The sequence below is a fragment of the Cohnella sp. GCM10020058 genome, from assembly GCF_042683485.1.
GTDB lineage: Bacteria > Bacillota > Bacilli > Paenibacillales > Paenibacillaceae > Cohnella.
The window spans coordinates 690075-746818 of record NZ_JBHUJV010000008.1 but is presented as its reverse complement, the minus strand read 5'-3'; the positions used below and the strand labels follow the sequence as shown (position 1 = coordinate 746818).

General features: G+C 59.3%; 55 protein-coding genes (2 of these 55 cut by a window edge). 11 read left to right on the top strand and 44 right to left on the bottom strand.

Going from position 1 to position 56744, the window contains the following annotated elements; all coding sequences use genetic code 11:
• The 6 genes in view from ACFSR7_RS15475 to ACFSR7_RS15450 are tightly spaced (at most 2 nt apart) and all read right to left on the bottom strand, a layout consistent with a single transcriptional unit that may run on beyond the window.
• Positions 1-402: the 5' portion of a hypothetical protein gene (locus ACFSR7_RS15475; RefSeq protein WP_378162987.1), read on the bottom strand. Its footprint begins 276 nt before the window's first position; the window shows 402 of its 678 coding nt (coding positions 1-402); its start codon is at positions 400-402; its stop codon lies off the left edge, out of view.
• Entirely contained in the window at positions 399-887 is a 489-nt protein-coding gene (locus ACFSR7_RS15470) for a hypothetical protein (RefSeq protein WP_378162985.1), read from the bottom strand. Before ACFSR7_RS15470 ends, ACFSR7_RS15475 begins: the two co-directional genes overlap by 4 nt.
• A gap of 2 nt (positions 888-889) precedes the next feature.
• A complete protein-coding gene (locus tag ACFSR7_RS15465; RefSeq protein ID WP_378162983.1) occupies positions 890-1093 on the bottom strand; it encodes a hypothetical protein in 204 nt (67 codons plus the stop codon).
• Positions 1090-1461: a hypothetical protein gene (locus ACFSR7_RS15460; RefSeq protein ID WP_378162981.1), complete on the bottom strand. Its 372-nt coding sequence runs from the start codon at positions 1459-1461 to the stop codon at positions 1090-1092. Before ACFSR7_RS15460 ends, ACFSR7_RS15465 begins: the two co-directional genes overlap by 4 nt.
• Positions 1458-2090, bottom strand: a complete 633-nt coding sequence (locus ACFSR7_RS15455; protein WP_378162979.1) for a hypothetical protein — start codon at positions 2088-2090, stop codon at positions 1458-1460. The genes ACFSR7_RS15460 and ACFSR7_RS15455 overlap by 4 nt, the downstream gene beginning before the upstream one ends.
• Positions 2083-2448, bottom strand: coding sequence for a hypothetical protein (locus tag ACFSR7_RS15450; RefSeq protein ID WP_378162977.1), 366 nt, complete (start codon positions 2446-2448; stop codon positions 2083-2085). Before ACFSR7_RS15450 ends, ACFSR7_RS15455 begins: the two co-directional genes overlap by 8 nt.
• Positions 2449-2519: 71 nt before the next feature.
• Here ACFSR7_RS15450 and ACFSR7_RS15445 point away from each other — a divergent pair, with 71 nt between their 5' ends.
• Positions 2520-2699 (top strand): hypothetical protein, encoded by a 180-nt coding sequence (locus ACFSR7_RS15445; RefSeq protein WP_378162975.1) that lies wholly within the window; start codon positions 2520-2522, stop codon positions 2697-2699.
• Here ACFSR7_RS15445 and ACFSR7_RS15440 read toward each other — a convergent pair.
• From ACFSR7_RS15440 to ACFSR7_RS15395, 10 genes are all read right to left on the bottom strand, one after another.
• On the bottom strand, positions 2696-3532 hold the full coding sequence (locus ACFSR7_RS15440) for a DNA adenine methylase (protein WP_378162973.1): 837 nt from the start codon (positions 3530-3532) through the stop codon (positions 2696-2698). The genes ACFSR7_RS15445 and ACFSR7_RS15440 overlap by 4 nt on opposite strands.
• Positions 3533-3713: 181 nt before the next feature.
• Positions 3714-4796 (bottom strand): DNA polymerase III subunit beta, encoded by a 1083-nt coding sequence (gene dnaN / locus ACFSR7_RS15435; RefSeq protein WP_378162971.1) that lies wholly within the window; start codon positions 4794-4796, stop codon positions 3714-3716.
• Between the two features lie 10 nt (positions 4797-4806).
• A complete protein-coding gene (locus ACFSR7_RS15430; protein ID WP_378162969.1) occupies positions 4807-5205 on the bottom strand; it encodes a hypothetical protein in 399 nt (132 codons plus the stop codon).
• Entirely contained in the window at positions 5147-5467 is a 321-nt protein-coding gene (locus ACFSR7_RS15425) for a zinc-finger domain-containing protein (RefSeq protein ID WP_378162967.1), read from the bottom strand. The genes ACFSR7_RS15430 and ACFSR7_RS15425 overlap by 59 nt, the downstream gene beginning before the upstream one ends.
• Positions 5451-6020, bottom strand: a complete 570-nt coding sequence (locus tag ACFSR7_RS15420) for a Holliday junction resolvase RecU (RefSeq protein WP_378162965.1) — start codon at positions 6018-6020, stop codon at positions 5451-5453. Before ACFSR7_RS15420 ends, ACFSR7_RS15425 begins: the two co-directional genes overlap by 17 nt.
• 28 nt (positions 6021-6048) lie before the next feature.
• The gene (locus tag ACFSR7_RS15415; protein WP_378162963.1) at positions 6049-6333 is read right to left on the bottom strand and encodes a hypothetical protein; all 285 of its coding nucleotides are present in this window, start codon (positions 6331-6333) and stop codon (positions 6049-6051) included.
• Positions 6330-7124, bottom strand: a complete 795-nt coding sequence (locus tag ACFSR7_RS15410) for a rolling circle replication-associated protein (RefSeq protein WP_378162961.1) — start codon at positions 7122-7124, stop codon at positions 6330-6332. Before ACFSR7_RS15410 ends, ACFSR7_RS15415 begins: the two co-directional genes overlap by 4 nt.
• 430 nt (positions 7125-7554) lie before the next feature.
• Positions 7555-7704, bottom strand: a complete 150-nt coding sequence (locus ACFSR7_RS15405) for a hypothetical protein (RefSeq protein ID WP_378162959.1) — start codon at positions 7702-7704, stop codon at positions 7555-7557.
• 15 nt (positions 7705-7719) lie between these two features.
• Positions 7720-7938 carry a helix-turn-helix domain-containing protein gene (locus ACFSR7_RS15400; RefSeq protein ID WP_378162957.1) on the bottom strand — a complete coding sequence of 73 codons (219 nt, stop codon included), beginning with the start codon at positions 7936-7938 and terminating at the stop codon, positions 7720-7722.
• Positions 7935-8237 (bottom strand): helix-turn-helix domain-containing protein, encoded by a 303-nt coding sequence (locus ACFSR7_RS15395; protein ID WP_378162955.1) that lies wholly within the window; start codon positions 8235-8237, stop codon positions 7935-7937. Before ACFSR7_RS15395 ends, ACFSR7_RS15400 begins: the two co-directional genes overlap by 4 nt.
• 164 nt (positions 8238-8401) lie before the next feature.
• Between ACFSR7_RS15395 and ACFSR7_RS15390 the strand changes: the two genes are divergently transcribed.
• The 5 genes from ACFSR7_RS15390 (at position 8402) to ACFSR7_RS15370 (ending at position 13050) form a co-directional block, all read left to right on the top strand.
• Complete coding sequence (locus ACFSR7_RS15390; RefSeq protein WP_378162953.1) at positions 8402-8743, top strand: helix-turn-helix domain-containing protein; 342 nt, start codon at positions 8402-8404, stop codon at positions 8741-8743.
• 2 nt (positions 8744-8745) lie between these two features.
• Complete coding sequence (locus tag ACFSR7_RS15385) at positions 8746-9216, top strand: ImmA/IrrE family metallo-endopeptidase (protein WP_378162951.1); 471 nt, start codon at positions 8746-8748, stop codon at positions 9214-9216.
• Between the two features lie 78 nt (positions 9217-9294).
• Positions 9295-10530: a site-specific integrase gene (locus ACFSR7_RS15380; RefSeq protein ID WP_378162949.1), complete on the top strand. Its 1236-nt coding sequence runs from the start codon at positions 9295-9297 to the stop codon at positions 10528-10530.
• 259 nt (positions 10531-10789) lie between these two features.
• Positions 10790-11830 carry an alpha/beta hydrolase gene (locus ACFSR7_RS15375; RefSeq protein WP_378162947.1) on the top strand — a complete coding sequence of 347 codons (1041 nt, stop codon included), beginning with the start codon at positions 10790-10792 and terminating at the stop codon, positions 11828-11830.
• Between the two features lie 80 nt (positions 11831-11910).
• Positions 11911-13050: a superoxide dismutase gene (locus tag ACFSR7_RS15370; protein WP_378162945.1), complete on the top strand. Its 1140-nt coding sequence runs from the start codon at positions 11911-11913 to the stop codon at positions 13048-13050.
• A 126-nt stretch (positions 13051-13176) separates the two neighbouring features.
• Here the strand turns inward: ACFSR7_RS15370 and ACFSR7_RS15365 are convergent, their stop codons facing one another.
• The 4 genes from ACFSR7_RS15365 to ACFSR7_RS15350 form a co-directional block, all read right to left on the bottom strand.
• Positions 13177-20865, bottom strand: a complete 7689-nt coding sequence (locus ACFSR7_RS15365) for an S-layer homology domain-containing protein (protein WP_378162942.1) — start codon at positions 20863-20865, stop codon at positions 13177-13179.
• Between the two features lie 107 nt (positions 20866-20972).
• Positions 20973-26171, bottom strand: a complete 5199-nt coding sequence (locus tag ACFSR7_RS15360; protein WP_378162940.1) for a hypothetical protein — start codon at positions 26169-26171, stop codon at positions 20973-20975.
• Between the two features lie 593 nt (positions 26172-26764).
• Positions 26765-28369 carry a sensor domain-containing diguanylate cyclase gene (locus tag ACFSR7_RS15355; protein WP_378162938.1) on the bottom strand — a complete coding sequence of 535 codons (1605 nt, stop codon included), beginning with the start codon at positions 28367-28369 and terminating at the stop codon, positions 26765-26767.
• A gap of 198 nt (positions 28370-28567) precedes the next feature.
• Positions 28568-29644 (bottom strand): Gfo/Idh/MocA family protein, encoded by a 1077-nt coding sequence (locus tag ACFSR7_RS15350; protein ID WP_378162937.1) that lies wholly within the window; start codon positions 29642-29644, stop codon positions 28568-28570.
• A 205-nt stretch (positions 29645-29849) separates the two neighbouring features.
• On the opposite strand from ACFSR7_RS15350, the gene ACFSR7_RS15345 reads away from it, so the two are divergent.
• A complete protein-coding gene (locus tag ACFSR7_RS15345; protein WP_378162935.1) occupies positions 29850-30602 on the top strand; it encodes a GNAT family N-acetyltransferase in 753 nt (250 codons plus the stop codon).
• Between the two features lie 64 nt (positions 30603-30666).
• On the opposite strand, the gene folE is transcribed toward ACFSR7_RS15345, so the two are convergent.
• The 7 genes from folE to ACFSR7_RS15310 form a co-directional block, all read right to left on the bottom strand.
• Positions 30667-31260, bottom strand: a complete 594-nt coding sequence (gene folE, locus ACFSR7_RS15340; RefSeq protein WP_090109012.1) for a GTP cyclohydrolase I FolE — start codon at positions 31258-31260, stop codon at positions 30667-30669.
• 60 nt (positions 31261-31320) lie between these two features.
• The gene (locus ACFSR7_RS15335; protein ID WP_282911016.1) at positions 31321-31557 is read right to left on the bottom strand and encodes a YneF family protein; all 237 of its coding nucleotides are present in this window, start codon (positions 31555-31557) and stop codon (positions 31321-31323) included.
• 190 nt (positions 31558-31747) lie between these two features.
• On the bottom strand, positions 31748-32767 hold the full coding sequence (locus ACFSR7_RS15330) for an HD-GYP domain-containing protein (protein WP_378162934.1): 1020 nt from the start codon (positions 32765-32767) through the stop codon (positions 31748-31750).
• 209 nt (positions 32768-32976) lie between these two features.
• Positions 32977-34116: a tRNA epoxyqueuosine(34) reductase QueG gene (queG, locus tag ACFSR7_RS15325; RefSeq protein WP_378163066.1), complete on the bottom strand. Its 1140-nt coding sequence runs from the start codon at positions 34114-34116 to the stop codon at positions 32977-32979.
• A gap of 87 nt (positions 34117-34203) precedes the next feature.
• Entirely contained in the window at positions 34204-34788 is a 585-nt protein-coding gene (gene lepB, locus ACFSR7_RS15320; RefSeq protein WP_378162932.1) for a signal peptidase I, read from the bottom strand.
• A complete protein-coding gene (locus ACFSR7_RS15315; protein ID WP_378162930.1) occupies positions 34785-35381 on the bottom strand; it encodes a DUF402 domain-containing protein in 597 nt (198 codons plus the stop codon). Before ACFSR7_RS15315 ends, lepB begins: the two co-directional genes overlap by 4 nt.
• 148 nt (positions 35382-35529) lie before the next feature.
• A complete protein-coding gene (locus tag ACFSR7_RS15310) occupies positions 35530-35952 on the bottom strand; it encodes a GNAT family N-acetyltransferase (RefSeq protein ID WP_378162928.1) in 423 nt (140 codons plus the stop codon).
• A gap of 476 nt (positions 35953-36428) precedes the next feature.
• Between ACFSR7_RS15310 and ACFSR7_RS15305 the strand changes: the two genes are divergently transcribed.
• A complete protein-coding gene (locus tag ACFSR7_RS15305; RefSeq protein WP_378162926.1) occupies positions 36429-37040 on the top strand; it encodes a superoxide dismutase in 612 nt (203 codons plus the stop codon).
• 191 nt (positions 37041-37231) lie between these two features.
• On the opposite strand, the gene mutY is transcribed toward ACFSR7_RS15305, so the two are convergent.
• Positions 37232-38611, bottom strand: a complete 1380-nt coding sequence (gene mutY / locus ACFSR7_RS15300; RefSeq protein ID WP_378162924.1) for an A/G-specific adenine glycosylase — start codon at positions 38609-38611, stop codon at positions 37232-37234.
• Positions 38608-39510 (bottom strand): helix-turn-helix domain-containing protein, encoded by a 903-nt coding sequence (locus ACFSR7_RS15295; RefSeq protein WP_378162922.1) that lies wholly within the window; start codon positions 39508-39510, stop codon positions 38608-38610. Before ACFSR7_RS15295 ends, mutY begins: the two co-directional genes overlap by 4 nt.
• 79 nt (positions 39511-39589) lie before the next feature.
• Here ACFSR7_RS15295 and ACFSR7_RS15290 point away from each other — a divergent pair, with 79 nt between their 5' ends.
• The gene (locus ACFSR7_RS15290; RefSeq protein WP_378162920.1) at positions 39590-39955 is read left to right on the top strand and encodes a c-type cytochrome; all 366 of its coding nucleotides are present in this window, start codon (positions 39590-39592) and stop codon (positions 39953-39955) included.
• Between the two features lie 203 nt (positions 39956-40158).
• Here ACFSR7_RS15290 and acpS read toward each other — a convergent pair whose 3' ends face one another.
• From acpS to ACFSR7_RS15265, 5 genes are all read right to left on the bottom strand, one after another.
• Positions 40159-40554 carry a holo-ACP synthase gene (acpS, locus tag ACFSR7_RS15285; protein ID WP_378162918.1) on the bottom strand — a complete coding sequence of 132 codons (396 nt, stop codon included), beginning with the start codon at positions 40552-40554 and terminating at the stop codon, positions 40159-40161.
• A 7-nt stretch (positions 40555-40561) separates the two neighbouring features.
• On the bottom strand, positions 40562-41371 hold the full coding sequence (gene nadE / locus ACFSR7_RS15280) for an ammonia-dependent NAD(+) synthetase (protein ID WP_378162916.1): 810 nt from the start codon (positions 41369-41371) through the stop codon (positions 40562-40564).
• Positions 41372-41502: 131 nt separating this feature from the next.
• Positions 41503-41937 (bottom strand): BrxA/BrxB family bacilliredoxin, encoded by a 435-nt coding sequence (locus ACFSR7_RS15275; RefSeq protein WP_090109024.1) that lies wholly within the window; start codon positions 41935-41937, stop codon positions 41503-41505.
• Positions 41938-42068: 131 nt separating this feature from the next.
• On the bottom strand, positions 42069-42197 hold the full coding sequence (locus ACFSR7_RS15270; protein WP_378162914.1) for a hypothetical protein: 129 nt from the start codon (positions 42195-42197) through the stop codon (positions 42069-42071).
• 63 nt (positions 42198-42260) lie between these two features.
• Positions 42261-43928 carry an ATP-binding protein gene (locus tag ACFSR7_RS15265; protein ID WP_378162913.1) on the bottom strand — a complete coding sequence of 556 codons (1668 nt, stop codon included), beginning with the start codon at positions 43926-43928 and terminating at the stop codon, positions 42261-42263.
• 175 nt (positions 43929-44103) lie between these two features.
• Between ACFSR7_RS15265 and ACFSR7_RS15260 the strand changes: the two genes are divergently transcribed.
• The gene (locus tag ACFSR7_RS15260; RefSeq protein WP_378163064.1) at positions 44104-45390 is read left to right on the top strand and encodes a BaiN/RdsA family NAD(P)/FAD-dependent oxidoreductase; all 1287 of its coding nucleotides are present in this window, start codon (positions 44104-44106) and stop codon (positions 45388-45390) included.
• 305 nt (positions 45391-45695) lie between these two features.
• Here the strand turns inward: ACFSR7_RS15260 and ACFSR7_RS15255 are convergent, their stop codons facing one another.
• The 5 genes from ACFSR7_RS15255 to xylA all read right to left on the bottom strand — a co-directional run bounded on the left by ACFSR7_RS15255 (position 45696) and on the right by xylA (position 51361).
• The gene (locus ACFSR7_RS15255) at positions 45696-46094 is read right to left on the bottom strand and encodes a hypothetical protein (RefSeq protein WP_378162911.1); all 399 of its coding nucleotides are present in this window, start codon (positions 46092-46094) and stop codon (positions 45696-45698) included.
• Between the two features lie 63 nt (positions 46095-46157).
• Positions 46158-47486: an ABC transporter permease gene (locus tag ACFSR7_RS15250; protein ID WP_378162909.1), complete on the bottom strand. Its 1329-nt coding sequence runs from the start codon at positions 47484-47486 to the stop codon at positions 46158-46160.
• A complete protein-coding gene (locus ACFSR7_RS15245; protein ID WP_378162907.1) occupies positions 47486-48259 on the bottom strand; it encodes an ABC transporter ATP-binding protein in 774 nt (257 codons plus the stop codon). The genes ACFSR7_RS15250 and ACFSR7_RS15245 overlap by 1 nt, the downstream gene beginning before the upstream one ends.
• 243 nt (positions 48260-48502) lie before the next feature.
• On the bottom strand, positions 48503-49999 hold the full coding sequence (gene xylB / locus ACFSR7_RS15240; protein WP_378162905.1) for a xylulokinase: 1497 nt from the start codon (positions 49997-49999) through the stop codon (positions 48503-48505).
• Between the two features lie 42 nt (positions 50000-50041).
• Entirely contained in the window at positions 50042-51361 is a 1320-nt protein-coding gene (xylA, locus tag ACFSR7_RS15235) for a xylose isomerase (protein WP_378162903.1), read from the bottom strand.
• Positions 51362-51547: 186 nt separating this feature from the next.
• Between xylA and ACFSR7_RS15230 the strand changes: the two genes are divergently transcribed.
• The gene (locus ACFSR7_RS15230) at positions 51548-52714 is read left to right on the top strand and encodes an ROK family protein (RefSeq protein ID WP_378162901.1); all 1167 of its coding nucleotides are present in this window, start codon (positions 51548-51550) and stop codon (positions 52712-52714) included.
• Positions 52715-53144: 430 nt separating this feature from the next.
• Here ACFSR7_RS15230 and ACFSR7_RS15225 read toward each other — a convergent pair whose 3' ends face one another.
• The 5 genes from ACFSR7_RS15225 to ACFSR7_RS15205 form a co-directional block, all read right to left on the bottom strand.
• Entirely contained in the window at positions 53145-53579 is a 435-nt protein-coding gene (locus tag ACFSR7_RS15225; RefSeq protein WP_378162899.1) for an RbsD/FucU family protein, read from the bottom strand.
• 219 nt (positions 53580-53798) lie between these two features.
• A complete protein-coding gene (locus ACFSR7_RS15220; protein WP_378162897.1) occupies positions 53799-54872 on the bottom strand; it encodes an ABC transporter substrate-binding protein in 1074 nt (357 codons plus the stop codon).
• A gap of 102 nt (positions 54873-54974) precedes the next feature.
• A complete protein-coding gene (locus tag ACFSR7_RS15215) occupies positions 54975-55811 on the bottom strand; it encodes an AraC family transcriptional regulator (RefSeq protein WP_378162895.1) in 837 nt (278 codons plus the stop codon).
• A 77-nt stretch (positions 55812-55888) separates the two neighbouring features.
• Entirely contained in the window at positions 55889-56347 is a 459-nt protein-coding gene (locus tag ACFSR7_RS15210) for an RrF2 family transcriptional regulator (RefSeq protein WP_378162893.1), read from the bottom strand.
• A 112-nt stretch (positions 56348-56459) separates the two neighbouring features.
• On the bottom strand, positions 56460-56744 hold the 3' end of the coding sequence (locus ACFSR7_RS15205) for an extracellular solute-binding protein (RefSeq protein WP_378162891.1). The gene runs 1509 nt beyond the window's last position; 285 of the gene's 1794 nt are visible here — the last part of the coding sequence; its start codon lies beyond the right edge, outside the window; it ends in the stop codon at positions 56460-56462.

Sequence of the window (56744 nt, the reverse complement as noted above, 5' to 3'; positions counted from 1 at the left end):
TATGGTGATGCCGAGCGCATCGAGAGTCTTACGAATTCCATATCGCCGCGAAAGGTAGTAGTCCGGGTCAGCGGTGTATTGCGCGATACGTCCATTTTCTTCCCACAGCTCCCACACACGTTGAACTCCGCTTGGCTGTATGTCCGTCTGGGAGAGGGCTTGAGCGGCGATGTGTTTGACCAAAGTCTTATACGTATCCGGGTCATCTATCTCAAGCGCATCTATCCTCTTAATCGCCTCCCGGTATCCCTGTACCGGGGTAGTGGGTGGGGTGGACGACAAGCGCGCAATCAGCTCCGATATCTCGCTTTCTGTCGGGCATCCGTAATTCTTGAAGTTGATATGGCCCCTGTTCATCAGCAGCGACAGCATCGATATCGCACTCTTAACTGCATCCGTCATGATTGGGGGTCACTCTCCTTCATTCTATTGACTATTCCGATCGGCTTGCGCCCGTCCTTAGATGTGCCTTCGAGGAGCTCTTTGGCGATCTTGGATGTGCCTTCGAGGAACGCTTTGGCGATCTCGGGTCCGTTTTTTTTGGCGAGGTATTCGGTCACATCGCCAGCAGATGACCCCGGGTCGTATCCGAAGCTGTATTCATTCGCCTGCTGCTGCGCCGCGTTCATCTTGCTATTCAGCCGCAATTCGGCAGCCAGGGCGACCATGAGGCCGCGCTCCTGGTCGTACAGCGGCGGGAAGCCGGCGTCGAATAGGGCGACGTGTTCTTCAAGGTTTGCAGCGACTTCGTTTTCGTCGACAATGATTGCCGGCGTCGTTGGAGATGGGCGGACGGCCCAAACGTTGTCGCCTTCGCTGCGAAGGTACTCCCATGTGCCGAGCTTGAATAGTGCCGGTCCGTCCAGATTCTCGCGTTCTTCGCTCATGGCTATTTCTCTCCTATCCATTGGATGATGATGGCGTGTAGCTCGGGCGGTATTGGTGCGCCCCATTCGGCGGAAGCGATGTCCGCGGGCGTCGTGCAGAGTATTGCGGCCGTCTCCGGGTATCCGAGATCGTGCTTCATGCGGCGTTGGATGAATTGGGTGCGCTGCTCGGGTGTCAGCTTCTTGCCCGCTTCGGGTCCGGTCACGACGGCACCCGCTTCTTCATCTCCCGCAAGATCGAGTATGCGACGGCGAGGGCGTCCCCCATCGCGTACGCTTCCGGCAGCTTACGGGAATATTTGTGATAAAGCTCCGGCTCGGCGAAGTAGAGAGAATTCATGATTTCATCGCGGCCCGTCAGATGTTTGCCGAAAAGGTTCTCGTTGTAATCGGCTTGAGCGGCGCGGTGATTACGGAGCAGCCACCAGACATTCATGATATGGCTTCGGTGCTGGCTTGCCGCGTACGTCTTGATGATCATAACGGCCATTGCGGGGTTATGTTCGGCCTTGGCATACAGGTCGTGTTTGAATTCCCGGCGGACCTTGTAGAATCTCCTTCTTCGCCTGCTCATGCCTTCACCCGCTCACGCAGATATCCCAGCTCGACGGCGAGCGCCCGGATGGCCTGCATGTCCTCTTCGGGGTATGCCCAATGCGGGCAATATAGGCCGCCGTATCCGTTGTTGTGGTTGGCGTCGTCGTCGCCGAAGATGTAGTCGCGGAAATCTTGCATTAGGCCCCATAGCGTCCCGCCAGAAGAAAAGGCACGCTGTTGGTCTTTCGTCTTGCCTTCTTGCCCAGGATCCATAATCATAGGGATGCCGGAATAATGGTCCGTGTACCAAAGGCGCCCGCCGGCCCAGTGAAAGGCGCTGTACCGATCGGCTCTTTTGTAATACAGGAAGCCCCGCCCCCGGCTGCCGATCTCGCGGATGAGTCGGTTCGCATTTTCAATTCGTTCGGGAGCGCGGAATGGTTCTTCGCCCCGCTTCGGCGCCGAGCTGCCTACCTTCCGAATGCGAATCAGCTTCAAATATTCCAGATAGGTCATTTCGTAGGCGTCGGAGACGGTAAGATATTCGTTGTATTTGGCCTTTCCTGCCGTCTCCGCGGTGCGAATGACCGTGTAGTCGGGATGGTCGTCGACGAAGTCGGGATAGATTATCTCGTAGACGTTGAGGACGATTGCGGCGTTATCCATCCGCCCGCTCCCCCATTGCGTCAAGGTCGCCCATTAGTTCCCGCTCCCAGCGATGTTTTTTGAATCCGCCGGAGTTCGCTAGCCATTGCTCAGACACCATGACCGATGCGCTATATCCGTTCGGACGTTCATAGGCAGCGGCGATAATGTACCCCTTCGGGCGGCTGCGTCCCTCGTCCCACATGGCATTTACTTCGATGAGTCCTTCGCTCATGCGATTAGGTGTCGGCCCGTTCTTCTGGTACTTCATTGCGAAAACGTCTACCGCCCCGCCGTCGTAAGATTCTTCCAGGACGACGAATTCGAGATTCGGGAATTTCTTTTTTAGGCGGTTCAGCTTCATTTCGGAGATTGCCATAGGTATTGCTCCCTTCGGGTTGTATTCAGAACGTGCGTTCCCCTGTATAATCGTGCTGGGAGGTGAACGCGATGTTTACGGAACGCGCCCAGGCTTTTCTTGATGGATTCGATCATGAGTCGGAATCTGGGGATATTGTGGATAGGTATAGGATTTTTGTGGATAACTTGGCATTAGGTGCCGATGCGGCGACGGCGGAAGTGGCGGGCTTTACTGCTATCGTGGACCAGCTCGCCGCTTCCGCACCTTAGAAAAGCCTCGGCTGCTGCATTGCGCTTTCGGCGCCAATCGGGTTAATCCATAGAACCTCTGTCCGGATGCGCCCCGCTTCGGCCTTTACTTGTCTGGTTTCACGCCTCCAATGCTTTAGCCGTTCGTCGTACAATGGGTGCGCGTATCCCGATAGCAGGACCGGACCGGGGTGCTTGTCCAGTACCTCCAAAAGTTCGGCGTGATCTTCGTCATTCATTTCATGCTTATACATCCGCTTGCTTCTTGTGGACAGTAGGTACGGCGGATCGCAGTAAACGATGACATCCGGCCGGGCGCAACGCTCGATCAACTTCGTTGCCGGCTGCCGTTCAATCTGCACCCCTTTCAGGCGTTCTGCTGTTTCGACAATGATGTCCGGCATGTCGCTCCATCGCTTTACGGCTGGCCGGTTCGGGCAATGTGAAATATCTACATTGTGTCGCCAACCGGTCCGGTCGCTCGTCTTCCCGCCTCTGGCCATCCAGCAGCGGACAAGAAATCGGCGCGCCCTCTCCAGCTCCGTCAGACCATCCCGCTCGTATGATTCGTAATATTCCTGCCTGGACCACGGTGTCCAACGGACCAGTTCGGCCAGTTCAGCCGGCTGCGACCGGATGACAGAGAAAAGGTTGGTCACGTCCTCGTCGATGTCGTTTATCGTCTCAAGCGAGGATGGCGGCTTATTGAAGAAGGTCGCCCCGGATCCGAAGTGCGATTCCATGTAGTGGTGAACCGGCATCGTCTGCATGATGGCTTCGAGGCGATCTCCGATCCATCCGTCGTACATGCTCCATTTACTGCCGGGATAGTGGAGGATGCGAGATGCGCTCACCTCTTCGCCCTCCTTGTCCGCTCCACTCCCGCAATCGAGACTTTACGCCCGGTGTTGACGTATTTCCTTCCTTCAAGCAAGATGCACTCACATGAGCTGCACTTAATGCCATATTCGCTTAGAATGGTCACCGTTACAGCTACCGAAGTGTTGCATTTATTGCACTTGACGATTCCGCCGTTCATGCCCATGCCTCCTCATGCGTCAAAAGTGGGGTGATCTGAAGGATGGCGCCTTCGTCGTTGTCTTCATGCAGGTAAACGTGCTTGCCGATCTTGATTTGCAATTCAGATGTATTGATCGTTTTAACGGCCTCTTCGACCCATTTGGCATTCAGGCAGACTCGGGCGCTCTCGCCCTCATATTCGCCAGCTTCCAGAACTTCCTCGACTCGGCCCGCTTCCCCCTTGCCCCACATGAGAATGCGGCCGGGCGCAGCGTCTATGAAAATGCGATTCTGCTTTTTTTCGCTTACCGCCTCAATGCGGTTGACGACTCCTAAAAGGTCGCTTGCTGTAATCCAGAACGTGGCTACCGGGGTCATGTTAAGGAGGGAATCCACCGGCGGATAATTTCCCTCCAGCGCCGTGGCGCAGATAATGGCGTCCGGCGTCGCAAAAGATACTTGATCCCGCTCCATGCCGACGTCCACCGTTGGGGCGTTCCCCAAAATCTTGGCTGCCTTCTCGATTCCCGTCGAATCGACGACAATTTGCATTTCGCTCGTCGTCTCGGCATCCGTGTAATACTTGGCGACGCGGTTGCGGTCGCATCCGGTAAACGACAAGCGCCCGTTATCGGACATGATTCGGATGCCAGCGAGAATCGGAAATTCATTGGTTTCTTCCTTCTTGGTCGCGAATGCCGTCTTGCTTACCAGATTGCGGAGCGTAGCGCCTGGAATGGATAAGGCCGTTTGTGGCTTGATTGGGTTGTAGGTGTACTCGTCCGCCGACATGCAGGAGATTTTGCATTTTGACTTGCCACAGGTGATATGTGCTTCCAGTCCTTTGACGTCGATAGTGATTTCGGCCGGCGGAAAGCTCTTGATGATCTTGACGAGCTTGTCGGCGGGGATGACGATGCTGCCGAGCCGGACAACGGTTACGTCTTCTTCAGGAATTCGGCGCTGGATGCTCAGGCCGACGCTAGAGCCGATGAGCTTAAGCCCGTTCTTGCTGGCGATGATGAGGATGCCCATAAGGGCGGGGATGTTGTTTTGCTTGTTGCTGACCGCTTCGTTTGCTTGCTCGAGCGGCGGCAATAGGCGGTTTTTAAGTATTTTGATGTGCAAGGCGTTCCGCCTCCCTCAATTTTTGGCTGTACTCCGCGAGCCATTCGCGGCCGGCGCTGGTGTAATCGGCGATATGATGGCACGTATGCGAATCCGTCGAGGGTCCGCACAGGATAACGATGTCTTGGGCGGTTACGCCCTCTTGTCCGTAGGTCCAGCGCCGGGCGGCGTGGGCAGCTTCCAGCGTCCAGGCTTCAAAACTGTTTCGGCCGCACATTTCGCATCGGGCGCCGGACCGTTCCCAAGCTTCCGCGTATGCCTCATCGCTGACCGCGCCGCGCTGCTTGGCCGTCTTGCTGCCGCGGTTATGGTTGACCCGCTTAGGTTTTTTGGCCTTTTTGTCCCATCCGAGCTGCTGGGTTTTTGTATATGCTGGCACCGTATTCCTCCCCTTTTGCCTTGATGGGATGGACCCACTCGCGGCGGCGTTGGCGCGGCGAGTTCATAGGCTTTTCAGCTCCGCGCGAGAGGCTGCGTCCGAGTTTTTGAAGCTGCTTCCCGACCGGACATTTTTTGTTGCAATACTGCTCGGCGTGTGCGACGCCGCTGCGCTGAACCTTGGCTCTGCGCGTCGGGCAGCCTTTGCAATTGGCGGACATGACGGCATTGATCTGCTTGAGCACTTCAGCGCGCGCCGCCACGGTGTGCCTCCACCGCAGCGGCCTCCGCTGCCGTCAGCCCCCAAACGTGATCTACGGCCGCCAGATAATCCAGCGGAACGCGGCCGGGCGTTACCTCGAATCCGTGCCGCTCCATGTCCGCAATATGAATGGACCTGCTGCCGCGGACGGATGACTGAGCCTTCCAGATCATTTCGAGCTTCACGAATGGAAGAAGGAAAACGGCGCGGTGCTCGGCGTACTCCACCAGAAGAAAGCTCGGAACATTGCCGATGTAGTGGGCTTTGCTCAGGTAGTCGAATTGGTGCTGCTGGAGCTTGTCCAACGGGAAGCGCGCGCCCTCCGCGATGGACTTGGCTTCGAAGGCAATCCCGCGCTGCCGATAAAATCCGTCGTAATCAACGGTCGATGCTTGCTGAAGGCAAGCTGTAACGCGGTTGCCGCGTGCGCTTAAAATCTTGACTGGCGTCGGGCGCTTGTTGATCAGCGCAATACCGGCGTTTTCGTATCGCATGTTGCAATGGTTTATCATGGCTTCAAAGGCGGCGCCTCGGTTGGCGTGACTGTGTCGCATGTCTGCTCCTCCTGTCCTGGGTTCGTTCCTATCTTTTTGCTTTCCGTCTGGCCCGAAGGCTCCCGCTTGGGTCGAGCGTCTGATAAATGATAGCGAGTGCGGCGGAAGCGATGCCGCCGGCTTCTTGCTTCTTTTCCTCCGGCTCCGTCGCGGTCAAGCATTTTCGCTCTTCGGCCTCATCGAGTTCGCGCAGCTCCTCTTCGAGCGTTTCGTATTTCGCCCGCCCACGGGCTCGCTGCACGTCGGTTAGTTCCGGCTTTTCCAGCGCTTCGGCTACACGGACCATTTCTGCGACAATCTCTTCCCGCGTCATGGCGGCCCGCTCCCCTTTCGCATCTTGAGATAAATCGCCCACCCGGTAATCTCGTTGAATTGCGGCTTGCACTCGGTCAGATCCCATCCTGGATACTTGCGTGACCAGTACAGCAGATTGTCGACCTCGTCCCGCGCCATCCTCTCGACCTGCCGGGCCGTGTATTTGTGGTCGTTGGTCCGGGATTCCGGCCTTTCGAGATTCTGCGAGCTGGACCAGCGCTTCTTCCTGTTCTTGCTTTTCATGAGATAACGCGCGAGGGCTTCGAGTCCGTATTCGTTCGGCTTCAGACGGTCAGCGTTCACGAGGCCGATACGGTCGCCCGTCTTCTGCCCCTTTTTCTTAGGCCGTCTCCAAAGGTCTTCGATTGCGTCTCGGTTCAATCCGCCGTTCATCACGATATGGTGGTGGATCCGGACCGGCTTGTCCGTGCCTTTTCCGTTGCTGTACTCCGTGATGATGATGTACTTTAGCGGCGAAAGCCCCTCCCGCTTCCTTCGATGTGCTATTCTCCGAAGGTAATTGGCAGCTTCCCGCTCCGCCTCCTCGATCGTCTCCGGAATCTTGGCATAGGTTGCGGTGACGTGCAGGTCATCCGCTCCAAAGTTCGTATTTACGAGCTGCGTAAAATACCGCTTGGCGTTTTTGTCGTTTAGGTTCCGCTGCTTCGGTGCGGACTCTTTCTTCTTTGCGCCCCTCCCCTTTGGCGTCCTCTTGCTGTCGGTCTGGTATATGTCCACTTCGAGGTATTGCTTTCCGCAGTAAATCTTCTTCTCTCGCACAAATCCCACGGCATCGTCCCCCGGCTGCATGGTGCCGTAAGGGGCGTATCTGTCCTGCCTATTGGCGATGGGTTGCCGTCCCCCCCGCCTACATTCTCCGTTGCTTGCATCGCAGGAAAGATAATACCCATTACAAGCCCGATAACGCCCGGCATAAGCGTTGTTTCTGCTTGTCCTTCGCCGCGATACCTGTTACAATAAATGTAAGTTGGTTTGTATCGCGAAATTACGCGGCCCGCCTCGGCTCTCACCCCGAGGACGGGCCTTTTTCATGCGCGTTTTTCTAATTGCTTTCGCTGGATTAAATTCTCGGCTTGGAGGATGCTTAGCTCAGTCTCCATGTCCTGCAGCTTCCAAGTTGTCATCCGCCAATGCAGGAAGTATCCGATAGCCGATCCGAGAAATGACGCGACGGCGACGGCGATCCAAGCGATAACGCTCATTTGATGCGGTGCAGGATATATTCGATTCCGTCTTCCCCCGGGGCTTCGTGGGCGATGTACCATTTCCCCGTTCCAAGCAGGTCGTTGACGACTTCCAGATCGCCGCAGCGGCGAATTTCCTTAACGCGGTTCAATTGATTGTTCATACTGGATCAGGCTCCTTATTTGGCGTATTTTAATTCTGCTTCCCGTTTTTGCGCTTCGAGCCATTTGATATATTCTGCTTTCTCAGCCCGCCGGGATCTTCCGATTTTGTAATTCGGGATCCCGCCAGCGGCAGGCGCCCTCTCAAAGAGGGCGTATACCGTGCTCTGGTGAACTCGTTGATGAGCGGCGATGTCCGGCGCTGTCAAGACGTCTGGCAATTCTTCAAGCTTCATGTCATCGCCTCCGAATAATTTTGATGTTCACTGGGAAGATATGAAGGAATCAATTCTTTTTGTTTCATATCTGAAACCTCAGTGCAAACGAAATACTCGTCAGAACTGATATTAAACTCTCTACAGATCTGCCGTATTTCTTCCAGTGAAAAATCTCCGCCAGTGCCGTTGATGTTCTGATTCAGTGCTGACGTGGATTTCCCAAGCAACAATGCGACTTTTTTTTGCTTGATCTCGTTCTCGGTCAAAAATGCCTTGAACTTGTAGTACGGAGTATGGCGTCTATTTTCTGCGTGCATGGAGTCACCTCCGTTTCTTTTATGAAACGCCCGTGCCCTGAGTATATTTGCGCAGAGTTTCAATGTCAATAACATTATTGCCTTATTTCTAAATTATCGTTGCTTTTATGAAACCATTATTGTACTATCTGTTTAGATCAATCTAAACTGTAAGGGGAATTAAGATGGGGTATTCATTTGGCGGCAAGCTGAAAGAACTGCGCAACCGCCGTGGTCTGTCGTTAGATGAACTTGCAGAAAAGGTGAACACAAAGTTCGGAACCACTATCAACAAAGGTATGATTTCCAAATGGGAGAACGACCTCGGCGAACCACGGCTTGAAACCGCCAAAGTCATTGCTCAATTTTTCGGCGTTACTTTGGACGAGCTCTTAGGCATTAATACATCAGATTCGCCAATAGAGACGATCGCTGCTCACCATGATGGCGATGAATGGACCGAAGAAGAATTAAAGGCTATTGAAGCTTTTAAGGAGCTAGTGAGATCTCAAAGACCTCGGGGGTAACAATGTCGACGACATACGAGTCTCTAAAGCTGGAAGCAGATTGTTACGGGATAGCCATTTTTGAAATATCTCTTCCAGGTCGCTTGAAGGGCGCATACACAAACAATGCAATCTGCATTAGCTCCTCCATTCCGACACAAACTGAAAAAACATGTGTACTTGCTGAGGAGCTTGGTCACCATCACACTTCTATCGGCAATATTTTAAATCAAAAGGATATTCGTAATCGAAAACAAGAGAAGCGAGCTCGTACCTGGGGTTACCTCAGGATGATTCATTTGAGCCATTTCATTAGCGCTCATTCCGCTGGAGTTCGTAATCGGTATGAGTTTGCTCAATTTATTGGGGTTACTGAAGATTTTTTAATTCAATCCCTATCGCGCTATCAGGAACTATATGGCTTGTTCACTACATTCGAGGGTCATATGATTCTTTTTAATCCACTTATGGTAATTGAACCAATCGAATCTTAAACTCGCCAATACCAGTCGCGAGGCTGTTCCTATACGCTCTAAACCGAACATACGTTCTTTAGAAGGGAGGATATTACAATGGCTTACATCAGGCGCCGCGGATGCAAATGCAAAAAAGAACTCGACGCGGACGGCAAGCCCAAGAAGAAAAAATGCACATGCGGGGCAAAGTGGTCCTATACGCTCGACATTGGAATTGACCCAACGACGGGCAAACGAAAACAAAAGACCGAAAGTGGTTTCAATACAAAAGAAGCCGCCACGCTGGCAGCCGCTGAAGTTCTGAAGAGTTTTAAGGGCGGAACCTATGTAGACGGAGGAAAGGAACTATTTCAGAAATGTGCGAAGGAATGGATGGAGCATTACAAAAACTCAGGCCGAGTGAAGGAAGGTACCATCTACCTTCGGCAATATGCTGTAGATAAGTGGATTGATGCATGGCCGTATTTCATGCTCAAAGATATCGAAACATATCATTACGAAGATGCTTTGCAAAGATTCAAGAATGAGGGATTGTCCAAGAGTACGCTTGTAGCAATACACACGGCGGGAAGAATGATTTTTAATTACGCTGTAGAGAGAAAGAAAATTGCGATAAACCCTACGGCTTCTGCGAAATTGCCATTATATGTGGGCACGGTTGAGGATTTGGAGAACGATCAGGCGAAAGTTAAATACTTAGAAAAAATTGAACTTAAGAAGTTTTTAGAAGCAGCAAAAGCGGAGAGTCCGACCGATCACTTTATCTTCTTCGTGCTTGCATATACAGGCATGAGAGTCGGAGAACTGGGTGCTTTGAAGTGGAAGGATCTCGATCCAGAAGCCGGGACACTTCGCATCAGAAAAACCCTATACAGCAGAGGCGATGCAAAGACCATTACACTACTTACGCCCAAAACCATAAAGTCTATACGCGATATACCGATCGAGGAAGAGGTCTTCGTCGAATTCGAAAAGCATAGGTCACATCAAAAGCAACTTATGATGAAATACCGGAAAACGTATTACGACGATGGATTTATCACTGTCAGAGAAACCGCTCGTTTTGCAGGTTATCCAATGAAAGATGCCGACATATTGAGACGGATGAAAGTCATTTTAAAGCGCGCGAACCTGAACGAGGATTTGACACCTCACAGCCTGCGTCACACTCACGCATCCTTGCTTGCTGAAGCTGGAGTCGGCCTGGAAGAAATAATGGAACGGCTCGGCCATGAAGACGATAAGACAACCAAGACGATTTATCTGCACATTACCAAGTCGCGCAAACGAACGGCGTCGAAGAAGTTTTCAGAGCTTATGAAGTCGGTTTAAACCAATGTGGTCAAAATGTGGTCAAGCGTCTCCAATACCTCGAATTTCCCCAGTAAAATAAAGCTTCCCAGCCAAAAGCAAATTATACCCAGTATAACTCACCACAGTCCTAACGTAAATCTCCAAAGCTAGTATTACAGTTCGATTACATGTACCTAACAAAACGACAATGTCCGTTGACGCCTTAGGACGTAAGCACTAAATTTAAATTATCAGATAATAATGCGCTTTCAGTGCTAGATTGATAGGAGGCGATCCCATGAGCACCACTGTCCTGACACCTATGCCTCTTCACGCCGGATCGCTTCACCTCGAAGAAGATTCTCCGCGCCTCACCGCCGCCCGACGTCTCGCCCGTATTTTCGGCGCCGTTACCGCTTCGCTCGCCTTCGCCGCCGTACTGATCGTCTTCGTACTCTACGGCTATATGAGCTGGCGTTTCACCCACCCGCCCGTCGCAGCGCTCAATACGAACCCGATGTCCGCCAAAGGTCTGCCCTACGCCGATGTCTCCTTCCCCGCCGCAGGCGGCGGTCGCGAGACCGACGGCTGGTGGATTCCCGCGCAGGCCGCCAGCGCCCGCACGGTCGTCCTCAGTCATGGCTTCGGCGCCAACCGGGAGGAATATTGGGTCCCGATGTACGATATCGCCGCCATGCTGCACAAGCAGAATTACAACGTGCTGATGTTCGATTACGGCTATGCGGACCCGACCGGCAGATCGGCCGCGACCTTCGGCATCGGCGAGTCGAAGCAGCTTATCGGCGCATTGGAATATGCGCGCGCAAAGGGCTCGAGCGAACTGATCGTCTGGGGCTTCTCCATGGGCGCCGGCACCGCGCTTCAAGCGGCCCTGCAGACGTCCCTGATCGACGGGATGATCCTCGACAGCACCTTCGTGACGAACGCGGATACGATCGCATACAACCTCAAGCAGTATGGCGCTTTGTCCTCCCGTTTGACGATGAACCTGCTCTCCCTCTTCACGCCCCTCTGGGCGGGCGTCAGGCTCGATCAGATTCCGTCCGACGAGATACAGAGCACGGCTTACAGCTTCCCCCTGCTGCTGATTCACGGCACGCGGGACGACAAAGCTCCTTACGAAATTTCCGAACGGATCGCCAAGTCGCAGACGAACGCGGACTCCTCCCTCTGGCTCGTCAAGGACGCGATACACGAGATGGTGTTCCGCACGCATCCCGAGGAATACGTCGCCCGCACCACCGCCTTCTTGCAGACCGTCGATACGGACCTCGCGGCGAGCCGCACTTCTAACATGGGCATGCTCGAGTCCGCCTGACCCTATTCGGCATGGGACAGCTCTCCCCCCGCATACGATGGGAACGAAGCCATCATTAGGGACGAAGGGAGGCTGGTCCAATGTTGCCAGGCAAGCTGCTCGCCCAGCTGATCGACAGCAAATGGCGAGAATACAGGCATGCGGAATCGCTGCTCGAAGCCGTGCCCAATCTGGAACCGCCTTATGCCGAGCTGCTGCGGCAATGGGAAGCCGCATTCGGCAGGACGATCTCGGCCGCGCAGTTCGCCGCGCAAGAGCAGGCTGCGGACGACGCGCTGGGCGTCTACGCCGAAGCGCCGGTTAGAGAGGCAAGGCTGAGAAGCCTGATCGCCGAGTCGATGCTCCAAAGCCGCGAATTCGGCAAGCATCTGCTGCTCATGGGGAGCGGCAGCGAGGCCGTGCGGCGGTTCGGTCAGGACATTCGGCTCCCCGCCGAGGAGTCCGACCCTGTCGAGAGCGGCGATTACAGCGGGCCGGGGCCCGCGGATGCCGCTCGGGCGCCCGCCAAGAAAGCGGCAGGCAAGCCGCAAGGCAGCGTCGCAGGTGCGAATGCCGCCGCGCCCATATCCGCCGCAGCGAGCCCCGGCTCCGCGCCCGTACCGATCGGCGGCCACAAGCTGCCGCCGCTGCCCTACGCCTACAATGCGCTGGAGCCTTACATCGACGAGACGACGATGCGCATTCACCACGACAAGCACCACCAGGCCTACGTCGACGACCTGAACAAGGCCGAGCTCAAGCTGGCTGAGTCGAGGCGCAAAAACGACTTCGAGCTCGTCAAGCATTGGGAACGCGAGCTGGCGTTTAACGGGGCCGGCCATTACTTACACACCTTGTTCTGGGACACGATGACGCCGGGCGGGGGCGGCAATCCGACAGGCCCGCTCGCGGATCAGATCGCGAAGGACTTCGGCAGCGTCGACGCCTTCAAGCGGCAGTTCTCCGAAGCCGCGGCCAAGGTCGAGGGCGGCGGCTGGGCGATTCTCGTCTGGAGCCCGAGAGCGCACCGCCTGGAGCTGCTGACCGCCGAAAAGCACCAGAACCTGTCGCAATGGGATAACGTGCCGATCCTCCCGCTCGACGTATGGGAGCACGCCTACTATCTCAAGCACCAGAACAAGCGGGCCGACTATGTAAAAGACTGGTGGAACGTCGTGAACTGGCCGTACGCCAACGCCCGCTTCGAGGAGGCGCGCAAGCTGAAGTGGCCGCCTTACTGAAGGCGCCCAGGACGCAAAGAAAGGCAAAAGCCCCGCCGTACCGAAGCTTGCGCTCGGTGCAGCGGGGCTTGCCTTTGCTTTGCTGGAGGACGGACGTGCGCGAGTCGGAAAAAGCCCGCCGTCTATTTACTGAATCAAGTTCGCTTTTTGCAGCATTCTGCGAACGGCCGTGGCCAGCTCGGCGCGCGTCATGTTCGCTTTCGGCGCGAGCTTGTCCGCCGTCTGACCGGCGATGACGCCGGAAGAGACGGTAGCCGCGATGCCTTCCTTCGCCCAGGCCGATGCCTGGGACGCATCCTTGAAGCGGCCGAGCAACCCTGCCGCTTCGCCGGCGCCCGGCGCCGCGTCCGCGCCGGCCAGCTTCATCGCCTTCGCGAGGATGACCATCGCCTGTTCGCGCGTGATCTTGTCGCCCGGGCCGAATCGGCCGTCGCCGTAGCCGCCGATCAGTCCGTAGCCGACGGCCGTGCGGACGGCATCGTAGTACCACGCCTGACGGGAGACGTCGGCGAATGCCGCCCGATCGTCCGCCGAGGCTGTAAGTCCGAGCGCCTTGACGAGAATCGACGCGAACTCCGCCCGCGTCATCGGGCCGCCAGGCTTGAATGTGCCGTCCCCGCCGCCCGATACGATCAGCCTGGAAGCCAGATCGCCGATCGCTTCGGCCGCCCAGTGACCCGCGGTGTCCGGGAACTTGCGTTCGCCGCGGACGATAGCGTACAGGCTGTTGGTCATACTGGACATTTGGCCGAAGTACTGTCCCTCTCTGACCGACACCTTGGTCGGCACCTGGCGCAGGCTGCCGTCCGCCTCCAGCACGACCGCCGTCGTGAAGTCTTTTTCGGTCATGCCCGCCGGCAGCGGAATCTCCCGAGGCGCGAACGCCGCCAATCGTTCGATCGGCTTCGTAACGCCACCCGCGCCAGCCGCGAGCGAGAAGCTCGCAGGCGCGCCGACCAGCGCGATGCCCGGGCTGTCGCCGGCCTTGCCGGCGAGCGCCAGCTCGGCGTCGGACGGCTTCGCGACCGATAACGTGATCGCGATATCCTTGAGCTCGCTGGCTGGGTATGCCTTGCGGAGCGCCTCAAGATCGACAGCCCCCGCCGGCAGGGTATATCGGCCGGTATCCGTTTCAATGTCCAGCGCGACGTCCTTTTCCTGAAGCAGCCGGACCAGATCGGCGTCGAGCCGGAAGGACAGCTGTTTGACGTTGCCCTTGATCGGCAGCGAGAGCGTCTTGCCGCCGTTGCCGATCGCCGCGAGCAGCGCTTCGCGGACCGGTTTCGCCAAGATATCCAGACCGCCGTCCGTTTTCTTGATGTCGGCCTCGATCAGGCCTTGCGTCAATGCGCCGCCCAGCAGGATCGGCAGCTTCACGTTGGCGCCGCCTTCCCCGACGTCCAGCGCGACGCCGCCGACGACGATGCTGCCGTCCGGCCCGCTCGGCTTCGCGACGGATTCGTACACGTACGCTCTGGCCGGCGCAGATACCGCCGTCGCCAGCTTCGGCGCGTCGGACGTCCGCTTCGCCACGACGACGCGGTCGCCGTCCTTCGCTTCGATGACGCCGTCAGCCGGAAGCGCGCTCCACGACGAGATGTCCTGCTCGAACACCGGGAGCTGAACCTGCTTGGCGTCCGCATACACTCTGTACGCCAGCTCGCTGCCGGTCATATTGCCCCCGTGTCCCTTGTCGGTGACGATGATCCGCGTTTCGCCTTTTTTGCCGGTGCCCGCCGTCGCCGCGCGGATCGTCGCCATATCGGTCGGCGCGGATTCGCCTTCCGCCGCCGCGACCGCGACGACATCGGTGCCCGAGATCGACAAGCCTTCCCACGGCTCGTAAGCGGCCGTGATCAGCGCGCTGCCGGCCTTGCGGCCCGCCAGCTTGCCGTCCTCGGACAGGTTGACGTTGGCGTCTCCCATATCCACGGTGAAGCTCAGCTTCGAGCTGTCCGCCTTCTCCTCGCTGCCGTCCGTATACTCGACGACCGCTTCCAGTTGAACGGGACTGCCGCCGGCGACGAGCGCGGCCGGCAGCTTCAGCGTCAGCTTTTTAGGCAGCTTCAGGTCGTCGTTGAACGCTTCGACGACGGCGCTGTTCGCATTGCCCGCGGCATCCTTCGCTTCGATTCGCAGCGCAACCGTCTTGGAGGAAGACGTCACCTTCACATCCTTCGCGAACTCGCCTTTCTCGTTCGGCTTGAACGCCGCCAACACCTCGTCCGTGTCTGCGTTCGTCACGGTCAGCGCGGCGTCCGTATTCGTCGTTCCCTCTAGCGCGAGCTTGCCGCCGGCGATCCGATAGCCACTATCCGGCGTGTCGAGATAAATCATCGGCGCCGTCGTGTCGACCGTAAGATAGAGCATCGTCACGCCGTAATCGCCGGTCGTTTTGTTGCGCGCATGCAGCTCCACGGCATACGTGCCGTCCGTGTCGAAGCCGGCCAGCGACAGCTTGCCGCTGCGGCCTGTGCCCGTCAGCTCGACGCTGCCGAGCGCGCCGCCGTCCACGTCGACAGCCTCGACGACGACGCCGGCCTGATCCGCGCTCAGCGGGATTTCATGCTTGCCGCCCGCGACCGTCAGGTCGTACCGTCCGTTCGCGACCGGCTTGCTGCCGATCGACAGCGTCGGCTTGGACGGCTTCGGCAGCAGCTTGCTGCCGGAATAGACCGTCTCCGAGAAGCGCATATTGTCGCTCGCGCCGTCCTGCTCGTTCGGCACCCGCACCGTCGTTACGCCGACGCTGTAGGTTTTGCCCGTTTCCAGACCGGTATAGCGATCCTGCACGTTCTCCATGACGATGTTGTCGTTCGCATCGCGCACGAGCGCGCCCTTGTCGTCCAGCTTCGGCTTGCCGACGAGCGTCCAGCCTCCGACGCTAAGCCGGTACCGTCCGTTCTGCAGCGAGCTCTCCAGCTGGTCCTCGGTGTACATCACTTCGCCGAAAGGCTCGTACAGCTGCCCCTTGTCGTCCAGCGCCGTGACGAGATAGCCGTACTGCGCATCCTCCTGTCCGCTCTTCTTGACCGCCTGCGGGAACTCGACCTCGAATTGGCCGTTGCCCGCCGCCTTCAAGCCGACCTCGCCGACCGCCGAAGGCGCCAGACCGTCGACCAGCTTGAAGGCATCCGCCGACGTGCGGGCGGAAAAGGCCGTCTCCGTCTTCAGCTCCGCGCGCAAATAGTAATCGCCTTGGCGCAGCAAGCCCCGGATGTCGGCGCCGTCCAGCGAAGCCACGCTGCGCACGTCGATCGTCACCTCGCCAGAGGCGGTGCCGTCCGGACCGATGTCCCCGGCCTTTACGGCAATGTCCCTGGCGATCAGCAGTCCCGGATCGACCGACACCGTCGGGTCCGGCTGCTCGGACAGCTTGTCCTTGGACAGATACAGGCTGACGGTATCGCCCGGCGACGCGTTTTTCACCGTCCAGCTCGCTTTGAATACGTCCTTGTCCGACTGCGTCTTGATCGACGTATCCGTCAGCGACGGCTGAACCGGCAGATTCAGCAGCTTCGTGCGAATTTGCTGATCCGACGTCAACGTCCAACGGCCGGTCTTGGCCTCGTCGGCCGGAACCGCGACGTACAGTCTGCGCACGTCCGTGGATTGCAGCGCCTCCTGCTTCGTCGCCTTTGTGCCGTCCGGCTTGACGTCGCCTTCCTTGACGGCTTTGACGATTTGCTCGAAGGCCGTCGCATTCGGCGTCGCGCCCGGATTCGCGACGTCACCGACGACGATATCGTAGCTGCTGCCGTCCGCCCGCTTGAACGTCAGCTTCGGACGCTTCGTCTCGAAGTATTCGATCTCGAGCAGCGCGTCGCCCGTCACCTTGTCCATCGGGATGCTATGGATCTTGGAGCCGTTCGACGTCGTGATGCCGCCGACGCCGATGTTCTGCGAGCCGTCGTCGATGATGTCGACGCCTTCGCCGACCGCCGTGTACTTGACCTCCTGACGGTCGGGCTCTTCGTTTTGCCAGGATGTCGCGACGACGCTCGCGCCGTTGCCGATCGCCATCACCCGCGGCCCGAGCTCCGGATCCTGGACGAGCAGGTACATGAGCGCGTCTTTATCTTCGACGGAGCCGTTCGTACCGAATTCGATGCCGCCGCCCCAGTAATACGTAATGCCGAGCGTCACGAACAGCAGGGTGATGCCGGCCCATACTTTGTCGTTGTTGGCGCCGGCGCGCACGCCGAAGCCGATGCCGCCGACGACCGGGACGCTGCTCGGCACTTGAATCTTCGAGCTGATCATGCCCTCGAAGTCCGTACGGTGCTTCTCCAGGTTTTGTCCGATGAACAGGCTCGCTTTGCCGACGATGATATCCCATCCGCCGATGTCGACCGTCGCGCGCGCCGTGAGGAACATCGGGGTCACCCATTGGGTCTGGACGAGCGCCTCGGTCAGCATCTTAAGAACGTCGTCGCCTTCGCCGAGCCCGAGCGAGCCGGCGACCTTGAAGCCGGTCGTCTTCAGCGTGAGATCGACCGCGCCGCTGAAGACGGCGGGCTTCACGCCCATCTTCATGTCGATGCCGGCCTCGAGCGTCAGCGGCACGTTGCGCTGGCCGCCCGCGATCGTGTTCGCGAGCTCCCGGATCGCGCCGCGGATGGCCGTAATATAGGTCGCGACGCCGACGGCGACGCCCGGATCGGGCAGATCGCTGCCGAAGGCGATGACGTCGGGCAAGATGCGGCCGTCCGCCACCTGCTTGAACGCCAGCTCCGCGTTAATCGACATGATGTTTTCCAGCTTGGCCTCGAATTCGATGCCGTAGGTGTTTTCGACGCCGTACTTGTTCGGATCTTTGAAATGCGTAATGTTGATGCCCCCGCCGATCGAGTCGTCGCCGTCCGGCTTGAACAAGCCGATCGACTTGTCCAGCTTGAACTTGAGCGAAGCGTCGATGCCGACGAAGCCCGACTGATTGAACATGACGTTCTTGACTTCCCCGTCTACGATATACAGCTTCACGGCGCCGCCGAACGACACGCCGTCTTGCCGCAGGATGAAGTCGGACAGCTGCAGGCCGAAGCCGGATACGGAGAAGCTCGGCGTTGCGAACAGGGTATGCTTGTTGAAATAAACGTCGGAAACGAGCAGGTTCTGGTACGGGTTGATCGCATCTCCGATCAGGCCGTTGGCCCAGCTCAGGTTGCCGTTCACCGAATCGTCCTGCGGGTTGCGGGCCTGCTCCCACTCCTCCTGCTCGGGCGACTCATCCTTTAAGCCGGTGCCCAGCGTTTTATCGAAGCCGTTGTAAAAATCGATCGTCCATTCGCCCTTGTGGAATACGAACCCGCTGTTCGCGACACTGAGCGTGCCGTCGCCGGACGCGTACAGCGCATGCAGGAACGGCGTGTCCGTGCTGACGCCGATGCGCGAAGCGAGCGCGAAGTCGCCGGCGGGGAACGTCAGATCCTTGCCCTTGTAGGCGACGCTCTTGTTGATGATCGCAGGCTCCGTGTCCGTGTTGACCGTGTACTGGGCGTTCTCGCCTTCGCCGGACAGGACGATGTTGCCCCTGACCTCGAGCACGATCTCCTGTCCTTCGTCCTCCGCCTGAAGCGAAGCCGCGAACGCCGCGAATTCGGCCTCCGTCGCGAAGGCCTTAACGCCGTATACCGGCACGGCGGCCATGTCGACCGCTTTGTCGAGGCTGAGCTTCGGATTGATGCGCTTGGCAGCCGCCGCGATCGCCTTGCTGGCCGCGCTTAGCACCGCTTTGTCCGACGCCAGCTTGGATGTGAACTCGCCGTCGCCGAGTCCGCCGTAGTCGGCGGGCAGCGCCTCGGCGAAATGCGCCTTGTCCGGGCTGCCCGTCAGATCGAGCAGCATCTTGTAGACGGCCAGCACGCCGGCCTTGCGGACGCGCGTCTCTTCGTTCTGGCCGACCTGGAACGTCTGCGTTGTCGTGAAGCTCAGCGCCTCCGCGACGTCCGGGACCGACTTGTCCTTGAAGTCTACGGACACGGCATACTCGCCGAGCGGCAGCTCCTGCGCATTGACCGTCCCGATCGGCAGTCCGTCGGCGTCCACCTTGTCTCCGCCGCGGAACGCGATGCGCATATCGCCGGCGAACCCGTTGCCGAGCGGCTGCGTCTTGACCGACTGGGACACGGGGACTTTGTAGCGGTCGCCGTTTTTAACGTTGACCAAATAAAGATCGAAGTTCGCCGCCGCGCCCGTTTCTTGGTTGCCCGGATCATAGGCTGCGATGTTCGACACATTCAGCGAGATCAGTTTGTCGTCCTTATAAAATGTTTCCTTCGGCGTCATGCCGTATAAAATCGTCGGGCGAAGCTCGCCCACCGGCGGCAAGAAGACGAAGTTCGACTTCGACGACTCGTAGATCGCGCGGATCTCCGCCTCCTGCTCCTGTCCGGCCTCGGCCGCTTTGTCCTCGAGCTTGGCTTCGGTCTCCGGGCTGCTGACGGTGACCAGGTACTGACGCGTCGTCGGCCAAGGCTTGCCGCTGGCCTTGACGCGCCATTTCGCGGCGATCGTCTCTCCCGGCTTGTAAGGGATGACTTCGATGCCCTGGGCGGCCTCCTCAGGCGGGATTTCCTTGCGGAACTCCATCGTTTGAGACCTCGCGCCCAGCTCCTTGCCGTTTTCGTCCACGAACGACAGCCCGTTCTCGAGACTGATCGTGACCTTGATCTTGCTATGCTCCATATCGAACATGGCGAGATTCTCGATCTCCGCGTTGATCTCGAAGATGCCGGCGCCGACGTAACCGGTCTCGTCCGCGTTCGTCTCCAGCTTCTGTACCGGATCCAGGTAGCGGATGTCGAACACCTTGTCCGGCGCGACGATCTCGCCCAGGCCGTATACGACCTCGAACGTCTGGCTCTCTCCCGCTTTGATCGCTCCCGGCTGCCAATAGTAGGCGACCGCGGTGTCCGCGGTTCCGTACGCGTTCGTATCGGTCGTGAAGTCCAGATTTTCATTCGGCTCGTAAGCCCACTTGGTGGCGGCCAACCCGCTCCAGTGACCGACGATCATCTCGTCGACGATATGGATGCCGCCCTCGAACAGGTTGTTGAAGCCGTACGCGATCACGTTCGTCGCGAGCGGATTGGACAGATCGAGCTTGTCGCGCATGACCCAGTAGGCGGGCAGCTTGTGCAGGTTGTACGCCTGCTCGTCCTTTTCGATATCGTAGCCGAGCTTCTCGGGCTCGTGCACGAGCTTGCGCTCGACGGTCAGCGGCTGCCGATAGTTCTGTCCGATCTGAAAGGCAGGGCCGTCGTTGCCGCCGACGGACGTGTCGAGCAGCACGCGCGTGCCGACCTCGACCGTCGATTTGGTCGTGTTGTCGACTTTGTAAGCGATGCGCGCATTGCCGGCGTTCTCCAGATCGTCGCCCAGGATGAGGGTGATGGCCTGGCTGATCCGGATGCCCTTGATCGTCCATACGGTGATTAGGCTTTCGGTGCCGTCCGCGTTGCGGACGCTCTCGGGCGCGCTCACTTCGGAAAACCATTCGGGCGCCAGCTTGTACGGGTTCCCGAAGATGAAGTCGATGCCGTCGATCTTAAACGTCGTAAAGGAGCTTTCCGGATTGTCTCCGCCGAACGTCAGCTCCGTGCCGTTGTCCTTCTTGCGGATCGGCTGCCCGTCCACGGTCCGGACGCTGAACCGGCCTGTCGCGTTGTCGACGGTCGCCTTGACGAATTCGTTCTGGATGGACGTCGTCTTCGGCGCGGCGACGACAGCGGCGATCGCGTGCAGCGGGATGCTCGAGAGCAGCATCACGACGGCTACCACGGCCGCGATCGCTCTGTACGCCTGTTTCTTCATTGCAAGGTCTCCTCTTTAGCCGCTATATGCTCCGTTCCCTCCGGGAGACGCGGCTTTCGAATGGGTTGATCGTTTGCTTACCGGGTGAATCGTTTGCTTGCGTTCGCTTACTTGACCTTGCTGACGAGCAGCGTCGCGTAGATTTGCTCCCGCTCCTGGTTGCGGACGATGATCGTATACCAGCCGGCTTTCGGCAGCTGTACGGTGAAATTGCCGTTTAAGAGCTGCTCGTAGGTCAGCTTCGCGGCGATATATTTCAGTTGGCCTTCGCGCACCAGACCCGGCACGTACAACAGATCGAACGTACCCGCTTCGTTCTCGAGCTTGCCGCCGTTGCCGGTGCGGACGATGCCGAAGTTCTCCACCTTAAACGTCACGGTCGCCGTGTCCAAGATTGCCGTCTCCGTCTCCGCCTCGGAGAGCGGGACGCCGTTCGCGGTGACGAACATACCGTCCGTCGCGGTGACGTAGACGAGCTGCGTCGCATAGCCCTCGTTGCCGACCTGGTCGACCGCGACGTACTTCACGGTGTGCTTGCCCGGCTTCGACAGGTCCGGCGCGATGTCGACGTACTGGCCGTTTTCGAGCTTCTGCTCGACGACGCGGACGACAACGTCCTCGGCCGCGGACAGATTGTCCGACACCTCGTAGCCGCCGAGATCGGCGATGACGTCAAGGTCCGGCTTGTTTTGCGCAAGGGAGACCGACGACTTGTTCAGCTTGATCTCGGGCGCCGTGTTGTCCAGGCCTTCGATCGTAAGCGTATGAACGTAGCGGTTGCCGAGCTTGTCGGTCAATACGAGCGACTGCTTGCCGTTGTCCGAATAGTTGCCGCGGAAATCGGATACCGGCACGCCGCCGGCGAATACCGTATTGCCCTGCACGGGCGGCGACGCCAGCTCCAGCGAGACGCCGATCTTTCCTTTGGAATAAACCTTTCCGGCGATGGTGACTGTCTTTCCGCCCGGAACCGCGTTGCCATCCGCGTCGATCCGGCTCGTCGTTACGCGCTTGATTTTCGGAATGGCGCTTGCCACGCTTGTCAGCTTCGCCGATTCGACCGTCGTCGAATTGCCCGCCGCATCCGTAATCGTGAAGGTTGCTGCCCCGTTCTGACGGACCACGATCGAGGACTTATTGGTGCCCGCGCTGTTGCCGACCACCTGATAATCCTGCTGCTGTCCCGCCTTCGGTCTGACCTCGGCCACGACAAGATTGGAAGCGATCACGTTTTCCATCGTCGGGAACGCGTAGAACTTGCGCTCTCCGGCTTCGTCATAGCCGCTGCCGGTGCTGTCGACGACGACCTGCTGGCCATCGAAGGAGACAAGGGCGAGCAAGTCGGGGGCGGCGTAATGGAGCACGACGTCCGCCTCCGGCGGCGTATTGTCGATGTTGTTCACGACCGCCTCTGCCGTACCGGTGAACCCGACCGCATCCTCGTATTCGAACGTAAAGGAGCCGTTCTCCTTAAATGTCTTGGTCGAAGTGTCGAGATTCGTGATGCGGATCGGCTCGCTCGACTGCAGGCTGGCGACGACGCTGCCGCTCGTCACGGCGATCTTTGAGTATTTGACAATTACTTGCGGCGGCGTGTCGTCGAAGTTGGATACGACGATGAACACGGTAGACGACTTGCCGCCGTCGTCTACGGCGAACGAGTAGCTGCCGTTCTGATAGACGCGATACCGCTTGCCCGCCTCGATCGTCTCCGGCATCTCCGGATTGGCATCCGTCGGCGCCAGCGTCTTGCCCTCCGTCTCTTCGAATACGATGTCGAGCCCGTCGTTCTGCCCGCCGTCTGCGCGCTTGTCGCCGCCCCGGACGGGCTCGATCTTGTCAAGCGATGCGAGGGCGTAGGCAGGCGCATCCTGCAGACGGACGCTCGGCGAATAGAGCTCGCTGATATTGGTGCCGTAATAGCCCTTGAACTTTACCTTGATGTTGTTCTTGAGATCGGTCGTATTGTTCGTGTCGACCGGTACCCCGACGTAGTTCGTGTAAGGGCGCCAGGTGCTCCAGTTGTCTCCGCCGTTCGAGGAGACGGAATAAAAGTAGCCGACCTGCGAAGGCACGTCGATGCCAAGCTGGAGAATGGCCGAGTAGCCTTCGGTCCTGTCTCCTGCGACATAGATCAGATCCGCGCTGCCGACCGGCGGCTCGTCGCTGAGCAGGAAGGTCGCGAACACGCCGCCCGTCTTGTAGATCTTGCCGTTGCCGAGACTGTCCTTCGCATACACGTAAAGCCGGTAGTTGCCGTTGTCGGCCTTGTCGTCAACGGTCAGCTTGATGTCGCCGTCCTCCGGCGACTGGCGCCAGCCTTCCGAAGCCTCGGTCGGCGCTTGCTCGGTCTCGCCTTCTTTAACCTTGATCCACTGGTACAAAATGTTCTTGCTCGCGACGCCCGCGAAGTCGACGAGCGTATCCTGGGCGGCGATCATCACGCTCTGCTCCGGCATCGGATACAGATAGCCTTGCGAGCCGAACGTTACGGTCGGCGGCAGATGGTCGAACTTGTATTCCTGATAGTAGTAATAGTAGCGGTTCATATTCTTTTGCTTGACCCGAATATGCGCGTATATGGTACCGTTTTTGGTTTTATCGGCCGGAATCTGATATTTGTAGCCGGTCTCGCCCTTCAACGTCGCGTCCTCAGGCGCAGCCGAGATGGTCTGCCACCCGCCGTCCGGGCGCGAAGAGGCATCCGTGTATTGATACTCCACCGTATCGACCGGAACGCCGGCGATCGTGAAGTGCGGCCCCTCGTTGATTGCGTAGGTTCCCGGGTAGGTCTCGTACGCGTTAAAAATGACGAGCACGTCCGCTTCCTGCAGCCGGGACTCCTTGACGTTGCCGGCAATATCGGTGGCGCGGACATACAGGGCGTACTTGCCGCCCTTGTCGATCGCGGGATCGCCGAGTGTCGCCACGGTCGCCGAGCCTTGACCGCTCAGGGTCGCTTCCTGCCAGCCGTTAGCCGTCGGGGAGGCGTCCGCCTTCACGAACTGATATTGCACCTTCCCGTCCTTGATCGTCGAGGTCGGGTCCCACGCTTTGAACGTCAGACGGACGTTGTCCGTCATGTTGTCCGCTACGCTGCCGGCTTCGATCTCGGGCAGATCGTTGTCGAGCGTGATCGCCGCGCGGTGGTACGACCAGTTCGAGTCGTCCCGGCTGAAATCGGACAGCGGCCATTGCGCCAGATCGTCATACTGCGCGAGCTTCGGCATGATATTTTGACGGAAGTTCGTCTCGGACTCCGCCGGCGTGGCGTCCGGGTGCTCCGTCAGATATGCCGCCCGCTCCGCGGCGCCCTTGTCGTACTGCGTCAGCTGCCGGGCCGAATCCCAGGTCATGTCCGCGGTCCACGTATGCAAATACCAAGTACCGCTCTGACCTTGCGCTTCCGGCGGCAGCGATACGGTCGTGCCGTTTTGCCCGACGCTCAGCTCCACGTTTTCGAAGCCGCTCAGGTACAAATCCTCGGACGGCTGCTTTTGCGTCAGCGAGTAGCGCTTGACGGCGGCGAAGTTATCGTTCTTGTTCGCGAACGGGTCGTCCGGGCTTTGGCTCAGCCAATAATACACGAGCCCAGAGCCGCTGCCGGGCCGGAACAGCCCCTTGCTGGGCTGCCCGTTCAAGTCGGGATCGTAGGCGTTGATCGCGAACGAGCCGCCTTTGACGTACTGTCCTTCCGGCACTTCTGCGCCTTTTTCGTTTTTGTATACGTAATTGACGACCGGCGCCGTATTGTCGATGGACAAGTCGGCCCATGCGATCGACTTGACCGACTCGATCAAGTAGTTATGCGCATAGTCCCACAGCGCCTTGCCGTCGCCGGGATTGGACGGATGCTCGAGCGCCTTCGTGTTCAAGGCGTTCGTCTCGACCGCCTTGCCGTCCGGCACGACGGCCGTGAACGTCCAGACGTCGCTGTTCGAGCCGCCTGAATAGGGGGCGGTCATGCCGTTGGCGAACGACAGTTCCGTCGACTCGAGCGGCGCGTTGGCCGCGACGACCTTCTCGTTCAAGTTGACGTTAAAGCTGATGCTTCGTCCTCTGTTCAAGACGAGACCGGTGAGGATGTTCGGCTGAACGCCGTTGCGGACGGCGGAGTATTGCGGCGGGCGGGCGTCGACGATCGTCCGGTACGTGCCGCCCGGCGCCGCGTTGTCCGCCAGCGGACTCGTGCCGATGCTGCCGAGCGTCTGCACCGGGTTGCCGGCGCCGTCGACGAAGGCCGCATCGTTGATCCGCTGCAGCAGCGTCGGACGCTCGTCGTCGGTCGCCTTGGTCAGACGCGCAGGATCCAGCGGTACGTTGCCCGTGCTGTCGTTGGCCGCGGCGATGTATTTCATGTTGAAGGTGGTTCGAGAATGTTCGTTTAAATTCAGCGAGTTGAAGGCGTTGAAATTGACCTTGCCGTCGGCGCTGGCGTCGGCGCTCGCCAAATAATAAACGGAGGGCGTAAAGCCGTCTCCGCCCGGATTGCTGTACAGCTCGGTGCGCATCAGGCTATACTTGCCGTCGACGCGATCGGAAGCCGCCTCGGCCATCGAAGGGAAAACGGGCTCGCTGAAGTTCAGCGCCAAGTTCATGGAGGCATCCTGCTTCAGGAACAGCTCGTTTTTCTGCACGGCGGGATCGTCATTGAAGCGGACGGCGCCGTCGGTCGTGAAAGTGTTGCCGTTGTAGGCAGGAGCGTCGATGTCGGCGAAGTAGAGCTGGACATCCTGGATGACGCCCGCGCTGATTCCGTGGAAGAAATATAGCGTGATCGTATCCGTAGCCCCGAATGAAATCCAGCCGGTATTTATTTTTCCTCCGTCGTCGATGGTACCACTCGCCTTGGAGCTCTTGTTGATAGAGACGCCGTACGACAAGTGCCATCCGTCAAGCTTCCCTGTCCGCAACATGAGCTTTGCCGTGCCGCCCTGCGCGAGCCGATTGAGTGAGGGATTATCGGCGACCTTTATTTCGGCCTCGAAGACGTTTTGCTCCCAGCTTGCAAAGTCGATCGAGCTGTTTGTAAAGGACTTAACTGTATTTTGCGTCACCGTCGCACCTGCCGCCTTGGCTTTGAACATGCCGAAGCTATTAGCCTCGTCCAGGACAAAGCTGTTGCTCCAGCTCGTCATATCCTCGCGATTGACGATCTTGCCGCCGCTCGGGATATAAATATCCATATAATCCGGCGTCGCAGCAGCCGCAGACGGCAGCGAACCCCCATAGCCCAGCGGCCAGGACAAAGCGACGGCAAGCGCGGCCGCCATTATTTTGCTGAATATCGATTTTCGTTGCGTCATTACCCGTTACCCCCTGCAATCCTTTTCTTCTTCCAGTTCCGTTCCTTCGTCTTCATACCACCCGACGCATACGCCATACTAAATATGGAAAGTTCATACTGTACACCAGTTTAATTTATGACACTTAAAAAACGCTAAAAAATAAGGTATAAATTACCTTTTTTAAATGAATTGGCGGCACCGCCTATCGACGGCTCATCCGACAGCCGGTCCGATGGGCCCGCGTTATCGCCACCAGCTAGCGTCGCCCGCATATCGACATCCGCGTATCTCCACCCCGCATATCGCCACCCGCGTCGTTCTTTCGCCACAATACCTGCACATATACATCTTTTTCTACCGATATCGACTCTTTTGTACAAAAAGGATGCCAAAATGCAGTTATTTTCCTTCAGCAGCCGGATTTCCGGCTTGCGCATTGCAATTACCTGCATATTTGCAGGCATTTCACCACTTGTCGCGGGTCGGCAGAAAATACCTGTACAATTGCAGGCTTTTCGTCCTGCCAAACCTCCGAAGCAACAAAAAACGTCAGAAACCCGCGCGGACGCGAGTTTCTGACGTTTGGTGAACCCGATTTTGCAAATGCAAGGTTATGGATTAGTATGGATCAACGCCGCATACATGACCGAGCGGTTCCGCCCTTCCTCCTTGGCCTGATACAGCGCCAGGTCCGCGCAGTGTACGACCTCGGCCGTACTCGCGCCGTCTTCCGGATAGGCGGCGATGCCCAACGACAGCGTGACCGGCCTGCCGATCGGCGCGTCCTCTACCATAAGGCCGATACGGATGCGCTCCGCGAGCTGATAGGCCAGCTCTTTGTCCCCGTAAGGCAGCAGCAGCACGAACTCCTCGCCGCCGTACCGGCACGCATAGTCGCCGTCCCGTTTACCGGCGATCAGTCGCGCAGCCAGGAAGCGCAGCACCTCGTCGCCCTTGAGATGACCGTACGTATCGTTGACGGACTTGAAGCGATCCAGATCCATGAGAATGACCGCATAAGGCATCTGCTGACGATCCCATGAGGCAAGCAGCGAGTCGAAAAACCGTCGGTTGTGCAAGCCTGTAAGCGCATCCGTCTGAGCCTCGAGAGAGAGCGCCTCCGTGCGGTCGCCCATCACGCGGAAGGCATCGATCACCGCTCGGTTCAATTCGTTGGCTTCGTAGATCAGATGATGCCGCAGCCGTAGAGCGGGAACCTTGTCCGTCTCCCCCTTATTAAGCAGGGAGGCATAAACCGCCAGCCGGCGAAGCGGAAAAGCGAGCCGGTGCGATACGCCGATGACGAGCAGCGCGAGCAGCAGAATAAACGGCATGGACACCAAGGCCATGCGGGCCACGATGCCCCTGACGCTGTCCGTCACCGTTGCGGCAGGCGTCTGGGAGACGATGCCCCATTGCACGGACGGCACGATGGCGTAACCGGCGAGCATCGGGACACCCTTGGTGTTCACGAGCTTCATATGACCGCCTTTGCCCGCCATGATCTCGGCGACCGCGGGATTCGACGCCACGTTGTCCCCGATCCGGACCTTGTCCGGGTGATAGATGATATTGCCCATTTTATCAACGACGTAGTAATAGGAGCCGTTGAGATTCGAGCCTTGCTTGCCGAGAATCTTGTCCAATACGTTGCTGCCGTGCAGGTAGATCGTACCGCAGATGAATCCGCGATAGGTCCCGTCCCCGTCGAAGATGGGGTAGCTGACGAGCACGATCAGCCGATTGGTGACGGCCACGTAAGGCTCGGACACAAGCGGCTTGCGCTCCTTCAACGCCTGCTTGGAGGCAGCCGACTTCAACACCTGTCCGACCAGATCCCCGTTGTCCGGCGAGGCGGCAGTGATCTTGCCGTTCTCGTTCACAAGCGCCAGCGAGTTGAAAAACGACATGCTGCCCCTGACGAAATTCAGCCAGGTGCCCGCCTGCTTGTCCCTATTTTCCGCACTTGAAAAGTGGGCGCCCGCCGAGTTTAGAGACTGCTTCATCGAGCCGAAAATCGTATCGACGGCGACGCTCAGTTCGTTGGCCGTAATCTGGTTCAGCTCAAGCGTATTGCGCGACAGCGAATCCTTTTGGGCCTCGAAGCCCACGATCGTGTTCAGCGCAGCCGTCAACGTAACGGACAGTACGACGACGGCGGTGAAGATGACGGAGAGATGGATCCCCTTGCCCCGCCAAAACCTTAATCTATGCATGGACGTTCTCCAGTCTTTAAAATAGCGGAACGCGTCTCTTTTTAACAGCTTTCGACAACAATCCAACGAACCGTATTCTACCACACATTGATAGATCAATATAGTTAAAGTAAAAAACAACCATGGACCGAAGCAGGCAGCTTCAGACCATGGTTGTATGGCGCAACGGTTATGCGTGCGTCGAATGGAAGATCGGCGTTACAGCGACCAGTCTAGCTTGACTTCGCCGCCGGTGCGCGACGATTCGTAGATTGCGTCGATGATCAAGTTGCTGCGCAGTCCGGTCTCGGCCGACGTAATCGGCGTCTGTCCGGTGCGGACGCAGTCGATGAAATGACGGCTCAGCTTGACGCGGGCTCCCTCGTCCTCGATCGGGGCGATGAGCGGAATGTCGACGGGCTGGTCGAAGCGTTCCGTGAGGAATTTGCCTTCGTTTCCCTTAAGGAAGGCGCCGCCCTCGGAGCCCATCAGGTGGACGAACGGCGTGCTGTCGGTGTCCATGTGGACCGCCCAGCTGACTTCCAGCGTAAGGGACGAGCCGTCCTCCATCTTGATGATCGCGGTCGCCAGATCCTCGACGTCGTAAATGCCGTTCCAATCCGGCTTGCCCCAGCTGCCGATTCCTCTCTTGCGGGGACCGAACTCCGCATACGTCGAGCCGTATACGGACACCGGCTTGGGCTCTCCCATCAGGAAAAAGGCCAAGTCGAGCATGTGCACGCCGATATCGATCAGCGGTCCGCCGCCGGACTGCCCATGCTGCGTAAACCATGTGCCCCATCCCGGGATGCCTTTGCGACGATACCAACCGGTCTTCGCCGTGTAGATGTGTCCCAGCTCGCCGCGATCGATCTGTGCCTTCACGAGCTGCGGGAGCCATTCCCAGCGCATCTGGTGAGCGACCATGACGGTCTTGCCGCTCTTATGCTGCGCCCGCACGATGTCCTTGGCCGCCGCCGAGTCGAGTCCCATCGGCTTCTCGACCAGCACGTGCTTGCCGTGCTCGAGCGCGCTGATCGTCAGCGACGCGTGGCTCTGGTTCGGCACCGCCACGATGACCGCATCGATGTCGAGACGCTCGATAAGCGCCTGCGGCGTCGGGGCAACCGACTCGATGCCGTACTGCTGCGCCCTGGCTTCCGCCAGCGGCAGATACGTATCGGTAATGGCGACGATCTCGCAGATTTCCGCGAGCTTGCCAAACTCTTGAAGGTGAACGTTGCCAATATTGCCTGCACCGATCAAGCCGATGCGAACTTTATTCGAATTTCCCATGATAGCCTCCAATTGGACTGCTGTTTTCAGTGCTTGTGATACCGCTATCATAGCTCAATTCAACCGGCCCTGCGATGAGCGATTTAGCCCTGTTTTTATCCGTGTTAGGCTTCGTTCGCCAGCATGAGAAACGGATTGCATATTTATAAATATTTATGTATATTTATTCTTATCGAGTTTTATTTACGGGAAGGGAGCGTGCACCGTGCGCGATGACATCCTCGTCGTAGAGACCAAAGCGCTTAACGCCTGGCCCGCCCTGCAGCAGATGTCGCATGACGGCTGGCTGCTCAGGCAGTCCAAGGGGTATACGAAGCGCTCCAATTCCGTGCAGCCGCTGCGGACCGAGCCTGACGCGGACCTCCGCGCCATGGTCGGCTATTGCGAGGATGCGTATCACCGCGCAGGTCTGCCGACAATTTTTAAAATTACGCCGCTGTGCGGGCCTTGCGGGCTCGACGACCGATTGGAGGAATATGGATACGCTGTGGCAGATCGCTCCCAAGTCCTGACCCGATCGCTAGACGAGACGCATGGCGAAGCTTCCATTGAAGGGCTAAGCGTCGACGGCGGACTGACGGAGGAATGGATGACCGCGGCCTCTGCGATACTGTCGCTCAAGCCGGAACAGCAGGAGGCGGCTTTCGCCATGCTCGCGGACAGTCCGCTCCGCAGCGCTTTTTTCCTCCTCCGCTCGGGAGACGAACCCGTCGCAATCGGCATCGGGGTCGTCGACGACGGGTATCTGGGGCTTTTTGATATCGCGACGTCCCCCGCCTATCGCAACCGCGGCCTCGGCGAGCGGCTCGTCAGGCAAATCCTCCGCTGGGGACAATCGCACGGCGCGCACGCGAGCTATCTTCAAGTCGTGGAAGGCAACGCGCCCGCGCAAAGCCTGTATGCCAAGCTAGGCTATAAGAGGCTCTACGATTATTGGTACCGCGTGCGGTGGCCGTGATCGTCTTTATGCAAAAGCCGCGTTACCGACCGCTGTATGCGGCCGATAACGCGGCTTCATTTGTCTATTCCTTCAGCAGAGAGAGAAACTCGGAGCGGAGCGCGGAGCTGCCCCGGAATTGCCCGCGTACAGCCGAAGTGACGGTCTTGCTCCCGTACTTTTTCACGCCGCGCGCGCACATGCACAGATGCTCCCCTTCGACGACGACCATGACGCCGTTGGGCTTCAGCACGTCGTCGAGGATGTCGGCGATCTGCGAGGTGATCCGCTCCTGAACCTGGAGCCTGCGTGTCACGGCTTCTACGAGGCGTGCCAGCTTGCTGAGGCCCGCAATCTTGCCGCTCGGGATGTAGCCGATGTGCGCTTTGCCGAAAAACGGCGCCATATGGTGCTCGCACTGGCTGTAGTATACGATATCCTTGACGATGACGAGTTCCTCGTGCTGTTCGTCGAACGTGACGCCCAGCGCATCGCGCGGATCGATCGCGTAGCCCCCGAAAATCTCCTCGTACATGCGCGTGACGCGAGCGGGCGTGTCCAGCAAGCCTTCACGCTCGACGTCTTCGCCGATCAGCTTGAGAATCTCGCGGACGTGATGCTCTACCTGCTCGCGGTTACGCGTGACGTTCGTATTCAGATAGTCCTTTAGACCGGCCATCTTATACCCTTCTTTCATCCTTGGCGGCCGCTGCAGGCATGCCCGCGCGCCGCCTATCGATTATCTGCGGGGTTTGAAATTTTGATTCTGATTTTGGTTTTTCATCATTTGCTGCGCCTTCTGAAGCTGCTGCTTGTTCATATTGTAACCCATCTGCTTGGCCATCTTGGCCAGCATGTCCGGATTGTTCTGCATCTTCGTCATCTGGCTGCGCAGATAGAATACGCCGCCGAGGAAGCCCAGCACAAGTCCGACGATCAACGTCAGAACCGGAATCAGAATATCCCAAAAACTCATCTGCCATACCTCCAAATTTTACGCATGAATGCGTGTATGCGATCCGCGCGAAATAGCGGGACAGCCAGCCTATAATAGCATGAGCCCCGCGGGGGAATCAACCGGCGATCGCAGGCGGGACCTGGCCCTTACGGCTTGGGCCGGATTGAGTCCGGCTCGAATCCGGATTCGATCGGGCTCAAGCGCACAATTAATTGATGACTCCTTCGATGAACAGCGTCGGCAGCCTCGCCAGATCGAGCTCGCGCGCGGCGGAGGACTCGCCTTCCCGGGCGATGACGCGAACGATCGGCCTGCCGGGCAGCCCTCTGTGCTGGGCCACGACGATGCCGATTAGCCGGTTGGACAGCCTTACCGAGACGCCGTTCGGGTAGACGGACACGATCTTCAAAAACTCGATGAGCGCCTCGCGATCGAGCGTCGTGTCGGAGAGCGCATGAAGACGCTCGATGGCCTCATGCGGCTGCAAGCGGGGAAGCTCGGCCGTGCCGTGCACGAGATTGTCGTACATGTTGGCGACCGCGGTGATCTTGGCGTAAATATGGATCTCTTCGCTGGTTATGCCCCTGGGCTGGCCGCTGCCGTCCGGCGCCTCGTGGTGCTGAAAAGCGACATGGGCGGTCAGCAGACTGTATTCCCGCTTCAGCTTGAGCAGCTCGAAGCCCCGCCACGCGTGGTGCGAACGGCCTTCCTCTATGCCGTGCGCCCCAAGCTTGCCGATGTCGTGCAGCAGCGCGCCGATCGCCAGCTCCTTGAGCTGCAGCATGTTCAGTCCCATGTTGACCCCGACCATCGTCGCCATCATGCACACGTTCATGCTGTGCATGTACTGGGCGTTGTCCGCAGTGCGGATGTCCGAGAGCTGGACGAGCACGTTCTGGTTGCGCAGCACGTCCTCCATCAGTTGATCGACGGACATGCTGATCGCCCTCGCGCTGAATTCCTTGCCGGAGCGAAGCGCGTTAAAAGTGTCCGACATCTGCGCGATGACCGCCTGCTTGGTCTGCTCGGACAACACCTCGTCCAGCTGGATCTCCTGAGCCCCCGGCTCCGAGATATAGACCATCGGCACACCGAGCCTGCGGAGCGTGCTGATCATGAATACGGTCAGCTGCACGCCCGCCGACAGAAGCACCGTACCGTTTTCCGAAAAGAGCGTTTTGCCGAGCAGTTGCCCCGGTTCGAGATTGTCGATGTCAACCAGCTTCATATCTCATGCTCTCCTGTGGATGCGCCTGACGTAAAAGGCTGGATTTTCTTCCTATATGAATATATTATCCGTCTGCTGTCGGTTATAGCAAATAAAGATTCGTCTGCAAGCGTTTGATCTCATAAAAAAAGAGAACATGCCGCGAATGACAAAGACCGCAACCGGCTGGCTAAGCTGCCGTCGTCTGCGGTCTTTTTTCGCGGGCGCGTTTATTCGCGGGCGCGTCCGCCCCGCTTGGGCGCCGGCTCCGCGAGCGCGCTCAGCGCGCGGCCGGCCGCCGCGCGAACGCGCTCGTCCGCGTCTGCTTCAGCCGCCTCGGCCAAGGCCGCCTGCGCGATCTCGCCGCGGATGCGGCCGAGCGCCCAGGCCGCCGTCGCGCGCAGCTCGAAGCGCGGGTCCTCGCGCAGCACGCGGGCGACGTCCCCGGCGGACGCCTCGTCGCGGAAGTTGCCGAGGCCGATCAGCGCGTTGCGCTGGATCGGCTTGCGTCCGCGCCATGAGGCGCTGCTCATGCCGTAAGTCTCCTTGAATTCGCGGTTGCCCATCTGCAGCAGCGGACGGAGCAGCGGCTTCGCCACCTCCGGATCGGGCAGCGTCTCCGCCTGATGCCGGAAGTCGATGCCCCGATTAATCGGACATACGATCTGACAGGTATCGCAGCCGTACAGCCGATTGCCCATCTTGACCATCGCTTCTTCGTCGAGCAGTCCCTTGCTCTGGGTCAAAAAAGAAATGCATTTTTGCGCGTTCAACTGACCCGGGCCGACCAGCGCCCCCGTCGGACAGGCGTCGATGCAAATCGTGCAGTCCCCGCACTGATCCAGGAGCGGCGCATCCGACGGCAGCGGCAGGTTCGTAATCATCTCGCCGAGGTATATCCACGATCCGAGCTCGTCGTTCATGATCATGCAGTTTTTGCCGCTCCATCCAATGCCGGCACGCTCAGCGACCGCCCGGTCGGAGAGCGCGCCGGTGTCGACCATGGACAGCCATTCGAGCTCGGGTGCCCGCTCCGCCAGCCAATCCGCCAGCCGTTCGAGCCGCCTGGCGAGCACGCGATGGTAATCCTCGCCCCATGCCGAACGGGACAGGATGCCGCGACGGGCGCCCGGCTCGGACACGGGCGGATTCTTCAGCTTGGACGGATAGGCGACCGCGATCGCGATGATCGAACGTGGCCCCTCGAACAACAGGGACGGCTGCGTCCGCTTGTCCAGATCGGGCTCCTCGAAGCCCGACTCGTAACCAAGCGCCCGATGCGCGACAAGCCTCTCCCGCAGCTCCGGGAAAGGCTCGGCCGACGTCACGCCGATCCGGTCGATGCCGAGCGACTTGGCCGCCGCGAGCATATCCCTTTTCAATGACGACCAATATGCGGGGCTGCGGTCAGGTGCCGCCACGCCCTTGTTATCCAACGTCAGGACTCCCTCCTTGCGCTAAAGGCTCTTCCAGCGCACGATCGGCCACATGATGAATTCCGTCCGCCCAAGCAGCAGCGACTTCGGTACTTCGCCGAAGGTACGGCTGTCCTTGCTCGCGCCGAGGCGGCGATTGTCTCCCATAATAAAGTATTTCCCGTCTTCGATTATAATCGGTCCAAAGTCCCCGTCTTCGATAGGACTATCGGTATACGGCTCGACGCGCAGCTCCCCGTTCACGTACAGCTGTCCGCCTCTGCCCTCGACCGTATCGCCCGGCATGCCGATAATGCGTTTAACGAGAAACTTCTTTTTGTCCGGACCGTCGCTCGGATCCTTCAGAATGACGACATCGCCGGCCTTGGGCTGGCCAAGCTCGTATGCGACCTTGTTGACGAACAGCCACTCGTGCTCGTAAAGCGTCGGCTCCATCGACTCCCCTTTGACCGTGGACAGCCTGAATACAAAAGCCCACAGCAGAATGACGATCGTAAAGGCGATGCCCAGGGCGCGAAGCCACTCCCACAGCTCGCGCCGCCAGGCGGATTCGGGCTTGACCGAGCGGGATCTGCCGGGCTGCGGGATGCTTGATGTCTGCTTCATGGATACGACTCATTCTCCTTCGCCTGCGGGCTGTCTCTCCACTCGCGATAATAACGTCTCGCTTCCTCGTCGCCGAACGGCTGTCCGAACGTCGCCACGCGCTCATGCAGCGCGCGCAGCCCGTCCTCCACCTGTCCGCGGACGGACACGCTGTAGCGATATTCTTCCTTGTGCTTGTCGTACTCGTCCCGGTCCAGATCCAGTACGGATCCGCCTGGCAGAAGCACGACATCCAAGTCATAATCAATATAGGTCAGCACGTTGTGGTACCGATAAGGCGGAGATGCTACGTTGCAATAATAACGCACGCCCCGGTCCTCCAGCAGCGCCACTACGTTAAACCATTCGCCCGGCAGAAAAAAAGTAACGGCCGGCACCCGGCTGATCCATTCCTTGCCGTCGGCTTCGCGAATCGGCGTATGATCGTTCACGTATACCATGATGCCCGCATCCCGGTGCGCGGGATGGAGCCTGTCCTCCGGAACCTTCCAGTTCTCGAGCCACATGCGGTGGAGCGAGCCGTTGTGCTTAAAGCTCTTGATCGTACAGCTCTCGTATATAGATGTAGATATTAGGCCGCCGATGCGCTCCATGCCAAGCCCCCTGCCGTAGAACCAAATAAGATAATATAAGAAAAGCATATCTTATGGCCAAAAGCAACCGGTTTTCGGCGCCTGTCGACACGTAAGATATGCTCTCCTGATTGTAAGGCCGTCTTGCGAGGGACATTGCGATGGGCGTTCAGCCTGCTACGATGGACAGCGGACGCTGAGGCGTCACAAGATCGAGCATCTCTTCGCTCAAGGATTGGTAGAACGGAAGCAGCATTTCGTTGTGCTTGTCCACCGCGACAAATACCTTTTGCACGTTCCGCTGGCGGAATCGCGCATTCATGGCGGTGACTAGCGTGCGGCCTACGCCTTGGCGGCGGCGATCCGGATGTACGGCGATGCGATATACATAACCCTTGCTGTGGTCGATCGTGCCGATCATGATGCCTGCCAGCTCTTCATCCTTCAGTGCCACGAGCACGAGCTCGCTGTCCCAGGACAATTGGCGGGATAAAGCCGACATGGTCTCTTCACAGCATTCCTCCGACAGAGCTACCTTCAGAAGCTCGGATACGGAACGATAATCCGACAATTGAAAAGTCCGAATCTGCATATGCCTGTCTCCCCGGATTCAGTTAAAGTAGAGGCTAAACTGTGAACATCGCTTTAACGTCTTTTTATATTACGACAAATTCGTGATAATTTCATGCTATTTTAGGGATATCGCATAAATAATTTTGGAGAATTGGCGCGCAAGGGAGTGTAAACGCTTTAAATAAAGCGTTTACATATGAATTTATCTAAAATATTGCCGAATTTCGCCGAATTTGAGCCTAAATCGGGATCAGATCGATAACGCCAATTTTTACTGGGTTAAAAAGAATAAATTTACATTAATGTATGATGGGGATCCATATGGACAAATTTTACTGGTATAAACCAGGAAAAAGTGCCCATGCTGAGGGGGCGCGACGCGGCAGATGGCGGGCAGACTTTCTAAACACCCATGTTGATTTAGTATTTGAAATCAGGGATAATACAGAAGTAGATTTCCATTTCAGATTCATAATCTAAGGAGGCTGTTCCATTATGGCACACGTATTGCCCGCTCTTCCTTACTCCAACGACGCACTTGAGCCGCATATCGACGCGCTCACGATGGAGATCCACCACGACCGCCATCACAATACTTACGTCACGAACCTGAACAAAGCCCTCGAGTCCGCTCCCGAACTGGCAGACAAGAGCCTGAACGATCTGATCTCCGACCTGAACGCCGTGCCTGAGGCCATCCGCACTGCCGTACGCAACAACGGCGGCGGCCACGCTAACCACTCCCTGTTCTGGGAGACGATCGCCCCTAACGCTGGCGGCGCTCCTACCGGCGCGCTGGCTGCCGCAATCGACAGCGAGCTCGGCGGTTTCGACAAGTTCAAGGAAACGTTCGCCGCTGCGGCTACGACCCGCTTCGGCTCCGGCTGGGCGTTCCTCGTTGTCGGCAAAGACGGCAAGCTGAAGGTATACAGCCTCCCGAACCAAGACAGCCCGATCTTCGAAGGCGAAACGCCGATCCTGGGCCTCGACGTCTGGGAGCACGCTTACTACCTGAAGTACCAGAACAAGCGTCCGGACTACATCGGCGCATTCTGGAACGTCGTTAACTGGGAAGAAGTCGGCAAGCGTTACGAGGCTGCCAAGTAATATTCCCTACGAAAAAAAGCCAGTGCCGCAAAAGCGGCGCTGGCTTTTTTTGCATACGATCGGACTTTTTAGACGCGGTCTGCGGTTCGATCCGTCCCGGATGGTGAGCCTGCGTCCAACGCAGCCAGGATGTCGAATCGGTTGAGACGGTGAACGACCAGCGGCCCCTAGATCCGATACACTTAGAATCATCATCGCTTCGGCGCGTTTTCGTACAAGGTGCCGCTAAAATGTGCGCCCAGCAGCTTGCTGAACACATTTGGCCAGGCGAGCCGCTCAAAGTCGGCCGCGTCGATCCAGCGGTATCCAGGTGGAAGCGAAGCAGCGGCGTTTGTGCCCTTGTCCGGCGGCAGCAAAACGGCGGCGGTATTGCGATTGTCAGGCATTAGCGGGGCCGCGATGCTTGTGCCATAGCCGGCCTTGTCTTCGGCAGCCGCTATCGTCGTTGTCTTCTCCGTCGCCGCTTCCACACTGCTTAACGCCACAGCCCCGGCCTTGGCTGCTGCAACCTCACTTACCGCCCCAGCTGCCGCCTCTGCTGCAGCAACCTCAGTCACCGCTGCAGCTCCTGCCGTCGCAGCGTCGTCCCCCATCCCCGCGCCCAGCACGCGCAAATACCAGTGCAAGTGCGTGAACACATGCTCCGCGTCGGCGACGTGGCGCAGCGCTTCGGCGCGGACGCCGGCGAGCCCCTCCGCATCCAGCGAAGCCGCGAGCAGCGCCCCGCCCAGCGAGGCGGAATCCCAGACGCCTCGCTCAGGCGCCACCACATGCGGCAGCTCCCACATGCGCGCGAGCAGGCCGCTCTCCGGCCGCTGGCGCACGAGCACGCGGCCCTCCGCGTCCTGGAGGAGCACCGCGAGGCGGTGCTCAGGCCGAGGCGGCTTCGCCTTGCTCTTGATCGGCAGCTCCGTCTCGCGGCCGGCGTGCCTGCCCTGGCAATGCGCCATGACCGGGCATAACAGGCAGCTCGGCGACTTCGGCGTGCAGATGAGCGCGCCGAGTTCCATGAGCGCCTGATTGAAGTCGGAAGCTTCCCCTTCGGGAATCAGCTCCCTGGCAAGCCCCTCCATGCCGATGCGTGTGGCCGGCTTCGCGATATCCTCGTCGATGCAAAAATAGCGCGACAATACGCGCATGACGTTGCCATCCACCGCCGGCTCGGGTCTGCCGAAGGCGATGCTGAGGATCGCGCCGGACGTGTACGGGCCGACGCCCTTAAGACCTGCTACGACGGCCTTGTCGTCAGGCAGGCTGCCCCCGTGATTTTCCTTGATCTCGCGGGCTGCGGCTTGCAGATTGCGGGCGCGAGAGTAATAGCCGAGCCCCTCCCACGCTTTGATTACATCTTCCTCAGGCGCATCGGCCAACGCTGTTACCGTCGGAAACTTGGTCATGAAACGGTTGAAATAAGGGATGACCGTATCGACCCGCGTCTGTTGAAGCATGATCTCGGACACCCAGATGTGATACGGATCCCGGCTGCGCCGCCAGGGCAGGTCCCGTTTTTCCCGCTTGTACCATTGCAGCAGCTCGCCGCTAAAAAACGATTTGATCTCCCGTTCGTTCAAGCTCCCGGTCCGCCTTTCTTTTGCGACTCTGCACTGCCCTCGTCGTCTTTGGCATTGCTGGTGGCCCCGAGTCCGAGCACAAGCTTTTTGTAGCGGCTCGGGGTGAGGCCTGTATAGGCTTTAAACATTCTCGAAAAGTAGTAGATCTTCATACCGATGCGCGCAGCGGCGTCCGAAACGTTGCAGGCGGGATCCGCAAGCAGCGTACGGGCGACCTCCAGCCTTCGTTGGTTCACATACTGTATCGGCGAGCAGCCCATCAATCCTTTGAAAAAAACGATAAAATAGTTCGGGTGCAAAAAGATGAGCCCCGCCAGATGTTCGACGGTAATCGTGTCGGCCAGATGCTCGTCGATGTAGCTCAGCACGATTTCCAGCTTTTCGAACTCCGGCGAGAGCGGCGCCATCCGCGCGGAATCGGCGACGAAGTAATCGATATAAATGCCGATGAGCTCCATGAAGGAGGTCTTGATTCGAAGCTTGGCCGACGGCTGCGGCGAGAGCAGGTTGCCTCGGATTCGGGCGAACATCGCGACCGCGTCGGAAGGGTCGGGGATCCGCACGTGCTCGGGCAAGCCGATCGCCTGGTAGAGCGCCCTGTCGGCATAGCTCGCGCGGAAGTGGCACCACCAGTACGACAAAGTATCGCCCGGGCTCGGCTCGATCCAATGCGCCTTGCCTGCCAGCAGGAAGCTGAACGTCCCCGCGTCCATAGAAAAAGACCGGTCTTCCATGTGCAGCAAGCCGCTGCCGCCGGTCACGAGCAGCGCCCGATTGCAGTCGTAAACCTCCGGTCGTCCTTCTTCTACGCCCGCATGTTCCTCGAAGGAGGCGGCGGCGACCTCGAACTGCATTTTTTCGAGATGATTCATTAATATGTTAAAATAGCGTATGCTCATCGGTTGCACTCCAGGAAGCTTGTCTTAAGATGTCTAGTAGGTTCTATTTATTATACTTAACATTGGGAGTCGGGTAAATTTGAAAAAATATGCCTTCTCGCGCCGCAGATTGCGGACCGCAGCGGCTTCTGCCTTGATCGGAGTTCTTCTGCTGACCACGGCTTGCGGCAAAGACAAGACTGAGGACAACGCCAAACCTACGTTGCCCGCCGCCCCAGCGGATACGATCGCGCTATACCGCAGCAATTGTATCTCTTGCCATGGAGGGGGCCTTGAAGGCACCATGGGGCCGGATTCGGATCTTCGATCCGTCGGCTCGCGCCTGACGGAGGCTCAGATCGCGGCCCAGATTACGAACGGCGGACAGCTGATGCCCGCTATGAATGAGCGCCTGACCGTGCAGGAGATCGACAAGCTTGCCTCCTGGCTGGCCGGCTTGCACTGATTCGCTACTCCCTCACATCATACAACCGCCAAGCTTAACCGTCCTGGTATTTTTTTGTTCATTTTCCTTACTTATCATAAATTATAGAAAATTCTCTCAGGTTGTCTTGAACTTGCTGACGCCGCGTCGGCTTACCGCCGGCCTGGCGACCCAAAACGCACAATAAACGGAGCCCGGCCAACAGGGACCGGGCTCCGTTTACCTTATTCAATTCGCTCCAGCGTAGCCGTCGCCGCCGCGAGCCGTCGTTCGTGCGTGATCGCTACATGCATGCGATACGATGCTTCAGTCATTCCGAGTCTCGACCACGCCTCGGGAGACAGTCGGCAAGACGGCCGGCCTCGCTCGTCCGGCAGCACCTCGATGTCGCGGAAGCCGACAGAGCTGCCGATGCCGCAGCCGATCGCCTTGACGACCGCTTCCTTGGCCGCGAACCGGCCGGCAGCGAACTCGACCGCGCGCCGCGGCTGCATCTGCGAATACCGCTCCAGTTCGCTTGGCGTCAGCACGCGCGCGGCGAATCTGCCGCCGGTGTCTCCCGCGAGCAGCTTGGCCATCCGCTCCATCTCGACGACGTCGATTCCGATCCCCTCGATCATTGCTGCCTTAGATGCCCGGAATCGCTTGGCGCTTGTGCTGCGTGCGCTGGTAATGCTTCTCCAGAATCTCCCGCGCCGCGTCCGGGATCTCCTTGCCCTCGAGATAGTTGCTGTTGTCGTCGTAGCTCACGCCCAGCTCGGCTTCGTCGGTCTGACCCGCCCACAGGCCGGCCGTCGGCGCTTTATCGACAATGTCGGCCGGCACGCCGAGCGCGCGCGCGACCGCGCGTACCTGACGCTTGTTAAGCGAGCTGAGGGGCGTGATATCGACAGCGCCGTCGCCCCACTTGGTGTAGAAGCCGGTCAGCGCTTCGGACGCATGGTCCGTGCCGACGACCAGCAGATTGAGGTCGAACGCCAGGGCATATTGCACGACCATGCGCGTGCGCGCCTTGACGTTGCCCTTGCCGCCGCGGCTGATGTGCCGGGACATGCCCAGCGACTTGAAGGCATGCTCGGTCTCGAGCGAGATCTCGTCCACCGCTTCCTCGATGTTCGTCTCTGCTTTGTACTTGAGATCGAACGCCTCGGCAACGGCATAGCTATGCGCGATATCTTCCTGCTCACCGTACGGCTGGAACACGCCGAGCGTCATGTATTCCTTGCCCGTCTCCGCAGTCAGCTCGTCCGTCGCTCGCTTGCACAATCCTGCCGCCACCGCGCTGTCCACGCCGCCGCTGATCGCGATAAGCAAGCCGGACGCGCCCGCTTTTTTCACATACTCCTTCAAAAATCCGACTCGCTTCGCGATCTCTGCTTCCGGATCGATCGACGGCTTAACGCCGAGGAGCGAGATAATGTCCTGCTGCAAACTCATACGAACGCCTCCAATCTATAGGTTCCTTAGTTATGTAAGACGTCCATGGCTCGTATGAAACAATACGGCCTGCCGTCGTCGTCATACGAAAAAACCGCGGATGCGCAAAGTCATCCGCGGCGGCGCTCCTGTCAGCGGCAGAAACGGTCGAAAGCGTCGGTCAGATCGGCGGCGATATCGTCAGCGCTGCGGTTCTCGATCTGATGGCGTTCGATGAAGTGTACGAGCTCCCCGTCCTTGAGCAGGGCGATGGAGGGCGAAGACGGCGGATACGGCGCGAAGTACTCTCTGGCCTTCGCAGTCGCTTCCTTGTCCTGTCCCGCGAACACGGTGTACAGGTGATCGGGCAGCGCATCGTGGCGAAGCGCCTCCGCTACGCCAGGGCGCGCCTGGCCGGCTGCACAGCCGCATACGGAATTGATGACAACGAGCGTCGTGCCCTTGCTGTCCGGTAGCGCCTGCTCGACTTCCTCCGGCGTTCTCAGCTCCGTGATGCCGATCCGGGTCAGGTCGTCGCGCATCGGTTGGACCATGTCCAGCATATATCGTTCGAATGACATCGACATGTCTATCCCTCGCTTTCGATAGAATCGCTATTCGGCGGGCGTGCCGCTTACCTTATTATAGCGCGGCCATGCGCGAACCGTCAAAAGCGGCACGAGCCCGGCAAGCGCCGGACCCGCCTCGATTCATGCGCTTAAGTCGAAGGACGGTTGGGACCGTCGAGCTTCTTGTCGTATCCCGCGGACAGTAAAGACGCATCCTCTTTGTCCTTCGATGAGGCCGGCGCGTCGGCGCGTCCTTTTTGCTTGGGCTGCTTGGCCATCGCAATCCCTCCTCCCGCTTCCTGTGTCGTTATCGGAGGTAGTGTAAGCCGGAGACGGCCTGCTTATTCGGCGGCGACCCAGCAGGCGTAACCGCTTTTGCAAAAAGTAACGATAAAGGTCGTGCCCTCGCCCACCTTGGATTGCACTTCGATGCGGCCGTCATGCCGTTCGGCAATACTGAGGCAAAGCGCGAGTCCAAGCCCCGTCCCTTGCTCTTTCGTCGTATAAAACGGCTCGAACAGCCGCTCGACCTTTTCCGGCGGTATGCCGTTGCCCGTATCCGATACGTACAGCTGGACCCGGTCCTCGAGATCGCGCGTCTCGATTCGCAGCACGCCTTTCTCGTCCATCGCCTCGAGGCCGTTGCGCGCCAGGTTCAAGATGAGCTGCTTGATTTCCTTGCCGTTGAGCTCCAGTACGTCCTGCTCCTCGCAGAGTTCGAGCTCGACGGATTGCCCGCGCAGATTGGCGTCGGCCCAGATGAGCGGCAGCATGTCCTTCAGCACCGATTGAAGACTGCTCGTCTCCTTTTCAACAATGCGGTTCTGAGCGAGCGACAAGAAGTCGTTGATGATCGCGTTGGCCCGGTCCAGTTCTTCCATGACGATGCGAAAATAGGAGCGCTGCTCCGAAGGACTCCGCTCGTTGAGCAGCTGGACGAATCCCCGGATGACCGCCATCGGATTGCGGATCTCGTGCGTGATGCTGGCCGCCATTTGCCCGACGAGGCTCAGCCGCTCCATTTTATCCAGCTCGTCTTTCAGCCGTTGCGTATCCGTGACGTCCTGCGCGATATAAACGACGCCTTCGGATATGCCTCTCGAGCCCGTTTCGTTAACGGAGCTGGCCGTCGCAAGCATCGTCCGCCCCTGGATCTTGAACATTTCCGAAGACACGCGCTCCCCCTTGTTCAGGATCAGTTGAATAATGGAGGCGGTTGCATCAAGTCCCATGAGTCTAGCGAGCTCTGTAAAATGCATGCCCACGACGTTGCCGGCAACATGCTTGCCCATCTCCAGCGCGATCTCGTTGACATGCGTGATCATGCCTTTGGCATCGATAAAAATGACCGCGAGGGGCACCATATCGAGAAATCGGCGCATGCGGATCGATTCCGATTTGTATTGACGGGTCAGATCGAGCAGCTGCGACTGCAGGCTGACCCGTTCGTAAGCGATCTCGATAAAATAGACCGAGAGATGCGCAATGAGGATGAACGCGATCAAATATGCGGCGCAAACCATTAGAAATCCCGAATCGCGCGCTGCAGTACCGTCCATGTACGAAACAACTGCGGGAACTAAAAAAGATAGCGAGGCGACGGCCCACAATAAAGCGACGGTTCGCATTTTCGCATACCGGTTTTTGAGACGAAAAGAGGGAGAGACTTTGTAGAGTATGAAAAGATAGACGATTAAAAAGGCGAGAAAGCCGCCGACGTCCGCCACATTCTCCCCGCGGACATGTAGCAGGATGTAAGCCGCGCTGAGCACAACCGCAAACGGAAAGCCGCCGTACAGCGAAGCCGTGATAACCGCGACAAAGCCTAAGTCAAGGATAACCGGGCCATTTTGAATCATATAGAAATGTCCCAGGAGCATGCAAAGTCCGCTGACGACGCCGATGAACAGGCGGGAATGGCGCAGTTGGCGCTGGCGAGAAAACCAGACTTGAAAGGTGCCGACTGGCAGCAGGGCGATAAGAACCTGAAGAAGCAGGCTGTCAACCAAAGAGGATCCCCCCGCACGATCGTCCTTTATACTTAAACAATTCATTCTGATTAAAACATATAAACAATCCGCTTACAATAATAGGAATATAGTTTAGACTATATATATCGAGAATTAAACCTGCGGTGGTAAAACGGAGAGGAACGAGCACGTGAAGTATACATTATGTAACCCAATTGAAGATAGTTATAACATCATTATTATAGGCGGAGGTTCGGCGGGCTTGATGGCCGGAATCGCCGCAAGCCGATCGGGCGCGAGCGTCCTTCTGCTCGATAAAGGAGACAAGCTCGGGCGCAAGCTGGGCATCTCCGGCGGGGGCCGCTGCAACGTCACGAACGCCAAGGAAACGGACGAGCTCATCCGGCATATTCCCGGAAACGGCAGGTTCCTTTACTCGGCGCTGTCGATTTTCGGCAACCGGGATATCGCCGCCTTTTTCGAAGGGATGGGCATCCGGCTCAAAGAAGAGGACAACGGGCGGATGTTTCCCGTATCCGACAAGGCTAAGACGGTCGTGGACGCGCTCGTGCGCAAGGTCAGGGAGCAAGGCGTACGGATCGAGACGCACGCTCCGGTTGCCGAAGTGCTGTATGACAACGGCAGCGTCGCCGGCGTGAGGCTTGCCGATGGACGCGTATTCGCCGCGCCTTCCGTCATCGTGGCGGTCGGCGGCAAGTCGGTTCCCCATACGGGATCGACAGGCGACGGATACGCGTGGGCAGAGCAAGCCGGACATACGATCTCCGAGTTGTTTCCCACAGAGGTGCCGCTGACCGCCTCGGAGCCGTTCATCCGCAGCCGCGAGCTGCAGGGCTTGTCGCTGCGCGACGTCGTACTCACGGTTTGGGGCGACAAGGGCAAATCGCTCGTATCGCATCGCGGGGACATGATCTTCACGCATTTCGGCCTGTCGGGACCGATCGCGCTGCGCTGCAGCCAATTCGTCGTGAAGCAGCGGAAAAAGACCGGGGGCGGTCCGGTCCGGCTCACGCTGGATCTGTTTCCGGATAAGAGCGTAGCGGAAGTTTACGACGATACGTACGCTTTGACGAAGGCGGAGCCCAAGAAAGCGGTCAAAAACCTATTAAAAAGCGTCGCTGCCGAGCGCCTGCTGCCGCTATTGCTGGAGCGGGCTGGGCTGGACGGCGATACGACGCATGCCAACATTCCGAAGCAAGCCTGGCAGAACCTGTCGAGCCTGCTGAAGGCCTTTCCCGTCGACGTCGACGGCACGCTGTCCATCGAGGAAGCGTTCGTCACCGGCGGCGGGGTCAGCCTGAAGGAGATCGATCCGAAAACGATGCAGTCTAAGCTCATGCAAGGTCTGTTCTTCGCCGGCGAAGTACTGGACATCCACGGCTACACGGGCGGCTACAATATAACGGCGGCGTTTTCCACCGGCTACGTGGCGGGATTAAACGCCGCGATGCATGCGGAAGCTGCGGACGGCGCGCAGTAGGCTTGGCTGTGCCCGGCGCTTAGTGGAACGGGCCGGGGCGCATGCGGGGCGCATGCGAAGCGGATCGCGGCACGATAGCGGAACTTTCTTCCGCTCAGGCACTCGGTAGGCAGACCTGCGGCACAATAGCGGATGTTTTTTCCGTTATTGATGTTCGCGAGGCAGATTTGTGACGCAATAACGGAACTTTTTTCCGCTAAGACAACTCACAAAGCAGATTTGCGGCGCGATTGCGGAACTTTTTTCCGTTGTGGTTGTCCGCAAGGCGGGTCTGCAAGGCATGGCGAAAGTTTTTCTCGCTCGGCCTAATAGGCCTCGAAATGATTATAGCTGCCATCATCGGCCACGTTTTCGCCGTTCCGCGCAACTTCGGGATCACTCGTCGCCAGCGCCTCATCCGGCTCAACGCCAAAGTATGCCGTATCCCAATCCTCGTTAACGGTATGCGCGGGAATCTGCAGCTCGTCCAACGCATATGCGTTGGCCGTAAGTTCGGCGTCGTCGGCCGGCGCTTCGGACAACAGCTCTCCGCCGTGGCTCTGGGCGATCTCCAGCGCGCTTGCGAGGTTATCTCCGTCGACGTGAATGTGCAGTCTGCCGAAGCCGTGCGGCTGCGGCTCGTAGCCCAGCTCGTCCAGCGTTCCGCAAGCCTTGTGTGCGCTCCCTTCGTCCGGAAACTGAAACATTAGTGCTCTGTAAGCCATTCAAAAATCGCCTCTTCTCGGTTAGCGTTAGAATGTCTGTAGCATTTCCGCCCGCAGCCGCGTTCATGTAGTCTTCTCGACCTCCGGCCGCTGCCTGCCCGCCCCTCGGGCAGCGAACATGGCCGATGCCGTGCGATTCATGCGGTTCAGCAGCGGAGAGCCCATTGCGGGCAGCAGTACGACCGCCAGCCACCATAGCCCTCCGTACATCCATCCGGCATGCATGCCGAGAATTGCGCACCACGTCAGCGCGATCGGACGAAGCAGCAGCGATCGTCCGGTTTCCCGCGCTCCGCCCCGCAGCTCCTCGCGCCAATCGTACAACGCCATATACCGCTCCGTTTCCCACTTGCCCCACCAGCCGTTCAGCCACAGGATCAGCAGTGCGCTCATGCCGGCCCAGGCGACCCCCGCCAGCCAGAGCGGAGACAGCCAGATCGCCAACATGCCGAGGAAAGCAAATTGAATCAAGGTGCGCGCCAGCCCCGCATCCCGCAGCATGCTGCGCAGCCACAGCTCGGCGATCCGAGCCGCCTCGTCGCGGCGCTTCAGCAGCGGCCGGGGCTTGCGCAGCACCCAGGGCCTGCGCCCGGCCGGCGGTCTCTTCGCCTGCTCCGTGTCCATCAGCACCCAGCCGACGTTATCCGCATAGGCCTGCTGCTCTGACTCGAGCTCGTGCGCGAACGCGCCTGAGCGGCCTAATCGGCGCCAGCCGAGCCCGGCGCTAGTTACCGCCAGCACGGCGATCGCCGTTGCAACGATAACCGGATCGCCCCCGCGCATCCCCCATGAAGCCGCTAGCATCCACGCAGCAACAAACGCGGCTCGCAAGCCGTAGACAGCCAGCACGCGCAGCAGGCCATGCCACCTGCGCTCGGCCGCGTCGCGGACGACCGTCCAGACAAAGCCCATCAGGCCGGCGGACAACGCGAGCGCGGCGCCGGCCTCGAAGCTCCAGCCTGTCGCGCGCGACAGCAGCGGCAGCATCAATCCCGCTCCCGCTGCCGACACGGCCAGACGGGCGGCCAACGTATAGACGAGACCCGACATCGTCATGCCTCTCACCCACCTGCCGCTCGAGCGCAGGAACAGCCCGTCGCCATACTCTGCAAAAGTCCGCAGTCTGGCTCGCACCATAAGAACGGCCAACACGATGACCGGCGTCTGCGCGGGCAAGCGACCGATCCATTCCGGCGGATGCCGCAGCAAGTCCAGGTACATCCCCCCGGCCACCCAAAGTGCAGGCAGAACGAGATAGAGCAGCACGGTCCAGTCGAGGGTCAGGCGCCAGGCGCGAAGCGATTTGAGCCAAAAGGAGCCGCAGCGGCCCGCTGCCAGTCTCGCCGGTCCGCTTTTTCCACGCAGTCTTCCGACTTTGCCGCTTTCCGGCATCATGGCCCCTCCGCCGCAGCGGTGCTTGTCAGCCGATGGAAGCAATCGAACAACGGCGTACCGTCGGGCATGCCTGCCGCAGCCCGGATATCGGCGACCGTTCCCGACGCCGCTGCGCTGCCCTCGTGCACGAGCACGAACCGATCGCACAGCCGCTCGGCCGAGTCCAGGACGTGCGTCGTGAGCAGCACGCCCGCGCCCCGGGCCCGCTCCTCGTCAAGCGCCTCCAGCAGCTCCATGACCGCCGCGGGATCGAGTCCGATGAACGGTTCGTCCACCAGATACACGCTCGGCTCAAGCAAGAAAGCGGCGACGAGCATCGTTTTTTGCTGCATGCCCTTGGAAAACTTGATCGGGTAATCGTCCTTTACATGCCACAGACGGAATCTCGCCAGCAGCCCCTCCGCCCGCTCGGCGAGCCGCTCCTCCGAAATGCCGCATACCGCGGCGGCCAGCTGCAGATGCTCCCACAGCGTGAAGCGTTCGTAGAGAATCGGCTGCTCCGGAATAAAGGCGAGCCTGCTGTTCATGGCGCTGTCCGGCGAGGCGTCTTTCTCGCCTGACGCCCCTCGCCATTCGACATCCGCCGCCCAATAAGGCAGCTGTCCGAGCAAGCCCTTCATTACGGTACTTTTGCCGGCGCCGTTCGGTCCGAGCAGACCGACGCGTTCACCGCGCTTCACTTCGATCTTCACATCCCGCAGCACCGCCTTGCCCTGCTCGTATCCAGCCGCTTTGATCGCGGCACGCATCAGCCAGTCTTCGCCGTTCATTGAATCCCCCCATTGCCTCGTATCCTCGTCATTCAAATAACTACGAGGCAGGCAGGCTGCAAGTTGCGCCGCGCCCCCCGTCCCGGTTCGCCGGATTCCACTCCGCGCAGGACCACGCACTAATCCATGCCAAAGAGCCCCTCATCCGGTTACCGGCCGGAAAATACGAGGGGCTCTCTCTCACTATAGGGAGGCACCCGTCCGCGAAGACAAGCTCCTCCCGTCTATCTTATCATCGCAGCCTCAGATTCGGAAAGGCTGCAGCGCTTCGTTCAACGGCTTCGTAGCGGCATACACGTCCCGATAGATGGCGAACAGCTCGCCGTAACGGCGCGCCCGCGCTTCGTCCGGCACATACGTCGCCGCGTGCTTGACGAACGCGTCCGCGCATGCCTCCAGGCTGCCATACCAGCCGGCGCCGGTTGCCGCCAGCATCGCCGCGCCGAGACCCGGGCCCTGCTCACTGGCAAGCTGCACGACCTCGGCATCGAACACGTCCGCCTGCATCTGCAGCCATTCCGGATTTTTCGCGCCGCCTCCGATGGAGACGACCTTCGTCACCGACTTGCCCGCCTTGCGGAAGACGTCGACCGACTCGTTCAGCGAGAACGTAATGCCTTCAAGCACCGCACGGGCAAAATGCGCCCTCGTGTGCGAGCCGTCCATGCCTACGAAGCTCGCCCGGATGACCGCATCGGCGTGCGGCGTCCGTTCGCCGACCAGGTACGGCGTGTACAGCAGTCCGCCGGCTCCCGGCGCGATGTCGCCGATGCCCGCGAGCAGCCGCTCGTAGGGCTCGCCGGCCGCGAACGTATTGCGGAACCAGCTTAAGGAATAGCCCGCTGCCAGCGTCACGCCCATCGCGTAGAACGCGCCAGGCTTGCCGTGGTTGAAGAAGTGGACCTTGCCTGCATAATCGGCAGACGCGTCCGGCTCGTGCGTAAGCACGACGCCCGACGTGCCGATGCTGCAAAGCGTCAGTCCCGGCTTCAGGATGCCCGCGCCGATCGCGCCGCAGGCATTGTCCGCGCCGCCGGCGAACACGCGCGTCGAGGCCGACAGGCCCGTCTCGCGCGCAGACGCTTCGTCGAGCGTGCCCGTCTCGGCGACAGACTCGACGAGCGGCGGACAGAACGAGGCCGGGATGCCGAACGCCGTCAGCACTTCCTGGCTCCATACGCGACCCGCAACGTCCAGCATCAGCGTGCCCGCCGCGTCGGACAGATCCATATGCACAGCGCCCGTCAAGCGGTAGCGCACGTAATCCTTGGGCAGCAGAAACGATTCTGCCTTTTCGTACAGCTCCGGCTCATGCTCGCGCACCCACAGCAGCTTGGGGAGCGTGAAGCCCTCGAGCGCCGGATTGCGGGTCAGGCGAAGCAGCGAATCGCCGAGCTTACGCTCGATCTCGCGGCACTGTTCCGTCGTGCGCGTATCGTTCCAGAGGATCGCCCTGCGCAGCGGCTTGCGGTTCCCGTCCAGCAGCACGAGGCCGTGCATCTGGCCCGAGAAGCTGATGCCGTCGATCTCGCCGCCCGCGGCCGCCGTCTTTTCCCCGAGCTCCTTCAATACTTCGATCGTCGCGCGGACCCAATCCTCCGGGTCCTGCTCGCTCCAGCCCGAGCGCTCGTGGTACAGCGGATATTCGCGGGAGGCTTCGGCCGCCACCGCTCCGTCCTGCCCGACGAGGAGCGCCTTGACGGCGCTCGTGCCGAGATCGATGCCGATAACATAATTCATGTTGGCCCGTCTCCTTCGGTCGACTTCTAAGCTTTGCAAGCTTTATACGCTGAAAATAACCTCGTTCACGGCTTGGCGAATCTGCTCCAGACGTCCGGAGCGGTTCACGATCGGCTTCTGTCCGCTCAGCACGTAGGCTTCGAGCGATGCGAGGGTATGCTTGCCCGCGACGATCTCGGCGCCGACGCCTTCGCCGTAGCTGGCGTAGCGGCCGTCGACGATGCCGTCCAGCGTCTTGTTCTCGATCAGCTTGGCTGCGGCCTTCAGGCCGTGCGCGAACGAATCCATGCCCGCGATGTGCGCGAAGAACAGATCGTCGTCCTCGAAGGAAGTCCGGCGAACCTTGGCGTCGAAGTTGACGCCGCCCTTGCCGATGCCGCCCTCGTTCTTGAGAATTTCGAACATGGCCAGCGTCGTCGAGTACAGATCGGTCGGGAATTCATCCGTGTCCCAGCCGAGCAGGTAGTCGCCCTGGTTGGCATCGATCGAGCCGAGCGCGCCGTCCAGACGGGCGACGCGGAGCTCGTGCTCGAACGTGTGGCCGGCCAGCGTCGCGTGGTTCGCTTCGATGTTCAGCTTGAAGTGGTCCTTCAGGCCGTATTTGCGCAGGAAGCTGAGCGTCGTCGCGGAGTCGAAGTCGTATTGGTGCTTGGTCGGCTCCTTCGGCTTGGGCTCGATCAGGAATTGCGCGCCGAATCCGATCTCCTTGGCATAGTCGACGGCCATGTGCAGCATGCGGGCCAGGTTGTCCAGCTCAAGGCCCATGTCCGTGTTCAGCAGCGACTCGTAGCCTTCGCGGCCGCCCCAGAAGACGTAGTTCTCGCCGTTCAGCTCCTTGCCGACTTCGAGCATCTTCTTGATCGTTGCCGCGGAGTACGCGAATACGTCCGCATTGTTGCTCGTCGCGGCGCCGAATACGTAGCGCGGGTTCGTGAACAGGTTGGCCGTGTTCCAAAGCAGCTTTTTGCCGGTAGACTGTTGAAATTCCTTCAGCTTCGCGACGATGATGTCGATGTTCTTGTTCGTCTCGGCGAGCGTGGCGCCTTCAGGTGCGATATCGGCGTCGTGGAACGCGTAGAACGGTACGCCCAGCTTCTCAAGCAGCTCGAAGTTCGCTTCGACGCGAACCTTGGCCCGATCGAGCGGAGAGAGCGAATCCCAGCTGCGGACTGCCGTGCCGGCGCCGAACGGATCGGAGCCGTTGGCGTTGAACGTGTGCCAGTAGGCGACGGCGAAACGCAGGTGCTCTTCCATCGTTTTGCCGAGGACGACCTCGCTGGCGTTATAGTGTTTGAATGCGAACGGATTGTCGGATTTGCGGCCTTCGTACTTGATCTGCGGCACATTGGAGAACAGGCTCATAATAACGGTATGCCTCCTTAAGGATGTTAAGTTTTGAATTCGGTTACAAGCTGAGTTAAGCATAGCACCCGCAACTTAGTTTGTCTATTGGCTAAACTAAGTTTTATGCTATGATGACGTTAACGATTAATGGGACGAAAGAACGAATCGAATTATACACGCCCCGCATGAAGGAGCCGCAGTCGCATGAAGACCCCGACCGGAGATCAAGCGCTTATCAAAAGAATGAATACCGCCATCGTGCTCGAGTCCGTGCTGCAGGGCGCCCCGTTGTCGCGCGCGGATATTTCCGCGCTCACGGGCCTCAACAAGGCGACCGTGTCCAGCCTCGTCCAGGATCTGATCGACAGCGGCCTGGTCCGCGAGATCGGAACGGGTCAGTCCAGCGGCGGGCGCAAGCCGGTTCTGCTCGAATTCGTGGCGGAGTCAGGCTACGCCGTAGGCGTCGATCTCGGCGTCAACTATGTGCGCGGCGTGCTGACGGACTTGCGGGGCGGCGTCGTTATAGAACGTACGGCGCGGCTGGCCAAGACGTCGCCGGATGAAGTATTCGGCATTCTGCGGCCCTTTATCCAATCGCTCGCGGACGAGGCCCCGGAGAGCGCGTTCGGCGTCGTCGGCATCGGCATCGGCGTGCCGGGGCTCGTAGACCGCAGCGGCGCCGTGCTGTACGCGCCCAATCTCGGCTGGCGGGACGTGCCGCTGCAGGACGCGCTGAACCGCGCGTTCGGCATCCCCGTCCTCATCGACAACGAAGCCAACGTCGGCGCCATCGGCGAGCGCAAGTTCGGCAGCGGGCGCGGCATCGGCAGCATGATCTATGTGAGCGTAGGGATCGGCATAGGGACCGGGCTTATTTTGCAAAAGGAGCTTTACAAGGGGGCGGCGGGCTTCTCGGGGGAACTCGGGCATCTGTCCATCGAGGCCAGCGGGCCGCCATGCCGCTGCGGCAACAGGGGCTGCTGGGAGCTGTACGCCTCGGAGCAGGCGCTGCTCGCCCGCGCGGCGGAAGCCGGCATCGGCGAAGGCACGCTGGACAGCCTGCTCGCGCTTGCCGAAGACGGGGACGAACAGGCGCGCGCGCTGTTCGCCGGCATCGGCGAGGCGCTCGGCGTCGGCGTCGCCAACATCGTTAACGTCTTTAATCCTGAAGCCGTCGTCATCGGCAACACGATGAGCCGCGCGCGGCCTTGGCTCGAGGAAGCGATGAGCCGCACCACTGAGGCCCGCGCGCTGAACTTCCATCTGCGCGGCATTAGGCTGCTCTTCGCCGAGCTCGGCGACCGCTCCGCCGTGATGGGCGCCGCGGAGACCGCGATTGCCGCCTTTTTCAAGCGGCTGCGGTCGGCTTGAACCCGCTCGTTGGCACATTCGCCTCCCGCATCCCGCTTTCGCCGAGCTGGCACAGTCGCCTCCCGCATCCCGCTTTCGCCGACTACAATGCAACTGCAAAAATACATCTATTTCCGCCGAGATCGACCGTTTCAGCGCGGATAGATGCATATGTGCATCTAATTCGCTCAATCATCCGGCTAATCGGCTCATGCTGTGAATTTAACTGCATTTTTGCATTTATCTCACCAAGCGACCTTGCTTCGGTTAAAAATAAATGTGTAAATGCAGTTAATGGATCGGCATCGCTCCGAGCAGTGCCGCCTTCCGAACGCGCACGTCTATCGCAGTTAATCAGTTACCCTGCTCCGCCAAAAAAGCCGGATACGTCCTCCAGGCGCCAACTGCGCAAAGAGAACATATCCGGCTTTTTCGGGTTTCGGTTCGACGGCTACTCGGCCGCGATAACGCCTTTTTTGAGAATAATGTTGGCGTACAGCGCGCTCTCGCCCGTCGCCACGATCGCGTAAGCTTGCTTCGCCCGCTCGTAGAACGCGAACCGCTCGACTTCCTCGAACGGCTCCGTCAGACCGGCCCGCTCGCGGATGATCTCGCCGTACCGGCCCCAGATCGGCGTCTCGGCCGTATCGCCGGGCACGATCTGCATGAGGGCGGCCGGCCGTGCCGTGTACTGATCGAGCGGCATCAGCTTCAGCACCGCGTCGAGCAGCTCCGGTACGCCGTGGCCGTCGGAGCGCACGAGACGCTGCGCGTGGCTGGCCGCGGGGAAGTTCCCGTCGCCCAGCACGATCTCGTCGCCGTGCCCCATTTCCATCAAAATCTTAAGCAGCTCTGGCGACAATATCGCCGGAATCCCCTTTAACAATCCAATCGCCCTCCCGCCGGCTTCTGCGCATGCGCACGGTCAGAACATGCGGGCCGCCCGATCCGGACATAGGCCCCGGCGCGCAGGCCGGAGCTCCCGATTCTGCCGTCTTCTGCCAGTATAACCGAAGCGATCCGCCTTGTCTTTATTGGCTTAGCACGTCATCGCATCAACGGATCAGGCCCGTCAACGCATCATCGGTCCGGGCATGTCAGCGCACTATTGGCCTGCGCCCGTCAGCGCGTCCGAAACCGTCTGCACGCCGGTCCTTCGGTCGATCGGCCCGTAGCCGAGTACCAGCTGACCGTCCACGCCGTAGACATGTCCGTTTTTGACGGCCTTCAGGTTTTTCCAGATCGCGCTGTCCTTCCACGTATCGGTGAACGCGGCCATCGTGGAATCGTGATAGTTGAAGTAGCCGAGAATCAGATAATCGGGATCGAGCGCGCTAAGGCCCTCCAGGCTAAGCTCTGCGCCTTTTTTTCCTATATCGCCTTCAAGCGCCTTCAGACCAAGTCCGTCATAGTAGTCCTTCAAATAATCGCTGCCTTGCAGGTAGACCGTCTTGTCCCGTACTTGCAAAAACGCGACCGTGCCTTGCAGTCCCGCGAGCTTCTCCTTGGCTGCCGCGAGCTCGGACTGATAGCCTGCGATGAAGTCGGCGGCAACCTGCTCCTGCCCGAGAATTTTGCCGATCTCGGTGACGAGCGCCGGCCAGCTCGACCACACGTCGGTCTGCGTTTCGTCGATGACGACGGTCGTCGCGACTTGGGACAGCTGCGGCAGCACCTTCTCGTTCGTTTTGTTGCCCGCGATGATCAGATCCGGGCCGTATGCCGCCAGCTTTTCAAGATTTACCTCGGTATTTTCGCCAACGATCCGGATGTCGGCGATTTTGTCCGCGTAAGCCTTGTAGGCGTCCGTTCCGAGCAGCGATTGTTTTTCTGTAAAAGGAAGCGCGAACGCGGCGGCGTCGAGGTTGAACAGCAGCAGCGAATCGGTGTAGCCCCAGTGGAGCACCGCCACCTTCTTGGGCTGCTCCGCGATCGTCACGTCGCCGCCGACGCTCGTCACCGTGCGCGGAAATGCAGCAGCGGGCTCCGAAGCGCTGGCCGATGCAGCCTGACTCGCGCCGGCGCTGCCCTTCGCTCCGCCTGCCGAAGCGCTGGCGGTCGCTGTCGTGCCCGCACTCGGGCTGCCGGAGGCTGCGTTATTTCCGTTGCCGCAAGCGGACAGCAGCAGGAGCAGCATCATCAAGCAGGCAAGCGCCGGCCAAAATTTGAAGCGATTCATCATTTTAAATATCCCCTCTGTTCATCTAGTAGATAACGATTCTCATTATCATCTAGACTTTAACACCTTGCCCGCCTGCTGCAAATGGAGAAAAGTTCGCGATCAGGATGGACGATTTCGTCTATGCTTTAGTCCGACCTCGCCGGGCGATTGTCCTTTGTGCTTTTTGTACAGCCGGCTGAAGTAGTACGCGTCCGGATAGCCGACGCTTTTCGCTACCGCAAGCACGGTATAAGTTCCCGTCGCCAAAAGCTCCTGGGCGCGGTTCATCCGGTACCGGATCAGATAATCGATCGGTCCCATCCCCATATACCTGCGGAACTGCGCCGAGAAATACTTGGGCCCAAGCCCGTGGCGCTCCGCCAGCCGGCGGAGGGTGATCGGTTCCGCATAGTGCGCGTGGATCAGCTCGAGCGTCTCGCCCACCATTTCCGAAGCCGGACCGTGCTTGACTGCGCGCGCGGCGAAGAGCAGCCGATTCACGAGCTGGTAAAACAACGCTTTTTTCTCGAGACGGGCCATATCGTCGGGAAGCGCGGCAGCCCGCAGCAGCTGCTCCAGCAGCAGGCGATGCTCCGGATCCGCCCCTACGCGAAGTGCCGTTACGGCGCTCAGCACCTGCGCGGACTCGCCGATCGGCGGCTCCGGCAGGTAGTGAACGAGCCCATATTCGAACGCCTCGCCGCCGGTCCGGATCTCGAGCCGTTTGTTCAGCCCGCCGATCAGCGCGACGCCCGGCTCGATCGTATGCCGTTCTTCGCCGTCAAAAATAAAATCGGCCTGACCGCTCAGACCGATAATGACCGCGCATTTGGACGTGGGCCGCTCTACGTGCCCCGTGTAAGCCGAATCGGCCGCGAGGGTCGTGCGGTAGACGCCGTGTACGGACAGGTTCGCACCTTCGAAAGCTTCGGCCAATTGTTCGCAAGTATAGAACATGTTCGCGCTGCCTCGACCTTTCCGCAAAATATAAAGGGCGGCACCGCCGCCCGCGAAAATCGACCATTCTAAGCCATCTAAACCTTCTGCCCGAAAACTTGCCCGATCATGTCCGCGATCGTGCGGCCGTCGAGCACCTCCATCATCTTGCGCTCGGTCTCGCGTATGACGTCGCCGAACGCCTCCTTCATGCCTGAGCCGAGCGCGGTGCAGTCGTCCGCGCTGTCCAGCATCCCGCTGTGCAGCGGCTCCGCAATCTCGAGCGCCCGGTACACCTCGCCGAGCGTGATGGCCTCCGGCGACTTGAGGAGGAAGTATCCGCCCTCCCTGCCCTCGCGCGCCCCGACGATCTGCGCCCTGGCCAGACGGGAGAGGATTCGCCGCATAAGCGTCGCCTCCGTCGCGCAGTTCCCCGCGATCTCGCCGCTCGGACAGCGATCGTCCCGGTCGGCGTGATGGGCCAAGTAAACGAGGGACTGCAGCGCGTAACCGAACCATCTCGGCGTCGCCACGCCTCCGCATTTATCGATTGCCATAAACACACCTCCATCGGCGTAATCGCTCATTATTAACACAGTATAGCGCATCCGGGCATGCGATGTCTCTACGCAAGCATTGGGTACTGGCCGGAGAAGGAACCGCGGGGTTCTATTCCCGGTTCGCCTCCCGCACCGCCTCTGCCATCTTGTCGCCGCCCTCCGCATGCCAACGCTGCGCATAGTCGTCGAACGCCGACAGCGGCAGCTCTCCCGTGATGATCTTCGCGTACGTCTCTGTCTCGAGGCTCTGCAAGTTCGTCCACATCGTCGCGAGCGACGGCGGCGGGTCCGCGAAGAAGCTATCGATCTTGACCGACTCGGCCCGCCCGACGCTGCCCCACAGCTGATAAGCCGTTGAGCCCGCCCAGGCGTCCAGGTTTTTGCGCGGGTACTC

Bases quoted from the DNA above. Each gene is read 5' to 3' on its own strand.
- lepB (WP_378162932.1), bottom strand. From the start codon at position 34,788: ATGAAGCAGACATCAAGCATCCCGCAGCCCGGCAGATCCCGCTCGGTC.
- ACFSR7_RS15230 (WP_378162901.1), top strand. From the start codon at position 51,548: ATGAAGACCCCGACCGGAGATCAAGCGCTTATCAAAAGAATGAATACC.
- ACFSR7_RS15450 (WP_378162977.1), bottom strand. From the start codon at position 2,448: ATGGCAATCTCCGAAATGAAGCTGAACCGCCTAAAAAAGAAATTCCCG.
- ACFSR7_RS15245 (WP_378162907.1), bottom strand. From the start codon at position 48,259: ATGAACGGCGAAGACTGGCTGATGCGTGCCGCGATCAAAGCGGCTGGA.
- folE (WP_090109012.1), bottom strand. From the start codon at position 31,260: ATGGCCGGTCTAAAGGACTATCTGAATACGAACGTCACGCGTAACCGC.
- ACFSR7_RS15385 (WP_378162951.1), top strand. From the start codon at position 8,746: ATGTCGACGACATACGAGTCTCTAAAGCTGGAAGCAGATTGTTACGGG.
- ACFSR7_RS15470 (WP_378162985.1), bottom strand. From the start codon at position 887: ATGAGCGAAGAACGCGAGAATCTGGACGGACCGGCACTATTCAAGCTC.
- ACFSR7_RS15375 (WP_378162947.1), top strand. From the start codon at position 10,790: ATGAGCACCACTGTCCTGACACCTATGCCTCTTCACGCCGGATCGCTT.
- ACFSR7_RS15370 (WP_378162945.1), top strand. From the start codon at position 11,911: ATGTTGCCAGGCAAGCTGCTCGCCCAGCTGATCGACAGCAAATGGCGA.
- xylA (WP_378162903.1), bottom strand. From the start codon at position 51,361: ATGAGCCTGTTCTCCAATGTGCCGCAGATCAAGTACGAAGGCCGCAAA.
- nadE (WP_378162916.1), bottom strand. From the start codon at position 41,371: ATGAGTTTGCAGCAGGACATTATCTCGCTCCTCGGCGTTAAGCCGTCG.
- ACFSR7_RS15330 (WP_378162934.1), bottom strand. From the start codon at position 32,767: ATGAAGCTGGTTGACATCGACAATCTCGAACCGGGGCAACTGCTCGGC.
- ACFSR7_RS15250 (WP_378162909.1), bottom strand. From the start codon at position 47,486: ATGCCGGAAAGCGGCAAAGTCGGAAGACTGCGTGGAAAAAGCGGACCG.
- ACFSR7_RS15455 (WP_378162979.1), bottom strand. From the start codon at position 2,090: ATGGATAACGCCGCAATCGTCCTCAACGTCTACGAGATAATCTATCCC.
- ACFSR7_RS15210 (WP_378162893.1), bottom strand. From the start codon at position 56,347: ATGGCAATCGATAAATGCGGAGGCGTGGCGACGCCGAGATGGTTCGGT.
- xylB (WP_378162905.1), bottom strand. From the start codon at position 49,999: ATGAATTATGTTATCGGCATCGATCTCGGCACGAGCGCCGTCAAGGCG.
- ACFSR7_RS15310 (WP_378162928.1), bottom strand. From the start codon at position 35,952: ATGCAGATTCGGACTTTTCAATTGTCGGATTATCGTTCCGTATCCGAG.
- ACFSR7_RS15405 (WP_378162959.1), bottom strand. From the start codon at position 7,704: ATGAACAATCAATTGAACCGCGTTAAGGAAATTCGCCGCTGCGGCGAT.
- ACFSR7_RS15365 (WP_378162942.1), bottom strand. From the start codon at position 20,865: ATGAAGAAACAGGCGTACAGAGCGATCGCGGCCGTGGTAGCCGTCGTG.
- ACFSR7_RS15390 (WP_378162953.1), top strand. From the start codon at position 8,402: ATGGGGTATTCATTTGGCGGCAAGCTGAAAGAACTGCGCAACCGCCGT.
- ACFSR7_RS15315 (WP_378162930.1), bottom strand. From the start codon at position 35,381: ATGGAGCGCATCGGCGGCCTAATATCTACATCTATATACGAGAGCTGT.
- ACFSR7_RS15220 (WP_378162897.1), bottom strand. From the start codon at position 54,872: ATGAATCGCTTCAAATTTTGGCCGGCGCTTGCCTGCTTGATGATGCTG.
- ACFSR7_RS15295 (WP_378162922.1), bottom strand. From the start codon at position 39,510: ATGAGCATACGCTATTTTAACATATTAATGAATCATCTCGAAAAAATG.
- ACFSR7_RS15415 (WP_378162963.1), bottom strand. From the start codon at position 6,333: ATGACGCGGGAAGAGATTGTCGCAGAAATGGTCCGTGTAGCCGAAGCG.
- ACFSR7_RS15335 (WP_282911016.1), bottom strand. From the start codon at position 31,557: ATGAGTTTTTGGGATATTCTGATTCCGGTTCTGACGTTGATCGTCGGA.
- ACFSR7_RS15420 (WP_378162965.1), bottom strand. From the start codon at position 6,020: ATGCGACACAGTCACGCCAACCGAGGCGCCGCCTTTGAAGCCATGATA.
- ACFSR7_RS15275 (WP_090109024.1), bottom strand. From the start codon at position 41,937: ATGTCGATGTCATTCGAACGATATATGCTGGACATGGTCCAACCGATG.
- ACFSR7_RS15350 (WP_378162937.1), bottom strand. From the start codon at position 29,644: ATGGGAAATTCGAATAAAGTTCGCATCGGCTTGATCGGTGCAGGCAAT.
- ACFSR7_RS15395 (WP_378162955.1), bottom strand. From the start codon at position 8,237: ATGCACGCAGAAAATAGACGCCATACTCCGTACTACAAGTTCAAGGCA.
- ACFSR7_RS15355 (WP_378162938.1), bottom strand. From the start codon at position 28,369: ATGCATAGATTAAGGTTTTGGCGGGGCAAGGGGATCCATCTCTCCGTC.
- queG (WP_378163066.1), bottom strand. From the start codon at position 34,116: ATGCTCGCGGCGGCCAAGTCGCTCGGCATCGACCGGATCGGCGTGACG.
- ACFSR7_RS15270 (WP_378162914.1), bottom strand. From the start codon at position 42,197: ATGGCCAAGCAGCCCAAGCAAAAAGGACGCGCCGACGCGCCGGCCTCA.
- ACFSR7_RS15445 (WP_378162975.1), top strand. From the start codon at position 2,520: ATGTTTACGGAACGCGCCCAGGCTTTTCTTGATGGATTCGATCATGAG.
- ACFSR7_RS15255 (WP_378162911.1), bottom strand. From the start codon at position 46,094: ATGGCTTACAGAGCACTAATGTTTCAGTTTCCGGACGAAGGGAGCGCA.
- ACFSR7_RS15400 (WP_378162957.1), bottom strand. From the start codon at position 7,938: ATGAAGCTTGAAGAATTGCCAGACGTCTTGACAGCGCCGGACATCGCC.
- ACFSR7_RS15360 (WP_378162940.1), bottom strand. From the start codon at position 26,171: ATGACGCAACGAAAATCGATATTCAGCAAAATAATGGCGGCCGCGCTT.
- ACFSR7_RS15380 (WP_378162949.1), top strand. From the start codon at position 9,295: ATGGCTTACATCAGGCGCCGCGGATGCAAATGCAAAAAAGAACTCGAC.
- acpS (WP_378162918.1), bottom strand. From the start codon at position 40,554: ATGATCGAGGGGATCGGAATCGACGTCGTCGAGATGGAGCGGATGGCC.
- ACFSR7_RS15215 (WP_378162895.1), bottom strand. From the start codon at position 55,811: ATGTTCTATACTTGCGAACAATTGGCCGAAGCTTTCGAAGGTGCGAAC.
- ACFSR7_RS15460 (WP_378162981.1), bottom strand. From the start codon at position 1,461: ATGAGCAGGCGAAGAAGGAGATTCTACAAGGTCCGCCGGGAATTCAAA.
- ACFSR7_RS15305 (WP_378162926.1), top strand. From the start codon at position 36,429: ATGGCACACGTATTGCCCGCTCTTCCTTACTCCAACGACGCACTTGAG.